This window comes from Gluconobacter sp. Dm-62, assembly GCF_018256155.1.
Lineage (GTDB): Bacteria > Pseudomonadota > Alphaproteobacteria > Acetobacterales > Acetobacteraceae > Gluconobacter.
Genome location: NZ_JAERLY010000003.1, coordinates 57,672 through 113,237 on the forward strand (window position 1 = coordinate 57,672; position 55,566 = coordinate 113,237).

General features: G+C 62.1%; 57 protein-coding genes, 1 tRNA gene and 1 pseudogene (2 of these 59 running past the window's edge). 36 read left to right on the forward strand and 23 right to left on the reverse strand.

What is annotated here, in order from left to right; genetic code table 11:
• A protein-coding gene (locus JK202_RS04915; RefSeq protein WP_211558812.1) for a 2-oxoglutarate dehydrogenase E1 component crosses the window boundary here: on the reverse strand, positions 1-2,307 show its 5' portion. 363 nt of this gene lie to the left of the window's left edge; only the first 2,307 of its 2,670 coding nucleotides appear in the window; it begins with the start codon at positions 2,305-2,307; its stop codon lies off the left edge, out of view.
• A gap of 131 nt (positions 2,308-2,438) precedes the next feature.
• Positions 2,439-3,401 carry an alpha/beta hydrolase gene (locus tag JK202_RS04920; RefSeq protein ID WP_211558813.1) on the reverse strand — a complete coding sequence of 321 codons (963 nt, stop codon included), beginning with the start codon at positions 3,399-3,401 and terminating at the stop codon, positions 2,439-2,441.
• Positions 3,402-3,579: 178 nt separating this feature from the next.
• Here JK202_RS04920 and JK202_RS04925 point away from each other — a divergent pair, with 178 nt between their 5' ends.
• The 5 genes from JK202_RS04925 to JK202_RS04945 all read left to right on the forward strand — a co-directional run bounded on the left by JK202_RS04925 (position 3,580) and on the right by JK202_RS04945 (position 7,738).
• Positions 3,580-3,903, forward strand: a complete 324-nt coding sequence (locus JK202_RS04925) for a hypothetical protein (protein WP_211558815.1) — start codon at positions 3,580-3,582, stop codon at positions 3,901-3,903.
• Positions 3,904-3,983: 80 nt separating this feature from the next.
• The gene (locus tag JK202_RS04930) at positions 3,984-4,622 is read left to right on the forward strand and encodes a 2OG-Fe(II) oxygenase (protein WP_211558816.1); all 639 of its coding nucleotides are present in this window, start codon (positions 3,984-3,986) and stop codon (positions 4,620-4,622) included.
• Positions 4,623-4,645: 23 nt separating this feature from the next.
• A complete protein-coding gene (locus JK202_RS04935; protein ID WP_211558818.1) occupies positions 4,646-5,710 on the forward strand; it encodes an aspartate-semialdehyde dehydrogenase in 1,065 nt (354 codons plus the stop codon).
• A gap of 25 nt (positions 5,711-5,735) precedes the next feature.
• Positions 5,736-6,623: an N-acetylmuramic acid 6-phosphate etherase gene (locus JK202_RS04940; RefSeq protein WP_211559152.1), complete on the forward strand. Its 888-nt coding sequence runs from the start codon at positions 5,736-5,738 to the stop codon at positions 6,621-6,623.
• 29 nt (positions 6,624-6,652) lie between these two features.
• Positions 6,653-7,738: an anhydro-N-acetylmuramic acid kinase gene (locus tag JK202_RS04945; protein WP_211559154.1), complete on the forward strand. Its 1,086-nt coding sequence runs from the start codon at positions 6,653-6,655 to the stop codon at positions 7,736-7,738.
• Positions 7,739-7,764: 26 nt separating this feature from the next.
• On the opposite strand, the gene JK202_RS04950 is transcribed toward JK202_RS04945, so the two are convergent.
• Positions 7,765-8,187, reverse strand: coding sequence for a host attachment protein (locus JK202_RS04950; protein WP_211558820.1), 423 nt, complete (start codon positions 8,185-8,187; stop codon positions 7,765-7,767).
• Between the two features lie 460 nt (positions 8,188-8,647).
• Between JK202_RS04950 and hemH the strand changes: the two genes are divergently transcribed.
• The gene (gene hemH / locus JK202_RS04955) at positions 8,648-9,679 is read left to right on the forward strand and encodes a ferrochelatase (RefSeq protein ID WP_211558823.1); all 1,032 of its coding nucleotides are present in this window, start codon (positions 8,648-8,650) and stop codon (positions 9,677-9,679) included.
• A 388-nt stretch (positions 9,680-10,067) separates the two neighbouring features.
• Positions 10,068-11,378 carry a glycoside hydrolase family 68 protein gene (locus JK202_RS04960; RefSeq protein WP_211558827.1) on the forward strand — a complete coding sequence of 437 codons (1,311 nt, stop codon included), beginning with the start codon at positions 10,068-10,070 and terminating at the stop codon, positions 11,376-11,378.
• A 112-nt stretch (positions 11,379-11,490) separates the two neighbouring features.
• Here the strand turns inward: JK202_RS04960 and JK202_RS04965 are convergent.
• The 7 genes from JK202_RS04965 to metK form a co-directional block, all read right to left on the reverse strand.
• Positions 11,491-11,567: transfer RNA gene (locus JK202_RS04965), tRNA-Pro, on the reverse strand.
• 60 nt (positions 11,568-11,627) lie between these two features.
• The gene (gene lepB, locus JK202_RS04970) at positions 11,628-12,335 is read right to left on the reverse strand and encodes a signal peptidase I (protein WP_211558829.1); all 708 of its coding nucleotides are present in this window, start codon (positions 12,333-12,335) and stop codon (positions 11,628-11,630) included.
• A gap of 136 nt (positions 12,336-12,471) precedes the next feature.
• Positions 12,472-13,377 carry an FAD-binding protein gene (locus tag JK202_RS04975; RefSeq protein WP_211558831.1) on the reverse strand — a complete coding sequence of 302 codons (906 nt, stop codon included), beginning with the start codon at positions 13,375-13,377 and terminating at the stop codon, positions 12,472-12,474.
• Positions 13,377-14,126 (reverse strand): electron transfer flavoprotein subunit beta/FixA family protein, encoded by a 750-nt coding sequence (locus JK202_RS04980; RefSeq protein ID WP_211559156.1) that lies wholly within the window; start codon positions 14,124-14,126, stop codon positions 13,377-13,379. The genes JK202_RS04975 and JK202_RS04980 overlap by 1 nt, the downstream gene beginning before the upstream one ends.
• 106 nt (positions 14,127-14,232) lie before the next feature.
• Positions 14,233-15,873, reverse strand: a complete 1,641-nt coding sequence (locus JK202_RS04985) for an electron transfer flavoprotein-ubiquinone oxidoreductase (protein ID WP_211558833.1) — start codon at positions 15,871-15,873, stop codon at positions 14,233-14,235.
• Between the two features lie 38 nt (positions 15,874-15,911).
• Positions 15,912-16,607 carry a tRNA (guanosine(46)-N(7))-methyltransferase TrmB gene (locus tag JK202_RS04990; protein WP_211559158.1) on the reverse strand — a complete coding sequence of 232 codons (696 nt, stop codon included), beginning with the start codon at positions 16,605-16,607 and terminating at the stop codon, positions 15,912-15,914.
• A 15-nt stretch (positions 16,608-16,622) separates the two neighbouring features.
• A complete protein-coding gene (gene metK / locus JK202_RS04995; protein ID WP_211558835.1) occupies positions 16,623-17,807 on the reverse strand; it encodes a methionine adenosyltransferase in 1,185 nt (394 codons plus the stop codon).
• A gap of 302 nt (positions 17,808-18,109) precedes the next feature.
• On the opposite strand from metK, the gene JK202_RS05000 reads away from it, so the two are divergent.
• Positions 18,110-18,898, forward strand: a complete 789-nt coding sequence (locus JK202_RS05000; RefSeq protein WP_211558837.1) for an SDR family NAD(P)-dependent oxidoreductase — start codon at positions 18,110-18,112, stop codon at positions 18,896-18,898.
• Between the two features lie 63 nt (positions 18,899-18,961).
• Here the strand turns inward: JK202_RS05000 and dapB are convergent, their stop codons facing one another.
• Together dapB and JK202_RS05010 are read right to left on the reverse strand one after the other, a co-directional pair.
• Complete coding sequence (gene dapB, locus JK202_RS05005) at positions 18,962-19,708, reverse strand: 4-hydroxy-tetrahydrodipicolinate reductase (RefSeq protein ID WP_211558840.1); 747 nt, start codon at positions 19,706-19,708, stop codon at positions 18,962-18,964.
• Positions 19,709-19,732: 24 nt separating this feature from the next.
• A complete protein-coding gene (locus JK202_RS05010) occupies positions 19,733-20,170 on the reverse strand; it encodes a helix-turn-helix domain-containing protein (protein WP_249199684.1) in 438 nt (145 codons plus the stop codon).
• A 91-nt stretch (positions 20,171-20,261) separates the two neighbouring features.
• On the opposite strand from JK202_RS05010, the gene JK202_RS05015 reads away from it, so the two are divergent.
• A complete protein-coding gene (locus JK202_RS05015; protein WP_211558842.1) occupies positions 20,262-20,867 on the forward strand; it encodes an FMN-dependent NADH-azoreductase in 606 nt (201 codons plus the stop codon).
• On the opposite strand, the gene JK202_RS05020 is transcribed toward JK202_RS05015, so the two are convergent.
• Entirely contained in the window at positions 20,868-22,049 is a 1,182-nt protein-coding gene (locus JK202_RS05020) for a globin domain-containing protein (protein WP_211558844.1), read from the reverse strand. It lies immediately after the preceding gene.
• 80 nt (positions 22,050-22,129) lie between these two features.
• Here JK202_RS05020 and JK202_RS05025 point away from each other — a divergent pair, with 80 nt between their 5' ends.
• The 3 genes and pseudogenes from JK202_RS05025 to JK202_RS05035 all read left to right on the forward strand — a co-directional run bounded on the left by JK202_RS05025 (position 22,130) and on the right by JK202_RS05035 (position 23,081).
• Positions 22,130-22,597: an Rrf2 family transcriptional regulator gene (locus JK202_RS05025; RefSeq protein WP_211558846.1), complete on the forward strand. Its 468-nt coding sequence runs from the start codon at positions 22,130-22,132 to the stop codon at positions 22,595-22,597.
• A gap of 99 nt (positions 22,598-22,696) precedes the next feature.
• Positions 22,697-22,879: pseudogene (locus JK202_RS05030) on the forward strand (shikimate dehydrogenase); the annotation flags it as partial.
• Positions 22,880-22,937: 58 nt separating this feature from the next.
• The gene (locus JK202_RS05035) at positions 22,938-23,081 is read left to right on the forward strand and encodes a hypothetical protein (RefSeq protein ID WP_211558848.1); all 144 of its coding nucleotides are present in this window, start codon (positions 22,938-22,940) and stop codon (positions 23,079-23,081) included.
• A gap of 57 nt (positions 23,082-23,138) precedes the next feature.
• On the opposite strand, the gene dnaJ is transcribed toward JK202_RS05035, so the two are convergent.
• Both dnaJ and dnaK read right to left on the reverse strand, forming a co-directional pair.
• On the reverse strand, positions 23,139-24,281 hold the full coding sequence (dnaJ, locus tag JK202_RS05040) for a molecular chaperone DnaJ (RefSeq protein ID WP_211558850.1): 1,143 nt from the start codon (positions 24,279-24,281) through the stop codon (positions 23,139-23,141).
• 143 nt (positions 24,282-24,424) lie between these two features.
• Complete coding sequence (gene dnaK, locus JK202_RS05045) at positions 24,425-26,329, reverse strand: molecular chaperone DnaK (protein WP_211558852.1); 1,905 nt, start codon at positions 26,327-26,329, stop codon at positions 24,425-24,427.
• A gap of 269 nt (positions 26,330-26,598) precedes the next feature.
• On the opposite strand from dnaK, the gene JK202_RS05050 reads away from it, so the two are divergent.
• The 8 genes from JK202_RS05050 (at position 26,599) to murA (ending at position 34,918) form a co-directional block, all read left to right on the forward strand.
• Complete coding sequence (locus JK202_RS05050) at positions 26,599-27,744, forward strand: hypothetical protein (RefSeq protein WP_211558854.1); 1,146 nt, start codon at positions 26,599-26,601, stop codon at positions 27,742-27,744.
• 151 nt (positions 27,745-27,895) lie between these two features.
• Entirely contained in the window at positions 27,896-28,276 is a 381-nt protein-coding gene (locus JK202_RS05055; RefSeq protein WP_211558856.1) for a glycerol dehydrogenase, read from the forward strand.
• Entirely contained in the window at positions 28,276-30,501 is a 2,226-nt protein-coding gene (locus JK202_RS05060) for a pyrroloquinoline quinone-dependent dehydrogenase (protein WP_211558858.1), read from the forward strand. The genes JK202_RS05055 and JK202_RS05060 overlap by 1 nt, the downstream gene beginning before the upstream one ends.
• 203 nt (positions 30,502-30,704) lie before the next feature.
• Positions 30,705-31,889 (forward strand): glycosyltransferase family 4 protein, encoded by a 1,185-nt coding sequence (locus tag JK202_RS05065; protein WP_211558860.1) that lies wholly within the window; start codon positions 30,705-30,707, stop codon positions 31,887-31,889.
• Positions 31,879-32,058 carry a hypothetical protein gene (locus JK202_RS05070; RefSeq protein WP_211558862.1) on the forward strand — a complete coding sequence of 60 codons (180 nt, stop codon included), beginning with the start codon at positions 31,879-31,881 and terminating at the stop codon, positions 32,056-32,058. Before JK202_RS05065 ends, JK202_RS05070 begins: the two co-directional genes overlap by 11 nt.
• Positions 32,059-32,064: 6 nt before the next feature.
• Positions 32,065-32,979: a DMT family transporter gene (locus JK202_RS05075; RefSeq protein WP_211558864.1), complete on the forward strand. Its 915-nt coding sequence runs from the start codon at positions 32,065-32,067 to the stop codon at positions 32,977-32,979.
• Between the two features lie 92 nt (positions 32,980-33,071).
• Positions 33,072-33,623, forward strand: a complete 552-nt coding sequence (gene dcd / locus JK202_RS05080) for a dCTP deaminase (RefSeq protein WP_211558866.1) — start codon at positions 33,072-33,074, stop codon at positions 33,621-33,623.
• Between the two features lie 38 nt (positions 33,624-33,661).
• Positions 33,662-34,918 (forward strand): UDP-N-acetylglucosamine 1-carboxyvinyltransferase, encoded by a 1,257-nt coding sequence (gene murA, locus JK202_RS05085; protein ID WP_077803475.1) that lies wholly within the window; start codon positions 33,662-33,664, stop codon positions 34,916-34,918.
• Positions 34,919-35,003: 85 nt separating this feature from the next.
• On the opposite strand, the gene JK202_RS05090 is transcribed toward murA, so the two are convergent.
• Positions 35,004-36,479: a mannitol dehydrogenase family protein gene (locus JK202_RS05090; protein WP_211558868.1), complete on the reverse strand. Its 1,476-nt coding sequence runs from the start codon at positions 36,477-36,479 to the stop codon at positions 35,004-35,006.
• A gap of 220 nt (positions 36,480-36,699) precedes the next feature.
• On the opposite strand from JK202_RS05090, the gene JK202_RS05095 reads away from it, so the two are divergent.
• Positions 36,700-37,176 (forward strand): GAF domain-containing protein, encoded by a 477-nt coding sequence (locus JK202_RS05095; RefSeq protein ID WP_211558870.1) that lies wholly within the window; start codon positions 36,700-36,702, stop codon positions 37,174-37,176.
• Positions 37,177-37,204: 28 nt separating this feature from the next.
• Here the strand turns inward: JK202_RS05095 and JK202_RS05100 are convergent, their stop codons facing one another.
• The 4 genes from JK202_RS05100 to dinB form a co-directional block, all read right to left on the reverse strand.
• Positions 37,205-37,759, reverse strand: coding sequence for a TIGR00730 family Rossman fold protein (locus tag JK202_RS05100; protein ID WP_211558872.1), 555 nt, complete (start codon positions 37,757-37,759; stop codon positions 37,205-37,207).
• Positions 37,760-37,791: 32 nt separating this feature from the next.
• Entirely contained in the window at positions 37,792-38,985 is a 1,194-nt protein-coding gene (locus JK202_RS05105) for an MFS transporter (RefSeq protein WP_211558874.1), read from the reverse strand.
• Positions 38,986-39,113: 128 nt separating this feature from the next.
• Positions 39,114-39,548, reverse strand: coding sequence for a hypothetical protein (locus JK202_RS05110; RefSeq protein WP_211558876.1), 435 nt, complete (start codon positions 39,546-39,548; stop codon positions 39,114-39,116).
• A gap of 98 nt (positions 39,549-39,646) precedes the next feature.
• A complete protein-coding gene (gene dinB, locus JK202_RS05115; protein WP_211558879.1) occupies positions 39,647-40,717 on the reverse strand; it encodes a DNA polymerase IV in 1,071 nt (356 codons plus the stop codon).
• Between the two features lie 50 nt (positions 40,718-40,767).
• On the opposite strand from dinB, the gene JK202_RS05120 reads away from it, so the two are divergent.
• A complete protein-coding gene (locus JK202_RS05120) occupies positions 40,768-41,346 on the forward strand; it encodes an NUDIX hydrolase (RefSeq protein WP_211558881.1) in 579 nt (192 codons plus the stop codon).
• Positions 41,347-41,411: 65 nt separating this feature from the next.
• On the forward strand, positions 41,412-41,936 hold the full coding sequence (locus tag JK202_RS05125) for a hypothetical protein (protein WP_211558883.1): 525 nt from the start codon (positions 41,412-41,414) through the stop codon (positions 41,934-41,936).
• A 3-nt stretch (positions 41,937-41,939) separates the two neighbouring features.
• Here JK202_RS05125 and JK202_RS05130 read toward each other — a convergent pair whose 3' ends face one another.
• The 3 genes from JK202_RS05130 to JK202_RS05140 all read right to left on the reverse strand — a co-directional run bounded on the left by JK202_RS05130 (position 41,940) and on the right by JK202_RS05140 (position 43,585).
• A complete protein-coding gene (locus JK202_RS05130) occupies positions 41,940-42,233 on the reverse strand; it encodes a putative quinol monooxygenase (RefSeq protein ID WP_211558885.1) in 294 nt (97 codons plus the stop codon).
• An 81-nt stretch (positions 42,234-42,314) separates the two neighbouring features.
• Positions 42,315-42,692, reverse strand: a complete 378-nt coding sequence (locus JK202_RS05135; protein WP_211558887.1) for a hypothetical protein — start codon at positions 42,690-42,692, stop codon at positions 42,315-42,317.
• Between the two features lie 59 nt (positions 42,693-42,751).
• Positions 42,752-43,585, reverse strand: coding sequence for a PadR family transcriptional regulator (locus JK202_RS05140; RefSeq protein ID WP_211558889.1), 834 nt, complete (start codon positions 43,583-43,585; stop codon positions 42,752-42,754).
• Positions 43,586-43,709: 124 nt separating this feature from the next.
• On the opposite strand from JK202_RS05140, the gene JK202_RS05145 reads away from it, so the two are divergent.
• The 13 genes from JK202_RS05145 to JK202_RS05205 all read left to right on the forward strand — a co-directional run.
• On the forward strand, positions 43,710-44,492 hold the full coding sequence (locus tag JK202_RS05145) for a VTT domain-containing protein (protein WP_349291822.1): 783 nt from the start codon (positions 43,710-43,712) through the stop codon (positions 44,490-44,492).
• Between the two features lie 86 nt (positions 44,493-44,578).
• Positions 44,579-45,847, forward strand: a complete 1,269-nt coding sequence (locus tag JK202_RS05150; RefSeq protein ID WP_211558891.1) for a multidrug effflux MFS transporter — start codon at positions 44,579-44,581, stop codon at positions 45,845-45,847.
• 13 nt (positions 45,848-45,860) lie between these two features.
• The gene (locus JK202_RS05155) at positions 45,861-46,223 is read left to right on the forward strand and encodes a response regulator (RefSeq protein ID WP_211558892.1); all 363 of its coding nucleotides are present in this window, start codon (positions 45,861-45,863) and stop codon (positions 46,221-46,223) included.
• A gap of 77 nt (positions 46,224-46,300) precedes the next feature.
• Positions 46,301-46,840 carry an adenine phosphoribosyltransferase gene (locus tag JK202_RS05160; RefSeq protein WP_211558894.1) on the forward strand — a complete coding sequence of 180 codons (540 nt, stop codon included), beginning with the start codon at positions 46,301-46,303 and terminating at the stop codon, positions 46,838-46,840.
• Positions 46,841-46,851: 11 nt separating this feature from the next.
• Positions 46,852-47,682 carry an NADPH-dependent oxidoreductase gene (locus JK202_RS05165; RefSeq protein WP_211558896.1) on the forward strand — a complete coding sequence of 277 codons (831 nt, stop codon included), beginning with the start codon at positions 46,852-46,854 and terminating at the stop codon, positions 47,680-47,682.
• A 323-nt stretch (positions 47,683-48,005) separates the two neighbouring features.
• Entirely contained in the window at positions 48,006-48,212 is a 207-nt protein-coding gene (locus tag JK202_RS05170; RefSeq protein WP_211558898.1) for a cold-shock protein, read from the forward strand.
• 92 nt (positions 48,213-48,304) lie between these two features.
• The gene (gene hrpB, locus JK202_RS05175) at positions 48,305-50,812 is read left to right on the forward strand and encodes an ATP-dependent helicase HrpB (RefSeq protein ID WP_211559165.1); all 2,508 of its coding nucleotides are present in this window, start codon (positions 48,305-48,307) and stop codon (positions 50,810-50,812) included.
• A gap of 75 nt (positions 50,813-50,887) precedes the next feature.
• Positions 50,888-52,144, forward strand: a complete 1,257-nt coding sequence (locus JK202_RS05180) for a S1C family serine protease (RefSeq protein ID WP_211558900.1) — start codon at positions 50,888-50,890, stop codon at positions 52,142-52,144.
• Complete coding sequence (locus JK202_RS05185; protein ID WP_211558902.1) at positions 52,137-52,355, forward strand: hypothetical protein; 219 nt, start codon at positions 52,137-52,139, stop codon at positions 52,353-52,355. Before JK202_RS05180 ends, JK202_RS05185 begins: the two co-directional genes overlap by 8 nt.
• Before the next feature lie 100 nt (positions 52,356-52,455).
• Positions 52,456-53,136 (forward strand): response regulator transcription factor, encoded by a 681-nt coding sequence (locus JK202_RS05190; RefSeq protein ID WP_011252400.1) that lies wholly within the window; start codon positions 52,456-52,458, stop codon positions 53,134-53,136.
• A 6-nt stretch (positions 53,137-53,142) separates the two neighbouring features.
• Positions 53,143-54,561, forward strand: coding sequence for an ATP-binding protein (locus JK202_RS05195; protein ID WP_211558904.1), 1,419 nt, complete (start codon positions 53,143-53,145; stop codon positions 54,559-54,561).
• A 58-nt stretch (positions 54,562-54,619) separates the two neighbouring features.
• Entirely contained in the window at positions 54,620-54,964 is a 345-nt protein-coding gene (locus JK202_RS05200; RefSeq protein ID WP_211559166.1) for a hypothetical protein, read from the forward strand.
• Between the two features lie 44 nt (positions 54,965-55,008).
• Positions 55,009-55,566, forward strand: the 5' portion of a protein-coding gene (locus JK202_RS05205; protein ID WP_211558906.1) for an SIMPL domain-containing protein. Its footprint extends 186 nt past the window's final position; the window shows 558 of its 744 coding nt (coding positions 1-558); the start codon lies at positions 55,009-55,011; its stop codon lies off the right edge, out of view.

The following is a 55,566-nucleotide window of genomic DNA, read 5'->3' on the forward strand; positions in this document are numbered from 1 at the left end:
ACGGGCGCCTTCTTCCTTGGCCGGGTCTGCAATGACGGGCTGAAAGCGGGTGTGCGGCCCCACCTCGTCCAGCATGGAGACCGCATCCTTGTTGCGCAGCAGGGACTTTGGCGTGAAGACGACCAGCGGCTTGCGGCAGCGGCGCGCGATCTGGCGGCGCAGGGCGTGGAAGTAATTCGCTGGTGTGGTGATGTTGCACACGCGCATGTTGTTTTCGGCGCAGAGCTGAAGAATGCGCTCGGGGCGGGCTGAGGAATGTTCCGGGCCACCACCTTCATAGCCGTGCGGCAGAAGCAGGGTCAGGCCGGACGTCCGCAGCCATTTGGTCTCGCCCGAGGCGATGAACTGGTCGAGGATGATCTGTGCGCCGTTGGTGAAATCGCCGAACTGCGCTTCCCACAGAACCAGCGCTTCGGGATTGCCGAGGGAGTAGCCATATTCGAAGCCGAGCACCGCATATTCCGAAAGGGGCGAATTCCAGATGTTCAGCGGGGCTTGATGGGGGGCGATATGGGTCAGGGGCGTGTCTTCGCGGCCTATGTCCTGATCGAACAGCACGGCGTGCCGCTGGCTGAATGTGCCGCGGCGGCTGTCCTGTCCCGAGAGGCGAACGGGGTGGCCATCCATGGACAGGGTGCCGAAGGCGAGGGCCTCGGCGGTCGCCCAGTCGAGCGGGCCACCTTCGGCGACGGCCTTTCCGCGCGCCACGATCTGCCGGGCCAGACGCGGATGGACAGCCAGCCCTTCGGGAATGGTGCCGATCGCGTCGCCGACTTCTTGCAGGCGCTTGAGGGGCACGCCGGTCATGGGCTGGATGCGGTCCTGCTCGTCCTGCAGGCGTGTGGGGTCTTCGGGGCCGTCCAGCCAGTCCGTGCCATCGGGCTGATAGGTTTTGGACGTCTCGAACTGTTCTTCCAGCCGGCGCTGGAAATGGGCCCACATTTCCTCGACTTCGGCTTCGGTCATGATTCCGGTGCGGATCAGGTGATCGGCATAGAGGCTGCGGGTCGTGGCGCGGGACTGGATGGCGTGGACCATTGCGGGCTGCGTGAAGGCGGGCTCGTCGGCTTCGTTATGGCCGTGACGGCGATAGCAGACCACATCCAGCACGATGTCGGACTGGAAGGTGTGGCGCCATTCATGCGCCAGAAAGGCACAGCGGGAGACAGCTTCGGGGTCGTCGCCGTTGACGTGCAGGATCGGGGCCTGAACGGATTTGGCGATATCGGTGTTGTGCAAGCCAGAATGGGCGTCGGACTGGACGGTGGTGAAGCCGATCTGGTTGTTGATGATGACGTGAACCGTCCCACCCGTCCTGTAGCCTTCCAGCTTTGACAGGCTGAGAGTTTCGTACACGACGCCCTGACCGGCGAAGGCGGCATCGCCATGGACGAGAATGCCCAGATGATGCTGCCGGTCGTGATCTTTTTCGCGATCCTGATCGGCGCGGACGCGGCCGAGCACGACCGGGTCCACCGCTTCCAGATGCGAGGGGTTGGGCAGGAGCGAGATACGGACGGTGTGTCCCGCATGTTCGAGCGTCGTGGCCGTACCAAGATGGTACTTCACATCGCCCGAACCCTCGATGGTGTCGGGCTTGAAGGACGCGCCTGCGAATTCACTGAAGATGGCGGCGAAGGGCTTGCGCAGGATGTTGGCCATCACGTTCAGGCGGCCACGATGGGGCATGCCGAGCGAGACGGAGCGTACGTCGTCCTGTGCGGCGGCATCAATCAAGGTGCGCAGGGCGACGATGACGCTTTCACCGCCTTCGAGGCCGAAACGGCGCATGCCCATGAAGCGCTTCTGGCAGAACTGCTCGAAACCCTCGGCGCGGGTCAGGGCGAGGAGAATACGCTTCTGGTCCAGCGGCGGACCGGGTGCTGGGTTTTCCAGACGGTCGATCCACCATTGACGCTGGGCCTGATCCTGAAGATGCATGAACTCGACCGCTGTCGTGCCGCAATAGGCGCGGCGCAGGCGGGCGATCAAATCCCGGTCTGCGCCCGGCGGAGACAGTTCAGGAATATCGGGTGTGGGGGCGAGGCCGAGCGGATCCAGCGAGGCGATGGAATGTCCGCGCAGGCGATAGGCGAATTTCAGGCTCTCGGCGCTGGCGTCGGCCGTGCTGTCAGTCTGGAGCGTTGTGTCCGGGTCGGCCAGACGCTCGGAGCCGAGGGTTTCGAACAGGGAGGCGAAGGCCGGGTCCACGGAGGTCGGGTCGTGCTGCCAGCGTGTGTGCAGCTCCGCCAGATAGACGGTGTTTTCGCCGTTGATGGCGTCCCGGTCATCGCGATGGTCGCCCATGAACTCGTCTCCTGTGTCCCCGGTGCCGGGCTTCTGTGGCGCGCACGGGTCCGGGGTCCTGTCTTATGGCCGCGCACTTTAACGGATTGGCTGAACAGGGCCAATCTCCGTCTGCTCCGCTCCCTGCGTGGTCAGAGACCGAAGCCGCGTTTCATGGCGTCGATCCGGCGTGCGATGGAGCGGGTGGCGACCGGTGTGTCTGTCTGGTCGAAGATATGGCAGGCGCCGGGTACGATTTCCAGCTCTACCGAAATGCCCTGATGGATCAGGCGCTGCGCGTAGGCGAGATCTTCATCCAGAAACAGGTCCAGCGCGCCAACGGACAGATAGACCGGGGGCAGATCGACCAGGTCGGTTGCGCGGGCAGGGGCAGCATAAGGCGAGACATCGGCCGAACCGGGCGCTACGGGATTGAGGAGGGCCGTCCACATAAAGGTGTTGCTGGTGCGGGTCCACAGGAACTCGCCTCCGACGGGGGACGCGTCAGGCTGACCCGTCGTCGTGCGGTCGTCGAGCACGGGGTAGATGAGGTTCTGGAACAGGAGCGTCGGTCCTTCCCGGTCCCGGGTCAGGAGGGCCAGTCCCGCGGCGAGGCCCCCGCCCGCGCTTTCGCCGGTCAGGCCGATGCGGGCGGGATCAATCCCGAGCGTATCGGCATTGCGCGTGATCCAGCATAGCGTCGTGTAGGCGTCCTCGATTGCGGCCGGGAACGGGTGTTCGGGGGTGAGGCGGTAATCGGGGGAGATGACCACGCAGTCCAGCTCCTGTGCGAACTGGCAGAGCTGGGTCGTGGTGAATTCGGGCTGGCCGGCGAAATAGCCGCCGCCATGCAGGTGCAGCAGGGCCGGGCGCGGGTTTGCAGCATTTTTGCGGGGACGAACGGTCAGGAGACGGATCGCGGGTGCGGTGTCCGTAGCGGGAATGGTCAGGCGTTCGAGCGTGACGGGGTAGTCTTCGGCTTGCAGGAAGGACTGTCCGGCGGACTGTTCCAGCCCTTCGCGGAAAGCGGGGAGGGACTCTGGCGAAAGATCGACGGTGGGGAACTCATCAAGAAGGGGCAGAAGTTCCGGGAGGACGAGAGACCGTGTGTTCATGGGATGTCGCCTTGCGCTGGAGAGGGCAGGAAAAACAAGTGTAGGCCCAGTGGTCGGGCCGCTTGAAGGCAAAAATCTGTTCGTCCCGCCACAAAGTTGCCGCAACTTTTAATGCTCGAGAGTCGTCTTGATCCCTGACCGGTCCTGAGCCGGCCTTGCTGGGATGGGAGTTCCGCTGATGCGTGCTCTGCTGTTTCTTGCGGTTCTGACGGGAAGTGGTCTTGCTTTGACGGGTCTGTCGGCAGGGGCGCAGGACCTGCGTCGGGGCGATCTGTCTGTCCATTCCGTTCTGGCGGATGATGTGGGTCAGTCCGGGGTGGATCATCGGCGGCTGGAATGCCGGACGGATCCGCGTCTTCTCCATACGGTCTGGGACGGGCGCCTCTCGTCTCTGCCCGGGCCGCATGTCTGCACGGGGGGTGCGAACCGCCTGGGGGCAGGATATGTCCGCTATCTGGCGACGAGCAGGATGGTCAGGGTGCATAAGCCGCTGCGGGGGTAATATTCTTTCGCAAAAGGCAGGTCTCACATGTGTGGAATAGGCCTTGTCGCCGGCGTGGGCCGCGTCTAGCCTTCCGCGCCATGAGCAGGATTTCCCTTGATTATGATGCGTTTGAGAGCACGCCCGTTGCGGAAAAGCCGTTTCCGCATATGGTGGTGCCGCATTTCATCGGCAATGATGACCTGAAGGCGGTTGTGTCCGATCTGCCGGAAATGAAATCTGGCGGCTCTTTTCCGCCGGAAGCCCTGAAGCTGACGCCGCGTGTTGCGGGCATGATTGCGGAATTGCAGGGGCCGAAGCTCAAGGCGCTGGTGGCGGAGAAATTCGGGCTGGATCTGGCGAATGCGCCGACCATGCTGACGGTGCGCGGGCGCACTCGGGAAAAAGACGGGCGCATCCATCGGGATTCGGAGGCCAAGCTGGTCACGATCCTGCTGTATCTCAATCCGCGCGGTGAGGACTGGGCGTCACGCGATGGCTGTCTGCGGCTGCTGAACGGGCCGGATGATGTCGAGGATTTCGATGTTGAGGTGACGCCGGCGGAAGGGACGCTGCTGGTGTTTCCGAACGGTCCGGCAACCTGGCACGGGCACCGGCAGTTCGTGGGAACACGCTATGCCATCCAGCTCAACTATATGGCGACGGGGCGCAAGGCCCGCTACGAACTGCGGCGGCACCGTCTGTCGGCGCTTTTAAAGCGTCTGCCCTTTTCGGGCTGATTTTCAGGAAACGGGAAAAGATCATGGGTTATCGGGTTGCGGTTGTTGGCGCTACGGGTGCGGTCGGGCGTGAACTGCTGCGAATTCTGGCGGAGCGGGAGTTTCCGGTCGATGAAGTTGTGGCGCTGGCATCGCCGCGCTCCACGGGACGCGAGATTTCCTTCGGGGACAAGAAAGTCCTGAAGGTCCAGAATCTCGAGACGTTCGATTTCAAGGGCTGGGACATTGCACTGTTCTCGCCGGGTGGTTCGGTTTCGGCCGTTTATGCGCCGAAGGCTGCGGCTGCGGGATGTGTGGTGATCGACAACACGTCGCATTTCCGCATGGAGCCGGGCGTGCCCCTGATCGTGCCGGAAGTGAATGCGGCGGCGATTGGCAAGGCGAGCCGTGGCATCATCGCCAACCCGAACTGCTCGACCGCGCAGATGCTCGTGGCGCTCAAGCCGCTGCATGACCTATTCCGGATCAAGCGCATCGTGGTCTCGACCTATCAGGCGGTGTCGGGCGCCGGCAAGGACGGGATGGACGAGCTGTTTTCTCAGACCAAGGGCACGTTCGTTAACGATCAGCCGACGGTGGCGCAGTTCACCAAGCAGATTGCCTTCAATGTCATTCCCCATATCGACCGTTTCATGGACGACGGTGCGACCAAGGAAGAATGGAAGATGGCTGTCGAAACCCGCAAGATCATGGACCCGGACATCAAGGTTCTGGCGACCTGCGTGCGCGTTCCGGTGTTCATCGGGCATTCGGAAGCAATCAGCATCGAGTGTGAGAAGCCGGTTGATCTGAAGAAGGCGCGTGAGGCGCTGCGCAAGGCGCCGGGCGTGATCCTACGCGATGAGCGCGAAGACGGTGGCTATGTGACGCCGATCGAATGTGTGGGCGAGGATGCGACGTATGTGTCCCGTCTGCGGATTGATCCGTCGGTCGAGAACGGTCTGGCGCTGTGGTGTGTGTCTGACAATCTGCGCAAGGGTGCGGCCCTCAATGCGGTTCAGATTGCGGAAAGCATCGTGAAGCAGGGACTTCTGAAGGACGGGCAGCTTTTCCGTCGTAATGAAGTGCCGGATGAAGACGAAGACTGAGCGATCAACAGAGAAGGGTGGTGTCATGACGGCGTCCCGAACGGAGACGGTTCTTGCGGCCAATGAGGACATCGAGCGCCTGCCGCTCGATGCTCTGCTGGGTCGGCTTCTGACGTCGCAGAAGGCGGCTCTGGATCGGGTCGGGGAGGCATTGCCGTCCATCGAACGGGCCGTCGAGGCTGCTGTGCCCCGGCTTCAGGCCGGGGGGCGGCTGGTCTATGCGGGGGCCGGGACGTCCGGGCGGATCGGATTGCAGGACGGTGTTGAACTGACGCCGACCTTTGGTGTGGCGCCGGAAAAGCTGGTTCTGCTGCTGGCCGGTGGAGCCGGGGCGACGACCCAGGCCGCGGAAGGCGCAGAAGACCGGGAAGATCAGGCGCGGCTTGATCTGATGGACTATCACCCGACTGCGCAGGACGTGGTGATCGGCGTCGCGGCGAGCGGCAATACGCCTTACACATGTGCGGTCGTTCAGCTCGGACGGGAGGTCGGGGCGCTGACGATCGGTGTCAGCGGTAATCCGGAATCGCGTCTGCTGCGGGAAGCTGAATTCGGGATCTGTATTCCAACCGGGGCCGAGGTTCTGGCGGGTTCGACGCGGATGGCAGCGGGAACTGCACAGAAAGTCACGCTGAACCTGTTTTCCACAGCCCTGATGACGCGTCTTGGGCATGTCTATCGCGGACGTATGGTGGACATGCGTATCAGCAACGACAAGCTTCAGATTCGTGCGGAACGCATGGTCATGGAACTGGCTGGCGGAACGGCCGAAGAGGCGCGCGATGCACTGAGCCTTGTGCAGGGGAATACGAAGCGGGCCGTTCTGTTGCGGCGAGGTGTGGCTCTGGCGGAGATCGAGCCGCTTCTGGAGCGGTGTCAGGGCAACCTGCATCTGGCGCTCGCCCGGCTTTGAGTGCGGTGAAGCCTGCAGATGCGCCCGGGATGGTCTGGGCGCTCGGGTTGATGAGCGGGACGTCTCTGGACGGGGTGGATGCCGCCCTGATCGAGACGGATGGCGTGCGGATCGGGCGTATGGGGCCATCCCTGACGCTGCCGTATAGTCCGGAACTTCGTGCCCGCACGCGGGCTTTGCTGGATCGTGCAGCTGGTTTGCCGGACGATGACAACGAAGTTCAGGCAGTCGCCCGCGATCTGACACTGCGGCATGTGGAGGCGGTGCGTCTGTTGCGGGAGCAGGCGCCGGATCTGGAGCCTGCTGTCATCGGGTTTCACGGTCAGACCATTCTGCACCAGCCTGAACGGGGTTGGAGCTGGCAGATCGGGGATGCCCGACTGCTTCAGGACCTTTGCGATGTGCCGGTCGTGTATGATTTCAGGACGCGGGATCTGGAAAACGGGGGCGAAGGCGCACCGCTCGTGCCGGTGTTTCATGCTGCCCTGCTTCAGCGCGATCCGCGTTCCGTCGCTATGCTCAACATTGGTGGCGTGGCGAATGTGACGGTGCTGGGGCCACAGGACGCGCAGGGGGAGCGGGGCGTCTGGGCCTGTGATACAGGGCCGGGCAATGCCCTTCTGGACGACTGGGCGTTACAGCATACGGGCCAGCCCTGTGATTTTGGGGGTGCACTGGCAGCGTCAGGGACGGTCTGTCAGGACGTTCTGGAAGATCTTCTGGCGATTCCGTATTTCGCGCGGCCTATGCCCAAGTCGCTCGACAGGCTGAGCTTTCACCCTGAGGCGATGGCGCGTGTGCGGGATCTGTCTGCGGAAGACGGGGCTGCGACGCTGGCGGCTTTTACGGTTGAATCCGTCGCACGGACGCCGTTTCCGGTACGGCCGGAGATGTGGTTTGTCGCGGGCGGAGGCCGTCACAATCCGGTGCTGATGGATAGACTGAACCAGCGTTTGGGGAATGTGGCATCCGTGGATGTCCTTGGCTGGGACGGGGATGCCCTGGAAGCGCAGTGTTTCGGGCTTCTGGCCGTGCGCTGCCTGCGCGGGCTGCCGTCATCCTGGCCGGGAACGACCGGGGTGAGGCAGGCCTGCATTGCGGGAAAGGCCGTCTGAGGATCTTCCCGCAAGTCTGATTGAACTCAGACGGAAGCGAGTTCGGACCAGCCGGTTTCCGGACGGTCGAGATGCTTCAGCAGATCATGGTCCGGCGTATTGACCAGATCCTTGACCAGCGTCTTAAACAGCTTCTTGCTCGTCGGCTTGTCGAGGTGTTCGCGGATTTCGTGAGATGCCTGAGCCGGCGCGATCAGCAGGATGCCTTCGACGTCGCTGCTCTGTGCGGCCTTGTTGATATGGCCAGCCAGATCGCGGGTGAAGTGTTCCTTGAGCTGCTCATGCGGATTTTCGCGCGGTGCCTTGATGGATGCGACGTCCTTTTCCGCGCTGGAACCCTTGTGCAGGTCGAAGCTTGCGATGGTGCGGAGCTGCGCGCCTTCAAGACGCAGGAAACGGGCTTTTTCGCCGTCGGCGACAACGTAAATGACGGGATCCTGTGTAGCCATGTCGGGAAATCCTTAAATTTGAAATCGGATGATGTGTCTGTAACAACATTGAGATGGGATGGTTGCCTGAAGTCGGCAAGGTGACGCAGAGTCGTATTCGCCTAAGGCATTGAAAATAGGAAAATATTTCATTTCCTTGAATGTTTTTTGAAGAATTCCGAATTTTTTTGTTGAAACGAGCTGAAGATGTGCTCACTCTCTGAATTGAGCCTGCCAGAAAATCTTTTCCAAAGGCTCAAAGGAGGCAAGTATGGCTCTGACGAATACTCTTCTGCCGTATGTTGGTCCCATGACCGTCGCCGTTGCGGTGTTTGCCTATACTTTGCTGCAAGGGACGCGGAAACCGGATGTTTCCTATGCGAAAGTAAGACACCGACGATAGCGTCCCGTAAGGGACGCGTATCCCCAGGCGTTTTCCCTCTTTCCTAAGTCCGTGCCTGGTTCCACAGTAGAGGGTACCATGGCATTTTTACACAAAACTCCCCGTATTGCCCCTCCGCCAGAAGGCCGGACAGGCGTTCTTCTTATCAATCTGGGAACGCCTGATGACACAGGCTACTTCTCGGTAAGAAGATACCTCAGCGAGTTTCTCTCTGACCGTCGCGTCATCGAGAGTTCTCCCCTGTTCTGGCAACCGATCCTTCAGGGCATCATCCTCACAAAGCGTCCTTTTGCCAGCGGCGCAAATTATGCGCGGATCTGGCACAAGGAAGAAAATGCCTCGCCATTGCGCGTCTATACGCGCAGGCAGGCTGAAGGACTGGCCGAGCGGCTTCGTGCTGATGGTGTGCCGGTCGAATGGGGGATGCGCTACGGGCGCCCCTCTGTTGCGAAATCCCTTGAAAGTCTGATGGATCAGGGCTGTGACCGGATCGTCAGCATTGCGCTTTATCCGCAATATTCCGCAACCACGACCGCAACTGCCAATGACCAGCTTTTCCGCGTGCTTATGCGTCTGCGTCGTCAGCCAGCGGTTCTGACGGTTCCGTCATTCCCGGATCACCCTGCTTTCATACGCGCGCTTGAGACGTCCGTTCAGGATACGTTGGCGGGTCTGAGCTTCAAGCCGCAGCAGATCGTTGCGTCGTTTCATGGTCTCCCCAAAACCTGTATCGAAAAGGGCGACACATATCGGGACGAGTGTGAGCGCACGATTGCCGGGCTTCGGGTGGCTCTGGGGCTGAGCGAAGAGCAGATGCCCCTGACGTTCCAGTCCCGCTTTGGGCCGCTGGAATGGATTCAGCCCTACACGGCGCCTTTCGTCAAAGCTCTTCCGGCGCAGGGAATCACGAAGATTGCCGTCATCATGCCCGGCTTCATGACGGACTGCATTGAGACGCTGGATGAAATCGGCAACGAGCTTCGGGAAGAATTCGTGGAAGCGGGGGGCGAGGAGTTTGCCCTGGTGCCCTGTCTGAACGACTCGAAAGAAGCGATTGATCTTCTGGAAGAGCTCTCACGCTCCGCGCTGGCTGGCTTTCAGCGCGGCTGAGCACTGCAGCCTTTAAAGCCTGCTCAAAACCCACCCGGCGACGGGTGGGTTTCTTTGTGGATGGACCCGTCAAAAGATAAGCGGAAATTTTCTGCTTGCATTGCGCGCATGTTTTTCCTATAACTGTGGCACTGAGCCATAAAACATAATTAATAAATGGTTCGAAGCACCATTTCAGATCAAGAAATTTTCAAAAGGCCGTTTCCGAAAGGATCGGCCTTTTTTGTTGCTCAATTTTAGAAGCAAGACATGTTTCTCGGTATGGAAATTACGGCTCAGTACAGGATTTAATCCTTTTGTTCAGACGTTAATCCAGTAACCGGAAATGAAAAATATTCCGGTTACTGGGATGCGTCAGGTTCTTCTCTTTTCAGCTACAGGAAAAATCATGAACGCTGTTTCCAGCATGCAGAGCGCTACCCAGTCGGGTTCGCGCTGGACGATCGCTGACGCGATGAAGATCCGTACCGATGATCCGACGACGACCATGCCGGTCATCGACTATGCATTCCCGGTCATCGATTCCGATGTATGGCAGTGGGACACCTGGCTGCTGCGCGACATCCACGGCAAGACCGTAACTTTCAAGGGCTGGTACATCATGTTCGCCCTTGTCGCCGATCGTTCCGCAACGGGCGATACGGTCGATGGCTGGCACAGCCGCAACAACTATTCTTATATCGGTTACTACTATAGCCGCACCGGCAACGGTGCAGACTGGAAGTTCGGTGGCCGCGTCATCAAGGAAGGCGCCAATTCCCGCAGCTGGGAATGGTCCGGTTGTGCCGTCATGCGCGAAAACAGCGCCAACACGGTCGATCTGTTCTACACGTCCGTCAACGATTCCCCGTCCGAGTCCGTTCCGTCCTACACGACGGGCCAGGTCATGGCAGATGCGACCGGCGTGTGGTTCGAAGGTTTCGATGTCTGCACGGATATGTTCCAGGCGGACGGCGTGAACTACGCCAATATCGTCGAAGACGCCTACTGGGACTTCCGCGATCCGCACATCTTCCGCAATCCGGACGACAACGAGATCTATGCGCTGTTCGAGGGCAATGTGCCCGGCATGCGTGGCGACTTCACCATTGATTCCGACGAGATGGGCTTTGTTCCGCCTGCCACGACCGTACCGGCCGGTGCGCAGTATGGTGCCGCCGCCATCGGCATTGCCCGCCTGACATCCGACGCCAAGAAAGGCGATTTCTCGCAGTGGGAAATGCTGCCTGCGCTGGTGACGGCTCTGGGCGTGAATGACCAGACGGAACGTCCGCATGTCGTGTTCCAGGATGGTCTGACCTATCTGTTCACGATCTCCCATCACTCCACCTTCACCGGCAACAGCACGGGTCCGGACGGTGTGTATGGCTTTGTTTCGCGCAACGGCATCTTCGGTCCGTATGTTCCGCTGAACGGATCGGGTCTCGTGCTCGGCAATCCGTCCGCCGCTCCGTACGAAACCTATTCGCACTTCGTCGATCCTGCCGGTTACGTGCAGTCCTTCATCGATACCCTGCCGCAGCCGGGTTCGGCTGATCCGCAGGATCCGGCGACCTATCGCATCGGCGGCACGCTGGCCCCGACTGTGAAGATCGTTCTTGAAGGCGAGCGGACCTTCCTGACGGAAGTCCATGCTTATGGTCAGGTCTACGCCCAAGGCGTCTGGCCGATCTCTTCGGCCTGGGACAAGCGTTCCTGAAGCCATTTTGCCCTCTCCCGAGGGGAGGGCATTTTTCTGCGTTTAAGGCGCAGTCATGCTCTGGCCTAAGGCCCGAAAACTGCTTTAGCGATTTCTGGAAAAATTAGTCGGCTGGTCGGAGTGAGAGGATTCGAACCTCCGGCCCCTGCGTCCCGAACACAGTGCTCTACCAGGCTGAGCTACACTCCGGCCGACGGCGCTTCTCCTACAGGTGTTAACGTTTTACCGCAAGAGGGGCTGGGCGAAAAATCAAAGAACGAGAGCTGTTCTGCAGATATCCCGCCACGACCACAGGACGGCACGGGCCTGTCCCTGAAGGTTCCAGAGCGGCAGAAGTCCGACGCCTCCATCCGCAACGCTCACCCGCGAGTCGGCGGAGTTGTCGCGGTTGTCGCCCATGACGAACAGGTGGTTTGCGGGAACGGTGAACGGGGCAACCGTGTCGAGTTCCCCGTCCTGCGACATTTTGAGAATGTCATGATGCACGTTTCCCGGCAGGATTTCTTCATAGCGTTCTGCGGGGTGCCAGACATTTTTGCGGCTTTCCTCGCGCGCAGGCCCCATGTCTTTCCATGGAAGCTCGGCTCCATTCAGGATAACGCGGCCGTGCACCAGTGCGACCGTGTCTCCGGGAAGGCCGATCACGCGTTTGACCCAGGTTTGTTGAAGATTGGCGGGTGCGCGGAACACGACCACGTCGCCGCGATGGGGGAGGCGCCCGAAGACGCGGGTGCCCGTTTCGGATGTGGGTTTCAGCAAAGTCCCGAACGGCAGATTGGCTGTGCTGAGACCATAGGACGGCACAACCACCCCAATCTGGTCGCCAATCATCAGCGTGGGCTCCATCGAAGCTGAGGGCACGATGTAAGCAGCCGCAAGGGCGGTGTGAATGGTCAGGGCGCCCAGAATGATGGGCAGGCAGGACAGGATGTCCCGGATGAACTTGCGCAGGGTCATGATGAGGGTCTCCGTGTCCTGAAGAGTGCCTCATGGGGCTCACAGAGCCAGTTAAACCTGCGTCAGGTCCTGTCATGAAAAAAGGGGCGTCCCGTCATGGGGCGCCCCTTTTTTGTCGTTTCAGCGAAAGAGCGCCTTACAGCGCTTTTTCGAGTTCCGGCAGGACTTCAAACAGATCGCCCACGATGCCGTAATCGGCGACCTTGAAGATCGGCGCTTCGGGATCGGCGTTGATCGCCACGATCACGCGGCTGTCCTTCATGCCGGCCAGATGCTGGATCGCACCCGACAGGCCCACGGCGATATAGAGTTCCGGCGCCACGATCTTGCCGGTCTGGCCGACCTGCATCTCGTTGGGGGCAAAGCCGGAATCCACGGCCGCACGCGAGGCGCCGATAGCGGCGTTCAGCTTGTCGGCGATGGGCTCGAGCAGCTTGAAGTTCGCTGCATCCTTCATGCCCTTGCCGCCGGAAATCACCACGCGGGCAGATTCCAGTTCCGGACGATCGGATGCGGAAAGCTCGACCTTCACAAAGACGGATTTTTCGCTGGCCGGAGCCTCGATTGTCTCAATGGCGGCCGAGCCACCTTCAGCGGCGACCGGTTCGAAATTGGAGCCGCGGACCGTCAGTACCTTGATGCTGTCAGCAGAGCGGACCGTTGCCAGCGCATTACCGGCATAGATCGGGCGCACGAACGTGTCGGCGTCCTTGATCTCGACCACATCCGGAATGGGCTGCACGTCCAGCAGGCCCGCCAGACGCGGCAGGATGTTCTTGCCGGTGGCGGAAGCTGCGGCCACGATGTGGCTGTAGTCCTTTGCGCGAGCGGCCAGCAGATCGGCAGCAGGCTCGGCCAGATCATTGACCAGACCCGGCACGCTGAGAACGCGCGTCACACCCGGCAGGGCGGCAGCGGCCTGTGCGCCGTCTCCGAACACGATGGCGTCGACGGCACCGAAGCGCGAGGCCGCGGCAACAGCCGAACGGGAAGCCTGACGGACTGCGCCGTTCTCGACTTCAACCAGAACAAGAGCGGTCATCAGATCACCTTCGCTTCTGTCTTGAGCTTCTCGACCAGTTCGGCCGCGCTGTTCACTTTCACGCCTTCCTTGCGCTCCAGCGGTTCGGCCACGGAGACCACCGTCAGGCGCGACGCCGTATCGACGCCAAGGCTGTCGATCTCGACCGTCTCAAGCGGCTTCTTGCGGGCCTTCATGATGTTCGGCAGGGAGGCATAGCGCGGTTCGTTGAGGCGCAGATCCGCCGTCACTACGGCCGGGAGCGTGAGGGACACGACTTCCGTGCCGCCATCGATTTCGCGGGCAACTTCGATACGGCCATCGGCAACCGTCACAGCGCTGGCGAACGTGCCCTGCGGCCAGCCGAGCTTCGCGGCCAGGATCTGGCCCGTGGCGTTCATGTCGTCGTCGATCGCCTGCTTGCCCATGCAGATCAGGCCGGCTTCCTCGCGCGTGGCGATGGCCTTGAGCACATTGGCCACGGCGCGCGGCTCAAGCGTGTCGTCCGTCCGCACGAGAATGGCGCGATCCGCACCCATGGCCATGGCCGTGCGCAGTACGTCCTGCGCGGCCTGTGCGCCGACGGTCACGACCACGACTTCCTTGGCAGCGCCTTTTTCACGCAGGCGCACTGCTTCTTCGACTGCGATTTCGTCGAACGGATTCATGGACATTTTCACGCCCTGCGTTTCGACACCGCTGCCATCGGCCGCTACACGTACCTTGACGTTGTAATCGACCACCCGTTTGACTGGGACCAGAACTTTCATCGTCATCTTTCGCTGCTGTCGACGCCACAAAAACGGGCGTCACCGTAGCGGGACTGCCCGGAAAAGTCACATCCCGCTCCGGATGATCCCGTCTGCGGGAAGAAATTCACATCCCGACGGGATAGTTCGGACCGCCGCCACCTTCAGGCGTGCACCAGTCGATGTTCTGCGTCGGGTCCTTGATGTCGCAGGTCTTGCAGTGCACGCAGTTCTGGGCGTTGATCCGGAGCTGCCAGGCGTTTTCGCCCGTCTGTTCCTGTTCATAGACGCCAGCGGGGCAGTAACGGCTTTCGGGCGAATCGAACACGTCGTGATTGACGGTCTGCCAGATCGCCTCGTTGCGCAGCTTGAGGTGAACCGGCTGGTTTTCCTCGTGATTCGTGCTGCTCAGGAAGACCGAACTGACGCGATCGAAAGTGATCTTTCCGTCAGGCTTGGGATACTCGATTTTCGTGCACAGCGAAGCCGGGCGCAGCGTCTCGTTATCGGCATGCGGGTGATGCAGCGTCCAGGGCGCACGGCCGCGCAGGATCATGCTGTCGATGCCAGCATAGATCGCGCCGAGCTTCATGCCCCATTTCGCGAAAGCCGGGCGGATATTGCGGACGTCACGCAGTTCGGACCACAGCCAGGACTGGCGGACGCGCGCCGTCATGCTGGCGGCTTCCTTCTTGTCTTTTTCCAGAGCCTCGGCCACGGCTTCAGCCGCGATCATGCCGGACTTCATGGCCGTATGCGTGCCCTTGATCTTGGGGACGTTCAGGAAGCCCGCGGAATCGCCAGCCAGAACGCCGCCGGGGAAGGTCAGGCGCGGAATGGACTGGAAGCCACCCTCGGACAGGGCGCGTGCGCCGTAGATCAGGCGCTTGCCGCCCTCGAAATGTTCCCGGAACGCCGGGTGCAGCTTGGTGCGCTGCATTTCCTCGAAAGGCGACAGATAGGTGTTGGCGTAATCGAGGCCGGTCACGAACCCAAAGCTGACCAGATTTTCCCCGAAATGATAGAGCCACGCCCCGCCATAGGTGTGATCGTCGAGCGGCCAGCCGAAGCTGTGCTGCACGAGGCCCGGGCGATGCTTTTCCGCCGGGATTTCCCAGACTTCCTTGACGCCGAGACCATAGGTCTGCGGATCGACGCCCTTGCGCAGGCCGAAACGCTTCATGGCGTGCCCCGTGAGGGAGCCGCGTGCGCCCTCGGTCAGGATGGTCTGCTTCGCGCGCAGGATCATGCCGGGCGTGAAGTTCGGCCCGTGTTCGCCGTCGCGCTCGATGCCCATGTCGCCCGTAATCACACCGGCGACACGGTCGTTCTCGATGAACAGTTCCGCGCCCGAAAAGCCTGGATAGATTTCCACGCCCAGAGCCTCGGCCTGCTCGCCAAGCCAGCGGCAGACTTCCCCGAGCGAGACGACATAGTTCCCGTGATTGGCCATCTGCGGCATCACACGGTCCAGATACGGAACCTCGAAAGAACGCGTTTCGGTGAGGAACAGCATCCGCTCTTCCGTCACCTGTGTGCGCAGCGGGGCATCCAGATCGCGCCAGTTCGGTAGAAGCTCGTCGAGCGTGCGCGGCTCGATGACGGCGCCCGAGACGATATGGGCGCCGATCTCGCTGCCCTTTTCGATCAGGCAGATGCCCGCGTCCGGCATCAGCTGTTTCAGGCGGATCGCGGCGGACAGACCGGCGGGACCGCCACCGACCACCACGACATCGAATTCCATTTCTTCGCGTTCGATCTGGGTCATGATGTCAGGAAACTCGCTGAATAACTGAGATAAGGGTTTCAGGGACGGCGCGTGAAAGTCCAGTAGAACGGCACGCGCCCTTCGCGGAAGGCCTTGGCCTCATAGCGCGTGGGCGACCAGCCTTCGGGACGTTCTTTCGCCGGGGGCGGCGCATCGAACAGGTCCTGCTTGCCCATCACGTCCGTGACCCACTCCTGATAGACGGGATGGTCACTGGCGACGCGCCAGATGGCGCCGGGTTTCAGGACACGATGCATCTGTTTGATATTTTCCGGATGCACGAAGCGGCGCTTGGCGTGCCGGGCCTTGGGCCACGGATCCGGGAACATCAGATACGCCCGGTCCAGGCATGCATCAGGCATGTCCTTGAGCAGCAGGCGGGCGTCTTCGGCCCAGATGCGGAAATGGGGAGGCGGCGTTGCCGTGTCTTCCTCGCCTTCGGGCACGAGGCGCGAAAGCAGCGAGCACAGGCCGTTCTCGAAAACCTCGGAGGCGATATAGCCGACATCCGGGTTCAGTTCGGACTGGCCGATGGCATGTTCGCCACCGCCGAAACCGATTTCGAGAAAGACGCGCGAGACCGCATCGGAGAATCCCGCAGCGGGATTTTCCGGTGAAGTAAAGGAAAGCCGGGGCAGCGCCTTCTCAAGAAGGTGCTGCTGCCGGGCCCGGAGCGGATGGCCGCGTTGACGGCCATAAAGCCGCTCCGGCTGGGGTTTGAGAGACTCGACCAGGGGTTTTCTGCCAGATTACCGGTTCAGGGCGCCACGCAGCGTGGTGACCAGATCGGTCTGTTCCCAGGTGAAGTTGTCCAGAACCGGGTCCGGCGCACGGCCGAAATGGCCGTAAGCGGAGGTCGGAACATAGATCGGACGGTTCAGACGCAGATGCTTGCGGATGCCGCGCGGGGACAGGTCCACAACCTCGTTGAGGATTGCACCCAGACGGGCTTCGTCCACGTCCTTGCCCGTGCCGTCGAGGTCAACATAGACCGAGAGCGGCTTGGACACGCCGATGGCGTAGCTGAGCTGGATCGTGCAGCGGTCGGCAAGGCCGGCGGCCACGACGTTCTTGGCGAGGTAACGTGCGGCATAGGCTGCCGAACGGTCCACCTTCGTGGGATCCTTGCCGGAGAATGCGCCACCACCATGCGGGGCTGCGCCACCATAGGTGTCGACGATGATCTTGCGACCCGTCAGGCCGGCGTCGCCGTCCGGTCCACCGATGACGAAGTTGCCGGTCGGGTTCACGTAGAACTCGTCTTCCGGGCAGGTCCAGCCTTCCGGCAGGATGCCGTTGACCACGTCGCGAAGCGTCTCGCGGATCGTGTTCTGGCTCATGCCTTCGACATGCTGCGTGGAAATCACGACGGACGTGACGCCAACGGGCTTGCCATCGACATAACGCAGCGTGACCTGGCTCTTGGCATCCGGCAGAAGGCCGACGCCACGGGCGTCACCGTTCTTGCGGTAGTCGCGGATGCGCTCGAGGATCGTCTGCGCATAGAACAGTGGCGCAGGCATCAGGTGTTCGGTTTCGCGCGTGGCGTAGCCGAACATGATGCCCTGGTCACCAGCGCCCTCGTCCTTGTCGCTGCCGCTGTCAACGCCCTGGGCGATGTCGGCGGACTGTGCGTGCAGGTAAGAGGTGATTTCGGCCTTCTTCCAGGAAAAACCTTCCTGGTCGTAGCCGATGTCCTTGATGGCTTCACGGGCGCGGTCGATCAGCGTGTCTTCGACCTCTTTGGGGCCGCGGACTTCACCGGCCAGGATGACGCGGTTGGTGGTGACCAGCGTCTCACAAGCAACACGCGCTTCCGGATCGGCCTGCAGATAGGCGTCCAGAACGGTATCGGAAATGCGGTCCGCCACCTTGTCGGGATGGCCCTCGGAAACGGACTCGGACGTGAAAAGGAAATCGCCGTGATTGCGCACTCAGGGACCTCGCAGGGAATGAGTGGTGAGAAGGGCCACAGCGTGCCTTGGCAGGCGGACTGTGGCATTCAGGGAGGGGACGGCTTGGCGGAATTGGGCGCAAGGGTCAAGGGGCTGTATGGGGTCCGAACGCGGTTTTCTGCGGAAAAGTGCGGAAAACCGGCCTCAGATCACAAAAAAGAGAGCGTGGCCACCCGTTTCATTTTTCAACGACACCGTCCATGCTGCGTTCGTATTCCCGGAACCATCAGTGCCCGCCATGAGGGCACCTCAGGAAAAACAGAGAGTTTGAGGCATTCGCAATGTCGAATCAGTTTAGCGGTAAAGTCTGTCTGGTCACCGGCGCAGGTGGCAATATCGGTCTCGCGACCGCCCTCCGTCTGGCCGGGGAAGGGACGGCCATCGCCCTGCTGGACATGAACCGCGAGGCTCTGGAAAAGGCGGAAGCCGCCGTCCGGGCAAAGGACGTCGAAGCCCGCTCCTATGTCTGTGACGTCACGTCCGAAGACGCCGTGACTGAAACCGTGGACGCCGTGGTCCGGGACTTCGGCAGGATCGACTTCCTGTTCAACAATGCCGGTTATCAGGGCGCCTTCGCCCCGGTGCAGGACTACCCGTCCGAGGATTTCGCGCGCGTGCTGACGATCAACGTCACCGGCGCGTTCCACGTCCTCAAGGCCGTCACGCGCCAGATGATCACGCAGAACTACGGTCGCGTCGTCAACACTGCCAGCATGGCCGGTGTTAAGGGGCCGCCGAACATGGCCGCCTATGGTGCCTCCAAGGGCGCCATTATCGCCCTGACCGAAACGGCCGCGCTCGATCTTGCCCCCTACAACATCCGCGTAAACGCCATCAGCCCCGGCTACATGGGCCCCGGCTTCATGTGGGAGCGTCAGGTCGAGCTTCAGGCCAAGGTCGGAAGCCAGTATTTCTCCACCGACCCCAAGGTGGTGTCCGAGCAGATGATCGGCAGTGTCCCGATGCGCCGCTATGGCGACATCAACGAGATCCCCGGCGTGGTGGCGTTCCTGCTTGGGGATGATTCCAGCTTCATGACGGGTGTGAACCTGCCTATTGCTGGCGGTTGATCGGGGGAGTCCGGGCTCTGCCCGGGCCCGGCAGGGATCTTGATCCCCGCACCCTGTTTTTGGTTAGCGTTTTAAGGCGTCGGCCATTGTGTAAAGGCCGGGCTGGCGGCTTGCGAGCCATTTTGCGGCCAGTAGCGCGCCTCTTGCGAAAACCCTGCGGTCCAGTGCGCGGTGGGACAGGGTGATCTGTTCGTCCGCGGCCATCAGAACAAGGTCATGCTCGCCCACGATCTGTCCGCCGCGCAGCGAGGCGAATCCGATCGCCCCGTCCGGTCTGAGACCGTTCTGATCGGTCCGTGCCACGTCTTCCAGACTGACCCCACGTCCTTCCGCTACAGCCCGGCCAATCGCCAGCGCCGTGCCGGACGGGGCATCTAGCTTCTGGCGGTGATGAACCTCAAGGATTTCCGCATCGTAATCCGGCAGGCCCGCGCCAAGCTGTCGCGCGAGTTCCAGAAACAGCGTCAGCGCCGGTGAGAAATTGGCGGCCTGAAGGACGGGAATGTGCTGCGCCGCCGCATTCACGGCATCCTGCGCGCCCTGATCAAGCCCCGTCGTTCCCAGAACCCAGGCGCATCCGGCTTGCGCGAAGGCCGCCGCGTGAGCCGGGACGGTCGCGGCGTGGCTGACATCAATCACCACATCGCAGCTTTTCGCGAGCGTGGCAGGATCGGTTGTGATGTTGCGCTGGGCATCTGCAGTGCGCGAAAGTCCGCCAACGAGGGCGTTGCCTGCTTCTTCGGCGCAGAGCGTTCCAAGCCGGCCCGTAATGCCGGCGATACCAATGCGGGGAGCGGAAATCAGGGTCATAGTCGGTCCATCAGAACGGAAAAATCAGGTGTTGGCGTCAAGCCGGGCGTCAAAACGGGTGCGGGCCGCCTCGATTTCGGGACGGTTGGACAGCGCCCACTGACCGAAGGCCTCCGTCAGCGTCCACAGCGACTCCCCGAGCGTCGTGAGTTCATAATCGACGCGCGGCGGAGTCGTCGGGGTGACGGTCCGCAAAACGAGGCCGTCGCGTTCCAGATTGCGCAGGGTGAGCGTCAGCATCCGCTGTGAAATTCCGTCGATCGCGCGGCGCAGTTCGCTGAACCGGTGCGGCCCGCGTCCGAGCGATTTGACGATCAGGATGCTCCACTTGTCCGTCGTGCGCGCCAGAATAGAGCGGATAACCGCGCAGGCGTCGCTGCTATGTGTGTCGTCAGTCGGGGCCGCAGCCTGCACTGTGGCCGGCTTAGGGAGAGGGGCGGTTTCACTGACGCGAACATCCATGTGCCTATGGCTCCGGAATGTGCCTTCTTGCGGCGGGGTTCAAAGGTTCCTTATCTGGTGCTGGTTACGATCAGGAACCGGAAAGATCAAAATGAAACTTCTCCACATCGATTCCAGCATCCTCGGTGACAGCTCCGCCAGCCGTCAGGTCAGTGCCGCCGCTGTCGCCCAGTTCCGCAAGAAAGACCCGTCCGTCGAGGTCATTTCCCTCGATCTCGCCAGCGATCCGCTGCCGCATCTGGACGTTGAAGCCCTGTCCTGGCTCGGCAAGGAGCTGACGCCGGACGTCTCCGGCCGTCCCGAACTGATTGCTGGCGCAAATGCCCTGAAGACCTTCCAGGCCGCTGACGTCGTCGTCATCGGCGTGCCGATGTACAATCTGTCGATTCCCAGCCAGCTTAAATCCTGGATCGACCGCATCATGGTGGCGGGCCAGACCTTCCGCTACGGCGCAAACGGGATCGAAGGTCTCGCCAAGGGCAAGAAGGTCGTGCTCGCCGTGGCGCGTGGCGGTCTCTATGGCGAGGGCTCTCCGGCAGCATCCTTCGAGCATCAGCTCAGCTATCTGAAGTCCGTTTTCGCCATGATCGGCATCACGGACCTCACCGTGATCGAGGCCGAGGGCCTCGCCACGAATGGTGGCGCCGACCGTGCCCGTATCCTGTCGGACGCGGAACAGAAGGCCAGCGCGCTTTAATCAGTCCGTTACCCCGGTATCCGGTCCGAACGTCTCGTAACGCAGGCGCTCGGCTGGAATCCCGGCGTCCGGCAGGCTGTGCACCATGTCACGCATGAAGCCTGTCGGACCACACAGATAGGTCGAGACGCCGACGGGGAGATGCCCGGCAACCCACGCGGCGGTCGGGCGACCCTCCGTGGCCGTCAGGCATGTCGCGATCCGGATGCGCCCCGCTGAACTGCGGGAGAGTTCCGCGAGACGCTCCGCAAATGGCGCGGTCTCTGCGGAATGGGCAATCTGTACGACATGTACGGGTGTTGTGACGCCGGGCTGGGCCAGCGCTTCCAGCATCCCGATCATCGGCGTGATCCCGATTCCGGCGCAGACGAACGCCAGCGGTCCTTCGACCCTCTCCGGCAGCACGAAGTTGCCAGCAGGCGGAGACAGCAGAACCTCCGTGCCCTCAGAGTTTCCGCTGTTCAGCCAGCCTGAAACAGTACCGTTCGGCACATGACGAACACTGATGCGATAGCCCTTCTGGTTCGGGCGGGAGGTGATGCTGTAATTGCGGCGCGTCCGCCCATGACCCGGAATGTCCAGATCCACACCCAGATACTGCCCCGGAACGGCGCTGATGACCGGCTTTCCGTCCACTGGTTCCAGCTCGAGGGACGTGACATTCGCACATTCCGGCACGGCACGGACAATGCGGAACAGACGCCAACCGGTCCAGCCGCCTTCAGCATGGGCACTGCTATCGTAAAGCTGATGCTCACGGCCGATCAGGATATCGGCCAGCGCCCAGTAGGCTTTGCCCCAGGCGTCAAGGATTTCCGGCGTTGCGGCATCCCCCAGAACGGCCGAAATCGCGCCGAGCAGGGCCGTGGCGACATGTGGATAATGCTCGGGCTGGATTTCGAGGCTGGCATGTTTCTGCGCGATCCGTTCGACCGCACCACCCATCACACCCAGATTGTCGATGTTCTTCGCATAGGCCAGCACGGCCATCGCCAGCGCCCGGGGCTGCGTCCCGGTGGACTGGTGCGTGGGGTCGAACATTTCCGCAATCGCGTGATCGGCCAGAAGGCGGCGGTACATTTCGGACGTGATCGTCACGCCATGGGCTTCGAGCGCCGGGATGGTCGCCTTGATGATGGCGATGGTCTCGGGCGTGAGGCTGCGGTCGGCTGAAGTGGACATGAGTGGTCCCTTTAAAGGTGCATTTAAAATACATCTTTAAAAACGTGACCTGCGCCTGTCAATCTGGCAGAGGAGTCGCCATGCGCCTGACACTGCACACCGATTACGCCCTGCGCGTGTTGATCCATCTTGGAGTTCACCATCTGGGGCCCTGTTCGACACGCCGCATCTCCATCCGCGAGATCGCGCAGGCTTATCGCATTTCCGAAAACCATCTGGTGAAGGTCGTGCACCGTCTGGGGCAGGGTGGTTTCGTCACCACCGTTCGCGGACGTGGTGGCGGGCTGGAACTCGCGCGCCCGGCTTCAGAGATCAATGTGGGCGCAGTCGTCCGCTTCACGGAAGACGATATGGCGCTGGTGGACTGCGAAGGCCGCAACAGCACGGACGGACGGCCCTGCGTTCTCTCCCCGGCCTGCGTATTGCGCGGTGTGCTGGGTGATGCACTGAGCGCGTTTCTGGCGGTGCTGGACGGCTATACGCTGGCCGATCTGCTGACGGGGCGTGAGGCAGCGCTTCTGGGCCTGACCGCTCCTCCCGGAGACTGAGCCAGAAAACCGAGATTTCCGGAATGTGAATGGACCTTCTGCGCTCCCGTGCGTCATCTCGGATGAGCCTACGACACGCAGAAATCCGAAGAGCCTCACATGTGCCAGCAGAATTTCCGCAGCACCCTGACCGGATCGTTCTCGACGCCATGCGATGACAATCCCACTGTCGCCATGATCGAGGCCGCATACCAGCACCATGACATCGATGCGCGTTACACCAAATGTGACGTCAAAGCAGACGGCCTGAAAGATCCTGTGGCAGGTGCGGGGGCCGTGGAATGAGTCGGGGTCAACTGTTCCTTGCTGCTCAAGGTCGAGACCCTGCGACAAAGAAGGATTGATCGTTGCCAATGCCATTCCGAAGCAGCCCAGAACGTGGCTGCGCCGTGAAGCGGAAGGCAAGGGCTGCACCGTGCTGGACAAGACGCTGGATGCCGGGGTTATGGAAAAGATCCCAAAGGATATTTTCGACGCGGCCTGACATAAAAAACCCGGTGGCTCCGAAGAGGCCACCGGGCTTTTTGTAATCCTGAAAAGATCAGCGTCCGTCGAAGAAGTCGCGGACCTTGGCAAAGAAGCCGCTGTTTTCGGGGCTGCCCTTGGCGTGGTCGTCCCCGGCTTCCTTCTCGAATTCTTCAAGAAGCTCGCGCTGGCGCTTCGTCAGATGGCTCGGCGTCTCAACCGAGACCTGAATATACATGTCGCCGCGGGCCGAAGAGCGCAGGACCGAGAAACCCTTGCCGCGCAGACGGAACGTCTCGCCCGTCTGTGTGCCCGCAGGGATGCGGACCTTGGTGCGGCCACCATCCACAACCGGAACTTCGACTTCCGTCCCAAGTGCGGCCTGCGTCATGCGCAGCGGAACGCGGCAATAGATGTTCGCCCCGTCGCGCTGGAAAATGTCATGCGACAGGACGGAGATGTGCACATACAGATCGCCCGGCTGCACACCTTCGCCACCGGCCTCACCCTTGCCCGCCATGCGGATGCGCGTGCCATCCTCGACGCCGGCCGGGATGTCGATGCTGATGGTTTCCGTTTTCGCTTCCGTGCCCGTCCCATGACAGACCTTGCACGGATTGCTGACGGTGCGTCCCGAACCATGGCAGGTCGGGCAGGGGCGCTCCACGAGGAAGAAGCCCTGCTGCGCCCGGACCTTGCCCGCACCATGACAGGTCGGACACGTGCTGCTGCCGGCATTGGGATCGGCCGAGCCTGAACCATGACAGGAGCTGCACGCCACGCGGGTGCGGACCTCAACGTCCTTCTTCACGCCCGTGAAGGCTTCCATCAGCGTGATTTCGACCTGAACCTGAACATCCGCCCCGGTCCGGCGTCCACCACCCCGACGGCCACCCATCATGTCCCCGAACATCTGGTCGAAGATGTCGCCCAGACCGCCAGCACCGGCAAAACCACCGCCGAAGCCGCCGCCCATTCCACCCATGCCACCTTCAAAGGCGTCATGGCCGTACTGGTCATAGGCAGCACGCTTCTGCGCGTCCTTCAGGACATCATAGGCTTCGTTGATTTCCTTGAATTTCTGCTCGGCAGCGTCATCACCCGGATTGCGATCGGGGTGAAAGCGCATGGCCTGCTTGCGGAAAGCTTTCTTCAGCTCGTCCGGCGAGGCCGTGCGGGAGACTTCAAGGGATTCGTAATAGTCGATTCTGGTGGCCATGGTCGGTCCTTGGGGCGTTCCGGAAGGCGGTCCCTGTTATGGGCCGGAAAAACAAGAATGGCGCCCACCCCCTTGCGGGAACGGGCGCCCTCGGAAAACAAGGTCAGACGGGGTGTTCAGCCCCGTCCGGGAAAGTCACCCGATCAGTGCTTCTTGTGGTCGTCTTCGAGGTCTTCGAAGTCGGCATCAACGACGTTGTCGTCCTTCTTTTCCGCTTCCGGAGCAGCAGCACCTTCAGCGCCCTGACCGGCCTGATACACAGCCTGACCAACCTTCATGGCAGCCTGCGTCAGCTTTTCGCTGGCAGCCTTCAGGGCGTCGAGGTTTTCGCCACCCAGAGCTTCGCGGGCTTCGGCAATGGCCGCTTCAGCTTCGGACTTGTCAGCCGCCGGAACCTTGTCGCCACCTTCGGTGATGGACTTCTCGGTCTGGTGGATGAGGCCTTCCGTGCTGTTGCGCAGCTCGACCAGTTCACGCTTGGCCTTGTCGGCAGAAGCATTGGCTTCAGCGTCCTTGACCATGCGGTCGATGTCGGAGTCAGACAGACCGCCAGACGCCTGGATCTTGATCTGCTGTTCCTTGTTCGTGGCTTTGTCCTTGGCGGACACGTTCACGATGCCGTTGGCGTCGATGTCGAAGGTGACTTCGATCTGCGGCATGCCGCGCGGCGCGGGGGCAATGCCCTGAAGGTCGAAGTTGCCCAGCAGCTTGTTATCAGCCGCCATCTCACGCTCGCCCTGATAGACCTTGATGGTCACGGCGTTCTGGTTGTCTTCAGCCGTGGAGAAGGTCTGGCTCTTCTTGGTCGGGATCGTCGTGTTGCGGTCGATCAGACGGGTGAACACGCCACCCAGCGTCTCGATACCCAGCGACAGCGGCGTCACGTCGAGCAGCAGGACGTCCTTGACGTCACCCTTCAGGACAGCGCCCTGAACGGCGGCACCGATGGCGACCACTTCGTCAGGATTGACGTTGCGGGCCGGTTCCTTGCCGAAGAATTCCTTAACCGTTTCAATGACCTTCGGCATACGGGTCATGCCGCCAACGAGGATGACTTCGTCGATCTCGCTCGGGGAGACGGACGCATCCTTGATGGCTGCACGGCACGGGCCGAGCGTCCGCTGCACCAGATCATCGACCAGGCTTTCCAGCTTGGCGCGGGACAGCTTGACGACGAGGTGCTTCGGGCCGGAAGCATCAGCCGTGATGAACGGCAGGTTGATCTCGGTCTCCTTGGAGGAGGACAGCTCGATCTTGGCCTTCTCGGCGGCTTCCTTCAGGCGCTGCAGAGCGAGTTTGTCGCCACGCAGGTCGATGCCCTGGTCCTTCTTGAACTCGTCGGCCAGGAACCCGATGATGCGGTTGTCAAAGTCTTCACCGCCCAGGAACGTATCACCGTTCGTGGACTTCACTTCGATCACGCCGTCGGAGATCTCGAGGATGGAAACGTCGAACGTGCCACCACCAAGGTCATACACGGCCACCGTGCCGGAATCGCGCTTGCCAAGGCCATAGGCGAGGGCTGCTGCGGTCGGCTCGTTGATGATGCGCAGGACTTCGAGACCGGCAATCTTGCCGGCGTCACGGGTTGCCTGACGCTGGGCGTCGTTGAAGTAGGCAGGAACCGTGATGACGGCCTGAGAAACGGCTTCACCAAGATAACTCTCGGCGGTTTCCTTCATCTTGCCCAGAACATAGGCTGCGATCTGCGACGGAGCGTACTTCTCGCCGCGTGCTTCAACCCATGCATCGCCATTGTCGCCACGGACGATGCCGTAAGGCACCATTTCCTTGTCCTTCTGAACGGTCGGATCGTCGTAACGACGGCCGATCAGACGCTTGACGGCGTACAGGGTGTTGGACGGGTTGGTCACAGCCTGACGCTTCGCGGCCTGTCCGACGAGACGCTCACCATTATCGGTGAAAGCGACCATGGACGGCGTCGTGCGGGCGCCTTCGCTGTTTTCGATCACCTTGGTTTCGTCACCCTCGCGCACTGCAACGCAGGAGTTGGTGGTACCAAGGTCAATGCCAATGACTTTGCTCATGTAAATCAGTCCTCTCAGCGGCCCGTCCCGGCCCTGTGAGGCACCGGATCGAACCCTATTGACGTATCCAGACCCTCACGGGCCTGTGTTCCGACTCATGATCTAGGCAACGCCGCAAGGTCTTTCAAGCACTTGGACGACACATTTCGTCGAGAATGTTCGCTCTGCGGAGCATGAAGGGGAAGATGGCTGTTTCAGATATGGGCATCCCCCTCTAGTAAGGTTGTGTCTTCCGCTTTGCCTGCCAATGGGACAGTCTTCATACAGCCATGCCGAATCATCCTTACTTTCGTGCCACGCTGCTGGCTGCCTTGGCCTGTTTTTCCGCAACTGGTCTCTCCGCCTGTGGCCCGATGGGCCCCGGAAAACTGCGGAACGACCAGCTCGAATACTCCCGTGCGCTGGGCGATACGCAGAAGCACGAGATGCTGCTGAACATTGTCCGTCTGCGTTATGCTGACCCACCAACCTTCCTCGATACGACGCAGGTGATTGCAGGCTACAGCGTATCCAAGAGCATCAGCGGCGGCTTTTACGCCTATCCGGCGACCGCGGTAGGGAACTACCTGTTCGGCACGGGGACGATGTCTCTCGGGGAAAACCCGACCTTTACCTACCAGCCGGTGACGGGCCAGCAATATGCTGAAAACGTGGTCCGTCCGATCTCGCCCACTGTTATCATGCCCCTCAGTCTTGGTGGCCTGCCGATCGATACATTGCTGCGTCTGACGGCACAGTCGATTGATGGCCTGTCCAATGTCCGCGGGCTTGGTGCGGGCCCGTTCGGGGGCGGGTCCGTGCGGTTTTATCTGCTTCTGCACGACCTGCGACAGCTTCAGATTGCGGGGGCCATGACCATCCGCATCACTACCGAAAGCGCCACGCCACCCGACCCCAAAAAGAATGGCGGAAAATCCGACAGCAACGGCGGCAATGGCGGCGGGGCGGAACGGTCCTATCTCGTCCTGACTTCCACGTCGGACAGCAACCTGCTGGCAATCCAGGCGGAAGTGCGCCGTCTGCTGCATCTTGATCCGACTGCGGAAGAGGCGGAGATCGTCTACGGCCCTTATCCGAAGCACTCAGGACAGATTGCCATTCTGACCCGGTCGATGCTCGCGATGCTGACGCAGCTCGCCTACGAAGTCGAAGTCCCGGAAGATGATATCAAGACCGGGCGTACGCCCCCCACGATCGGACAGGTCGGGATCGAGAACCGACCGGAAGTGGTGATTCATTCGGGCAAGGAAGAACCCGATGCGCGTTATGCTGCCGTAAGTTACAACGATACCTGGTTCTGGATCAGTGACAGGGATTTTCAGAGCAAACTGGCCTTTACGATGGTGCAGGTTCTTGCAGCTCTTGCAGCGACCAATCATACAGGCGGTGCTGTCGTGACTATCCCGGCCGGGTAATAAAGATAACGTTCATTTGAATTCACCGAAGTGAAACTGTATTCGAACACGGTTTTGTTAGAGTGGAATTCAACAATATTGGAAAAGAGCCATAGCTTTCCTGAAAGTCTGGAATTACCGTCCGGGCTATCAGTTCAGGAGGCTTTCACCAATGCCAAATACTTATGGCAACAGGACCCTGACCGAGTGGCTCACACTGGTCCTTGGGGTCGTTATCATTCTGGTGGGGCTGTTCTTCGTTATCGGCGGGGCTGACCTCGCGATGCTGGGCGGCTCTGTCTATTACGTTCTCTGTGGCATCCTGTTGGTCGCCAGTGGTGTTTTCATGGTCATGGGACGCACGCTGGGCGCATTCCTCTATCTGGGTGCGCTGGGCTACACATGGATCTGGTCGCTGTGGGAAGTGGGCTTAAGCCCCGTTGATCTTCTCCCGCGTGATTTCGGCCCGACGCTGCTGGGTATCCTTGTCGCCCTCACCATTCCGGTTCTTCGCCGGATGGAAACCCGTCGTACCCTGAGGGGAGCCGTCTGATGCGCAGATCCCATCTTCTTGCCACCGCCGCCTGTGCCACGCTGGCCTGCGCTCCGCTGGTCGCCAATGCCCAGTTCGCCCCTGCAGGGAGCGGCGGTTCGCCGACCTCCACAGTGCCTGGCCCCGGCAATGGCAATTCCTTCGAGCCGACCGAAAACGCTCCGTCTGCGACGAGCCGCTTTTCCGGCCCTTCGCCATATGCGCCTCAGGCCCCTGGTGTGAACGCCGCCAATCTGCCGGATATCGGGTCCATGGATCCGAACGAGGTCCCGCAGATGGCCCCGCAGCAGAGTGCCAGTCCGGCCTCTGGTGACTGGGCCGCCTACGGTCATGACGACAGCCAGATGCGCTATTCGCCGCTGTCCGAGATCACGCCGCAGAATGCCGATCAGCTCAAGGTCGCCTTCGTTTACCATACCGGCAGTTATCCGCGTCCGGGACAGGTGAACAAATGGGCTGCTGAAACCACACCGATCAAGGTGGGTGACGGCCTCTATATGTGTTCGGCTCAGAACGACATCATGAAGCTTGACCCGGCAACGGGTAAGGAAATCTGGCGTCACAACATCAACGAGAAATACGAATCCATTCCCTACACCGCCGCGTGTAAGGGCGTGACGTATTTCACGTCGTCGCAGGTGCCTGAAGGCCAGCCCTGTCATAACCGTATCCTTGAAGGCACGCTCGACATGCGCCTGATCGCGGTTGATGCCGCGACCGGTAATCTGTGCGAGGGCTTCGGCAATGGCGGCCAGGTCAATCTGATGCAGGGCCTTGGCGAATCCGTTCCAGGTTTCGTGTCCATGACGACGCCGCCGCCGATCGTGAACGGCGTGGCCGTGGTCAACCACGAAGTTCTCGATGGCCAGCGCCGCTGGGCCCCGTCCGGTGTGATCCGTGGTTATGACGCCGAAAGCGGCAAGTTCCTGTGGGCCTGGGACGTGAATCGTCCCGACGACCACAGTCAGCCAACCGGCAACAACCACTACAGCCGTGGAACGCCAAACTCCTGGGCTGCGATGACCGGCGATAACGCGCTGGGCCTCGTTTACGTCCCGACAGGCAACTCGGCCTCTGACTATTACAGTGCGCTGCGCAGCGAAGCGGAGAACAAGGTTTCTTCCGCAGTCGTTGCTCTGGATGTGAAGACGGGTGCACCGCGCTGGGTCTTCCAGACCGTTCACAAGGACGTCTGGGATTACGATATCGGTTCTCAGGCCACGCTGATGGACATGCCCGGTCCGGATGGTCAGCCTGTCCCTGCGCTCATTATGCCGACCAAGCGCGGCCAGACCTTCGTGCTCGACCGTCGTGACGGCAAGCCGATCCTGCCGGTCGAGGAGCGTCCCGCTCCGTCGCCAGGCGTGATCCCGGGCGATCCGCGCTCGCCGACACAGCCCTGGTCCACGGGGTTCCCGGCCCTGCGCGTGCCGGATCTGAAAGAGACGGACATGTGGGGTATGTCCCCCCTCGATCAGCTCTTCTGCCGTATCAAGTTCCGCCGCGCGAACTATACGGGCGAGTTCACGCCGCCGAGCGTCGACAAGCCCTGGATCGAATATCCGGGCTATAACGGTGGCAGCGACTGGGGCTCCATGTCCTATGACCCGCAGAGCGGCATCCTGATCGCGAACTGGAACATCACCCCGATGTACGACCAGCTCGTGACCCGCAAGAAGGCTGACCAGCTTGGCCTGATGCCGATCGACGACCCGAACTACAAGCCGGGTGGTGGCGGAGCCGAGGGTAACGGCGCCATGGACGGCACGCCTTACGGCATCGTCGTGACCCCGTTCTGGGATCAGTACACGGGTATGATGTGCAACCGTCCGCCCTACGGCATGATCACGGCCATCGACATGAAGCACGGTCAGAAGGTGCTTTGGCAGCACCCGCTCGGAACGGCCCGTGCCAACGGTCCGTGGGGTCTGCCGACAGGTCTGCCCTGGGAAATCGGCACACCGAACAATGGTGGTTCGGTCGTGACGGCAGGTGGTCTGGTGTTCATCGGTGCGGCTACGGATAACCAGATCCGCGCCATCGACGAGCACACCGGCAAGGTAGTCTGGAGCGCGGTCCTTCCGGGCGGCGGACAGGCTAACCCGATGACCTATGAAGCCAATGGTCACCAGTACGTTGCCATCATGGCGGGTGGACATCACTTCATGATGACGCCGGTCAGCGATCAGCTGGTGGTTTATGCTCTGCCCGATCACAAGGGCTGAAAGCAGGGAATGAAAAACCGGGGGCTTAAAGCTTCCAGCTGACAGGAGGGGTGGTTTTCGTGCCGGAAATGGCACGGGAACTGCCCCTTCGTCGTTTATGGCAGCCGTTTTTCCATTTTTCGGCTGGGAAGGGGATGCAGACCCGGCTACAGGCTGTTTTCGTCTGAAAATGCTTCTTCCGGAACAGGCCCCGCAGAACCACCATGACCGACCGCTCTCCCGTCATTCTTCAGGTTCTTCCGGCGCTGGGCACCGGCGGTCTGGAGCGCGGGGCTGTCGAGATTGTGGCGGCAATCACGCAAGGCGGCGGCACGGCACTGGTTGCGTCGCGCCCCGGTCGGCTTCTGGTGCAGCTTCGTCATGCGGGCGGGCGGCATATCGAGCTCGACCTGAAGACAAAATCACCTTTCTCCGTTTTGCGCCGGGCGCGGGATCTTCAGGCCATCATCCGCCGCGAAGGCGTGGATCTGGTCCATGCGCGCTCCCGGATTCCGGCCTGGGCGGCGTGGATTGCCTGTCGCCGCGAAAACATCCCGCTCGTGACGACGTGGCACGGCGTGCATGAGGCGAAATGGCAGGGCAAGAAACTCTATAATTCCGTACTGGCGCGCGGCGCGCGGGTCATCGCCATTTCGGAGTTCATCGCCCGCCGCCTGCGCAGCGAATACGCCGTACCGGAGAGTCGTCTGCGGGTCATTCCACGCGGGGCGGATCTGCGGGAGTTCACACCCGGCGCAATCTCCGGCGAGCGCGTGCAGAAACTGGCCGATGCCTGGCGCGTGCCTGTGGAGGCAAAGATTATCCTCATGCCCGCGCGGCTGACGGCATGGAAAGGTCAGGGCGTTCTGCTCGAGGCGCTGGGCCTGCTGCGCTCGAAGATGGGCACGGGATGGATCTGCGTTCTGGCGGGCCCGGAAAACGACCGGAAGTTTTCCCGCAGGCTGCAACAGCGGGTGCGGGAACTCGGGCTTGAAGACCATGTCCGGTTCGCCGGAACCTGCACCGACATGCCTGCGGCCTGCGAACTGGCCAGCGTTGTCGTGGCGCCCTCGCTCCGGCCCGAACCGTTCGGACGCACACTGGTGGAAGCGCAGATGATGGGCTGCCCGGTGATCGGCACGGCGCAGGGCGCGATGATGGAAACGATCCTGCCCGGCGAGACGGGGCTGGTCGTGCCGCCGGATGATGCGGGCGCTCTGGCGGATGCGCTGAAAAGCGTTCTGGAAACAGGCGAAGACGCGCTGGACTGGCTGGCTGAAAAGGCGCGTGCCCATGCCATCGCCAACTATACGACGACGCTGATGCAGGCCCGCACGCTGGGCGTTTACGACGAGCTTCTGGGCACCCGTCTACGGACGACATTCGAGGAACACAGCTATGACCAGTAAGGACGGAAAACCAACCGAGCAGATCATTCGAGACCGCGCTGCGGCTGCGAAGGAAGATCGCGAAAGCCGGGAGGCCAAGGCGCTCCGGGCCAATCTGATGCGCCGCAAACAGCAGCAGCGCGCCCGCCCCCAGGACGAGCCGGCCTCATCCTCTACCGATGACCGCTGAGATTCTGTGAAACGCAGTTTTCCCCTTCCCACGCCGCAGGAACTGGCGCTGACAGGCGTGACGGTTCTGTGGGGCGGGACGTTCCTGGTGCTGCATATCGCCATGCAGCATTGCGGGCCGCGCTTTTTCGTTTTCGTCCGCTTCATGATGGCGGCGGTGTTCGTCGGGTTGCTGGCCGGGCGGAAACTGCTGGATTTCAACTGGCGCGAAGTGCGCGCTGGCACACTGATCGGGATTGCGCTGGCGACCGGTTATGTGTTGCAGAGCGCGGGCCTTCACGACATCACCAGCAGCCGCTCCGCTTTCATCACGGCGCTTTATGTGCCGCTGGTGCCGATCTTCCAGTGGGCGTTCCTGCGCAAACCGCCGCATCTGATGAGCTGGCTCGGAATTGGACTGGCCTTTGCGGGTCTGGTCTGTCTGGCGGGTCCGGCGGCGCTGTCATTGTCTTTCGGGCGCGGGGATCTGCTGACGCTGTTTGCGGCGATCGCCATTGCGGTCGAGATCGTTCTGATCAGCCTCTATGCGCGGGGCGTGGACAGTCTGCGCGTGACGGTTATGCAGCTTCTGGCCGGAAGCCTGTTTGCCGGGCTGATGGTCCCGGTTTCGGGGGAGGCGCTTCCGGCGTTCTCATGGGTCTGGTTCGGCTGCGCACTGGCGCTGGGTGGGCTGAGCGCACTGGTGCAGGTGGTGATGAACTGGGCGCAGAAATCCGTCGCGCCGACCAAGGCGGCGGTGATCTATGCCGGAGAGCCGGTCTGGGGCGGGCTTGTCGGCTGGCTTGCGGGGGACAGTCTGCCACCGGCGACGCTGCTGGGGGCCATGCTGATCGTGGGTGGCGTGCTGACCAGCGAACTGCGTCCGCAATGGCTGGAAGCCCTGCTGGGACGTTCGCAACAGACGCTCACGAAAAATGACTGATCCGACACATTGCGTGATCGCCCATCGCTCGCTAGAGCAGGTGGGTTAGACGCACAGGGCGCTTTGTGCCGCCCTCGTTCAGGAGTGCCCTCATGCCCATCATGCCCGACACATGGATCCGCCAGATGGCCCGGGAAAAAGGCATGATCGAGCCGTTCGTGGAGGCCCAGAAGCGCGAAGGCGTCATTTCCTACGGCCTGTCGTCTTACGGCTATGACGCGCGTGTAGCATCGGACTTCAAGATCTTCACCGATGTGGACAGCGCCATCGTCGACCCGAAGAACTTCGCCACCAACAGCTTCGTGACCCGCACCGGCGACATCACCATCCCGCCGAACAGCTTCGCGCTGGCGCATACGGTCGAATATTTCCGTATCCCGCGTGACACGCTGGTGGTGTGCCTCGGCAAGTCCACCTATGCGCGCTGCGGCATCATCGTGAACGTCACGCCGCTTGAGCCGGAATGGGAAGGCCAGGTCACGATCGAGATCAGCAACACCACGCCGCTGCCCGCGCGAATCTACGCGAACGAAGGCATCTGCCAGTTCCTGTTTTTCCAGGGTGCCAGCCCCTGTGAGGTCAGCTACGCCGACCGTGCTGGAAAATACATGCGCCAGTCCGGCGTCACCACGCCCCGCCTCTAAAGCCCAGCTCTCAAGGCCCGCTTCTCAAGGATCGCACCATGGACCGTTTCATCATTCGCGGTGGCCGCCGCCTGACAGGCGAAATCGAGATCGGGGGGGCGAAGAACTCCGGCCTCAAGCTCATGGTGGCAGGGCTTCTGACGTCCGAGCGGCTGGTCCTGTCCAATGTGCCGGGCATTGCCGACATCAAGACGATGCGCGATCTGCTGGTGGGTCTGGGCATCACGGTTGAGGATGCTGGGCCGCGCACGCTGTCCATCGGTGGGGAGATCGGCTCTGTTGAGGCGCCGTATGACATCGTCTCCAAGATGCGCGCCTCCATTCTGGTCCTTGGCCCGCTTCTGGCGCGTGCCCGTGAGGCGAAAGTGTCGCTGCCGGGCGGTTGCGCCATCGGCACGCGCCCCGTGGACATGCATCTAAAGGGGCTTGAGACGCTGGGTGCCGTGATCCGGCTGGAAAACGGCTATATCAATGCGACCGCGCCGGACGGGCTGAAGGGTGACCGGATCATCCTGCCGTTCGCCAGCGTGGGCGCGACCGAGAACCTGCTGATGGCCGCGACGCTGGCGAAGGGGCGCACCCATATCGTCAACGCCGCGCGCGAGCCGGAAATCAGCGATCTGGTGCACTGCCTTAACGCCATGGGCGCGCAGATCACGGGCGAAGGCTCGGGCACGCTGGTCATTGACGGTGTGGAGAAGCTGCACGGCGCGCATTACGCCGTCATGCCGGACCGCATCGAGTGCGGCACCTATGCCTGCGCGGCTGGCATTACGGGCGGCGATCTGCTGCTCGTGGGCGGACGGGCCGATGATCTGGGCGCCGTGATCCGCACGCTTGAAGAAACGGGCGTCGAGGTTGTGGAAGAGGCGCGCGGTCTGCGCGTCCGTCGCAGCGGGACGTTGCAGGGCGTGGACATCATGACCGAGCCGTATCCCGGCTTCCCGACGGACATGCAGGCGCAGTTCATGGCGATGCTGTCCGTGGCGGAAGGGGCGTCCATGATTACCGAGACGATCTTCGAGAACCGCTTCATGCATGTTCCGGAGCTCAACCGCATGGGCGCGCGCGTGAACGTGCATGGCCGCTCGGCCATCATCCGGGGTGTGTCGAAGCTGTCGGGTGCGCCAGTCATGGCGACCGATCTGCGGGCGTCCTTCTCGCTGATCCTCGCGGGTCTGGCAGCGGAAGGCGAGACGCAGCTCAGCCGCATCTATCATCTGGACCGGGGCTATGAAGGCGTTGACCGCAAGCTCGCCGCCTGCGGTGCCGATATCGCCCGCGTTTCAGACTGATATGTCTAAAAGTTTTTGGTGAAGCTTTTTCCAAAAAGCTTCAGGTCTCTCCGCCTTTTTGAAAAAAGGCGGAACCCAAAAACTTTTAGACGTTTGTGACCAGATCCTTCAGGACGGCAGCCGTGCCGTGCGTTTTCAGGTCTTCGCGGGTCTGGATGAAGCGTGTGAGGAACTCGGCGGAGTCCTCAAGTCCCCATCCGGCGAACACGCTCATCTCCAGCGCTCTGGCGGGGTTGGCATCCAGCGCCAGCGCGCGGTCATCGGCGCTGAGACGCGGTTCCGTGACGGCGAAACTGGCCTGAAGGTCATCGCGGCCCACCAGATAGGCGCAATAGCAGGCGAGGACGAAGGCGATCCGGCGCGGGTTTTGAGCCTTTTTCAGCACGTCCTCGGCCGTGGCGCGCAGGAAGACCGGCAGCTTGGACGTGCTGTCGGAAGTGATGCGCAGAAGCTGGTCGCTGACGGCATGGTTGCGGAACCGCTCCAGAAGCTGGGCCGCATAATCCGGCAGGCTGATACCCGGAGGGGCGGTGAGCTGCGGTGAGACATCGTGGCGCAGGAACTGCTCCAGCAGGGCGGCCAGATGCTCGTCGCCCATAGCTTCATCGACAAGCCGGTACCCCATCAGCACACCCGGCAGGGCCAGTGTGGAATGCGATGCGTTCAGCATCCGCAGCTTGACCTGCTCGTAGGGCTCGACGTCGTCCGTGAACAACACGCCGGCCTGCTCCCAGGCGGGACGTCCACCGGAGAAATTGTCTTCCACCACCCACTGGATGAAGTCCTCGCAGAACACGGGCACCCGGTCCTCTACGCCGCTCTGCGCATCCAGACGCGCCACGTCGGCGGGGTGGACGGCTGGAGTGATGCGATCAACCATGCAGGACGGGAAGGCGACTTCGGCCTCGATCCATTCCGCCACTTCCGCGTCCCGCAGGCGTGCGAAGGACAGCACGGCATTGCGCGCGACATCACCGTTTGCGGGGACGTTGTCGCAGGACAAGATGGTGAAGGGCGCAACCCCGGCATCCCGGCGCTGGCGCAGGGCCTCGGTCATCATGCCGAACGCCGTGTGCGGGACCGGGCGATGCAGGTCTTCGGCGATGGTGGGATGCTCGGTCATGAAGCGGCCTGCTTCATCCATGTAATAGCCGCCTTCGGTCACCGTCATGCTGACGATACGAATGGCAGGATCCGTCAGGCGCTTCAGCGCGGCTTCACGATCGGCAGGAGCGTGGATGTATTCGACCAGAGACTTCACGACCCGGACCGTATCGGGGCGGTTCGGCGGACACTCGCGCAGGGTGTAGAGCCCGTCCTGCGCGTGCAGGGCTTCGGCCTTCGCCACTTCCGCCGGAAGGTCCATCAGACCCATCCCGACAATGCCCCAGCCGGACTGGCCCGGCAGCGCCAGCGCGCGGTCCGTGTAGACGGCCTGATGGGCACGGTGAAAATTGCCGACGCTGAGATGGACAATACCGGCCGTCACCGAATCCCGGTCATAGGGCGATGTCAGGATGGAGTCCGGGAGGGTGGGTAGGGTCTGGGAAGTCAGGATCATGGAAAAGATCTTTCAGACGAAAGGACCGGCTTCTTTTAGAAGTCTCCAACGTCGAGGAAACTGTTTTTGTATTTTGTGAATAATTTCTAATAATTCTCCCGGACCCGCGAGCATTACGGAAAACGAACACTTTCCATTAAAAACGGCGCGCTTTTCCGTTTTTTCCGATCTGCCGTATAATTGACGGACCTATCGCCCGTTTTTGCAGGACTGTTTTTGCATGAGTGCTCCCATCCATCGTCTGAGCGTGGACGAGCTTGTTCCGATGGTCCGGTCCGTCCTTCAGACCGAGCCGGACATGATCGCCAACATGGCCAATATCGCCGCCCTGCTGTTCGAGGCCCTGCCGCAGATCAACTGGGCCGGGTTCTATCTGTGGAAAGAGGCGGACGGACAGCTTGTGCTGGGGCCGTTTCAGGGGCGTCTGGCCTGCACGCGGATTCCGCTGGGTCGCGGCGTCTGCGGGACCGTCGCGCAGAACCGCGAGACGCTCGTGGTGCCAGACGTGCATGCGTTTCCGGGCCATATCGCCTGCGATGCGGCTTCGGAATCGGAAATCGTGCTGCCGGTTGTGGCCAAGGGCGCGCTCGTGGGCGTGCTGGATATCGACAGCCCGGTGAAAGACCGGTTTTCCGACGCTGATCGCATACGTCTGGAAGAAGTGGTCAGCCTGCTCGTGGCAACGCTGGAAAACTGAGCGGGGACCAGCCCCGCTCTTTTCAACGTCAGGCCGGAACGCTGACGGAGAGCTGCTGCATCAGGGCCGGGACATCCTCGACGACCGTGAACAGTTTGCGGGCCGACGGGTCTGCAAACCCCTGATCGACGGCATCATTGAGCGTGTTGACCAGCGACGTGGCCCAGCCGCCGATATTGACGATGTAGATCGGCTCCTGATGCAGGCCGAGCTGCTTCCAGGTCATGATTTCCATCAGCTCGTCGAACGTGCCGAGGCCGCCGGGAATGATGGCGTATGCGTCGGACAGTTCGAACATGCGGGCCTTGCGGGTGTGCATGTCCGGCGTGACTTCAAGCTGCGTCACACCCTTGTGCATGACTTCGCGGGCATGGAGGAATTCGGGAATGATGCCGATGACCTTGCCGCCCGCCTGAAGCGCCGCATCCGCCACCGTGCCCATCAGCCCGACATGCCCGCCGCCATAGACCAGTGTGATTCCGTGTCGCGCCAGGGCCGTTCCGATTTCTTTTGCACCTTCGGCATAAACGGGGGAGTTGCCGAAGCGGGAGCCACAGAAGACGGCGCAGGAACGAATGGTCATGTCGGGTCCGTGTATGTTGAAACGAGGATCTGTCACGCGGTCCGGCGGCCCAGGGAACGGCTGATCAGCACACCGCCCAGACAGCAGATGGCGGTGGTGGCGAACATCGTCCTGTAACCCGCGAACTCGATGACCTGTCCAAGAAACAGCCCCGAGCACGCGATGGCAAGGTCAATGAAGATGGAATACGCGCCCAGAGCCGCCCCGCGGTTCTCCGGACCTGCACTGTTAACGGCCAGAACGCCGAGCGCCGGGAAGAGCAGCGAGAAGCCCGCCCCTGTCAGCGCGGCTCCTACGAGGGCCGCGGATGGCGCCTGGAACACGCAGAGCGTGGCGAGTCCGAGCGCTTCCACCAGCAGAGAGACGATTGCTACGAACACGCCGCCCCGTTTTGCGATCTGTGACGCGAAGAAAAACCGGATGACGACGAAGGTGAAACCAAAAACTGCCAGTGCCGTCGCAGCCCCGTCCCAATGCAGGACCGAATAATACAGCGCAAGGAACGACGAGATCGCCCCGAAGCCAATGGACCCGGCCGCCAGTGCCGAGCCATGTGGCAGGACGAGTCGGAGTGCACGGGCGAAGGGAATGGGCTGGTTGGCCGAAGGAATGGGTTTGACGGCCGGATAGAACCCGATGATCGCCAGACCAAACAGCGGCAGAGCGGCCGAAAGAATGCCCACCGAAACCAGCCCGCCATAAGGCGCAGCCAGCATGGAGAGTTTGGCCCCGATCGGCGCGCCGAGCGCGATCCCGCCATAGGAGCAGATGCCGTTCCATGAAATGGCGATGGCGGTGTTTTCCGCACCGGCACGGCGGATGTTCCAGACGATCACACCGGTCGCGGCCCAGCTTTCCGCCCAGCCCAGCAACAGGCGGCTGAGCAGCAGCACACCCAGCGACAGTAGCGGCGTGGCGGCCAGAAGCCCCGATCCCGCAATCAGAAGACCGGAAAGCAGGCAGGTCACCAGACCGCCGATGACCACCGGTTTGGGGCCGATCCGGTCCACCAGCCGCCCGGCGGAAGGGCGTGCCGCGAAGGTCGCGAAATACTGCAGTGAGAATGTTATGCCCGCGACGGTCGTGCTGTAACCCAGGCCCTGATGGACGAAAATCGTCAGAACGGCGTTGGGCAGGCCGATCACGATATAGACGAGAAGATTGAACAGGACGACGGCAAGAACGCGTTTCGTCGGTGAGTCCGCCGGCGTGTCTTGCGCGGTCATGGGTCTGCTCTCCTGAGGCCTGGCTGTAAAAAAGATCCCTCATGGCATAGGCCAGATGACGGAAGCCGTCACGAGGGCGCGCCTGCCTTTCCTTCACAATCCCGAGTGAAACCGGCCGGAATGAATGCCTAGACGGGCTGTCGGAGACGGGATGCTACGGAGGTGCAGACGGTCTGTCGCAGGGGCTTGGGCATGGACGGCAGGGCATATTGTTCGCGCTCTCCCGTCCGGCGACTGAGAGCCTGAAGAATGCCCTGTTTCCCGGCATTATAGGCCATGTCGTCTGTGACAGCAGCAACTGGTGGCACGCCACCTGCGTCCTTCAGTGTCATGTTCTGCAGGCAGTAATGCAGCGTCCCGGCAAGGTTCGCGGGATGGGCTGTGGACAGGTCCGGCTCCCCTTGAAACGCAATAGAATTGCGGGCTCCGGAAAATGGATGCCCCTGCTGATTGTGGGACAGGGTTTTCTCGAACCCCGGCGACAGCGAGGCTTTGGATGCACAGCCGCCCATTATCAGAAGAGGCGCCAGCAGGGCGGTGGCCGGGAGTGTGGGGCGGGGCATGCAGCGGTCCATGCGATGAAAGACGACCCGTTCAGGACAGGCTGTCCCCCAACGCATCAGGCAGCGGAAAGAATGCCGGAATTTGTTTCAATCCTGCCCTAAAAGAGCAGCTCCATCTGATCGCAAGACGCAGTTTCCGCTGCATGAAAGCCCGAGAGCGTGAGCCCCAGCAGGCGTACGCCGGGCACGAACGGAAACAGGGGCGCCATGAGGCTCTGACCCGTTTCGAGCAGAACGCCTTCGGACGGGACAGGAGCAGGCAGGGTGCGGGCGCGGGTGATCTGACGGAAATCGGCGTATTTGACCTTCAGGGTCACGGTCCGGGCCTGAAGCTGTCGGCGTTCCGCGCCTGCCCACAGCTTTGCTGCGATCTGCGTCAGGGCCAGATGCGCGTCGGCTTCGGAGGTCAGGTCCTGAAGATAGGTCTGTTCGGTGCCGAGGGATTTGCGCTCGCGGTTTACGACGACAGGGCGATGATCGATGCCGCGGGAAATGCCGTAATAAAACGCCGCTGCCTTGCCAAAATGCCGAGTCAGCGTCTCGATATCCCGCTCCCGCAGGTCTGCGCCCGTTTCAATGCCCAGCGCTCGCATTTTCCGGGCCGTGGCCGGGCCGATGCCGTGAAACGCATCCACGGGCAGGGTGGACACGAAGTCCGGCCCCATGGCGGGCGTGATGACGAACAGTCCGTCCGGCTTGCGGTAATCCGAGGCCAGTTTGGCCAGAAAGCGGTTGTAGGACACGCCGGCGGAGGCGGTCAGCCCGGTTTCGGCGTGGATGTCCGCGCGGATGCGGTCCGCGACCAGCGTGGCGGACCCATAGGCCCCCAGATGATCCGTCAGGTCCAGATAGGCTTCATCCAGCGACAGCGGCTGGATCAGGGGTGTGTAGCGCGAAAAGATGTCGTGGATCTGGGCCGAGACGCTGCGATAGACGTCAAAGCGCGCGGGCACGAATACCAGATCCGGACACATGCGTCTGGCCGTGACCGACGGCATGGCCGAGCGGACACCGAAGCGCCGGGCCTCGTAGCTTGCGGCGGCCACTACGCCCCGTGCCTCGCCCCGTCCGACCGCGAGCGGACGGCCGCGCAGGAAAGGGTCGTCCCGCTGTTCGACAGACGCGTAAAATGCGTCCATGTCGATATGCACGATCCGGCGTTGCTCCATGATGCGAGTTTCGCCGATTCGGAAGAACGAAACAAGATCAGGATCCGTCCATGAGCTCCGAAAAAACTCTCGAAGACGCCCGCAGGGACGCCGGTTTCCAGACAATTTCGACCCGGCTGGCCTACAGCAACCCCTGGACCGCCCTGCGCGAGGACATCATCGTCCATCCCAACGGAAAACAGGGCCTGTATGGCATCGTGGAGCGGGGCGAGTTCGTCGTGATCCTACCGCTGCATGCTGACGGGAAGGTGACGCTGATCCAGCAGTTCCGCTATCCGGTCGGTGAACGGCTGTGGGAGCTGCCGATGGGCATGTGGGAGACGAAAGAGAACGTCGATCCGATCGAACTCGCGCTGGGCGAACTGCGGGAGGAAACCGGACTGCGTGCCGGCGAGATGATCCATGTTGGCAGCATGTATCAGGGCGCGGGTTATTCGAACCAGAAGGGACATGTCTTTCTGGCCCGCAATCTGAGCCGTGGTGAGACGGATCTGGAAGCCACAGAAGAGGACATCACCTGCCACGACATGACGCTTGAAACATTCGAGACCATGATCCGTGAGGGGGAGCTGAAATGCATGGTGTCATTGGCTGCCTTCGCCCTCATTCGGGCAAAAGGCCTGATCTGACAGGTTTTTCCTGAAAGGACGGAACCTGGGACGTATCCGGGGCGCTATCGCTGATCGAGAACGTCATGAAGGTTCCGATGGTCAACACCGCATCGCCGTCCCCTGATACCAACCAGATCATCGCGCGCGGGCATCCGACCGATAATGAGCTTCTTGCTTTTTATCGCTCGGAAATCCGGTTTGAGACCGAAGTCGTGAATGGTCGCCTTCAGGCTCTTCTGGGATCGCAGGCGTTTCTGGTCATCGCTTATGCGACGGCCATGACAGGCTCCACAAAGCGCTGGGGCGACAGCATGGTGCTTCTGCTGCCGCCCCTGTTTTCACTTCTGGGTTTCGTGCTGGCGCTCATGGCGTTGCCGGGCATCCGCGCCGCCTACGCCGCGATCGGAAAGTGGGAGGGCAAACAGCGCCATCTGCACACCCAGAGCCCGGACCTGACCGAGTTTACTCTGGCGCCGAACGAGGACGAAACCCGCGACATGATGCGCCGTGCCCAGCGTGGGGCACTGTTCGCCCATCAGGCCCCGTTCATTTTTATGATCGCCTGGGCGATTTTCGGGTTCATCCCGTTTTATCTGTATCTGAAATAAAGATCAGGTCACGACATCCAGAAACACGACCTGCGAGCCACCCCCTTCGACCAGCGGCGTGATCGTCTGGTTGAAGACCCTGCCATGCTCGGTGGCCATGTGGGCCGCAAAGGCCGCGTCGTCCCGGTAGGTTTCTTCCACATGAAACAGGTCGGGGTCGGAGGCGAGCGTATAGACTTTGAAGCGTTCGCAGCCAGGTTCGGCGCGGACGTCTTTTGCCAGCGCCGTTAGCAGAACGCGCAGGGTCTCGCGCTGTCCGGGCAGAGCCTTAAGCGTGGCGTAAAGGGTTTTTGGCATGACGCGGAACCTTGTTCTGGTTGGAGCTGCGTCATCATTGAGCCTCCGAAGCCAGCCCGCAAAGCCACAGCTGCGTGAAGCCTACGACTTTTCCAGCAGCGTTTTGCAGCGCATCCAGGACATGCGGTCCCGGAAGATGAACAGGACATAGTAGTCCAGCTCGCGGCTGCGGGTTTTCGTGGTGCGGGTATAGAAGGGATAGACGTCGAACGGCCCCTGAAGCCCGGCCGGGACGGGGTCTGACGGCAGGATGCAGGTGACCCGGAACAGCGGCATGTAAACCGCATCGTCTCCGGGATTGCGCCGCACATGCCACAGGTTCCGTCGGAACTTCTTCAGCCGTTCAGGCAGAAGAAAGACCATCGATTTCTCGATGAATCCTTCTCCGAAATGCTCCGGCCGGTAATACCGCATATCCTCGGGCATGTTGCAGAAATGGGGATGGTCCTGAACGATCATGGACCATCCTTTACGGCATTGCGCCGGTCCTTGGGAGAGGTGCCCTGGTGCCCCCGGCCTTATTCGGCCGGAGCATTTTCCGAAGACGTTTCACCGGAAGCCGGGCCTGCGATCTCCGCTGCGGCGCGGTTCAGGATCGCCACAATCCGGCGCAGTTCGTCCGCATCCGCGCCACGACGGGACTTCAGGGCAGCCTTCAGCGCAAAGCGCGCATCATGGAATGCCTGTCCCAGTGTGGGGTCGAGGTCGTTGACGCCGCTGAACGCCTCGCGGACATCCGCCATGCGGGCACCGATACGGCTCAGGATGTCGAGGATGCGGGCGGCTTCTTCCTTATGGGCGTCGTGATGTGCCTTTCCTTCTTCCGTCAGGCTGTAGAGCTTGCGGTTGCCTTCCTGGGTGACGGCGGCGAGGCCGGTTTCCTCAAGATAGGTGAGGGACGGATAGATCACGCCGGGGCTGGGCTTGTAGAATCCGCCCGAACGCTCTTCGAGACGCCGGATCAGCTCATAGCCGTGGGCAGGGGCCTCTCCGAGCAGGGCGAGGATGACGAGCTGAAGCTCATCGGCCGTCAGCTTGCGACCGCGAGAGAAGCCTTCGCTTCCCAGATCGCCGCCAAAACCCTTGCCGAACCGGCCACCAAAGCGTCCACCGCCCATTCCGCCTCCGGGGCCACCGCGTCCGCCATGTCGACGGCCGAAACCGCCTTCACCACGCTCCATACCCCGATGACGCCCGCCCCGTCCTTCCTCACGACCCCGACCCTTGTCGGAGTCTTCACCTTCCGCGACGGGACGTCCCATGCCGAAAAAGCCGCGGCGATGGCCGCGATGTGACCGGTGTCCGCCATCCGGGAGGTCTGTGTTGAAACGGTCAGTCTTGTGTTTGAACATTATGTTCTCCTATTCGATATATCGAACGATATAGTATCTTAAGATATATCTTCAAGAGAAAAATACGGTCGAATGATTTTTTCCCGGGACAGTCGGCCTGCGGCACGGACGCCAGCATGAACTCGTGTTTACGCTCCAGCCCATAGCCGCCGCGGCCTGCGGCTGGTATCGGGCAGGGATGGGTAGCCCGATTTCTCTTCCTCCCGATCCGGAACTGCGTCGCACGCTGCGGCAGCTTGTGCCCTGGCGCGCGGCATTGACGATTGGTGCCATGCTGGTGCTGGTGGCGGCCCTTCAGCGCCTGCCGTTCATTCATCATCTTCTGGAAAATGCGCCGCACTGGCACGAAACCCCGGGCGCGCCGCTGTGGTTCCTGCTGCTGGCCATTCCTTACAGCGCGTGTGGACTGCCGCGTCAGGCGCTCTGTGTGGCGGCCGGTCTCGCATTTGGTCTGTGTGGCGGCCTTGTTCTGTGTTCGCTGGCTTATATGCTGGGGGCTGCTCTGGCATATGGATGGGCGCGGGTGCTTGCTCCGGCAGCCTTCAGGGCGCGGCTGCATGACAGGCTGGAAGCGGATTATGCCGCTCTGGCCCGAACGCTCCACGCGAAGCCCTTCCGGGCGGTTCTGACGCTGCGGCTGATGCCGGTGGGGTCCGCACTGCTGGTCTCGACGGCGGCGGGGCTTTTTGAACTGCCGCTGTTACCGTTTTCGGTTGCAACGTTTCTGGGTGGCCTGCCGCAGACACTGATTTTCGTCCTGGTCGGGTCCGGAACACGGATCGGGCACGTTCTTCAGTTGGGGCTTGCGGGAATCCTGTTCGTCGTGTCGGGTGTGCTGGGGGCCATTCTACTCCGGCAGCATGGCCAGACTGCCCCGGATAATAAAACAGACACTCCGGCGCCCTGAAGAGCTTTACACTCCGGAACGACCCGGACCATACCGGGCCATCAGAGATCATCGATCCGCAACCTGAAGTGAACAGGCAGACGCGCATGACAGACCAGAACATGACATTCAGACGGGGAGATCCCCTGCCCGCATGGCTGCCGGTTCTGCTGGGGATTTTTACGGCTGTCGGGCCGGTCTCGACGGATGTCTATCTTCCGGCGCTGCCTGAAATGGAGCGTCAGCTCCATACGGCCGCAGGGTCGGGCAGTGCGACCATGGCGGCCTGGGTGATCGGGCTTGCGATCGGGCAAATCAGTATCGGCCCGATTTCGGACCGGTTTGGCCGCCGCTGGCCACTGCTGATCGGGATGCTGGGCTATACGCTGGGCGAGATCGGCTGTGCGCTGGCGCCGAGCATGACGTTCCTGTGCATCTGCCGTGTTTTCTCCGCCATTATGGCCTCTGCCGGACTTGTGGTGCCGAACGCGTGCATCCGGGATCTGACAGAGGGGGATGCGTCGTCGAAAATGATGTCCCGTCTGATCGTCATTCAAGGAACCGTGCCGATTCTGGCGCCGATGCTTGGCGGATTTGCGCTGAAATTCGTGGACTGGCGTGTCATCTTCTGGGTGACGGCCGCCTATGGCGGGATCTGTACCCTCCTGCTCATGACTATTTTCCCGGAAACACTGGCCCCGCAGGACCGCCGTGACCTGCGGCCCGTCTCCATTATCGAACGCTATGTCTATATTCTGCGGACCCGCAGTTTCATCACGAATGGTCTGGTCTGGAGTTTCCTAGGCTTTGTCACCTTCACCTATCTGACGGCCGCGCCCATGCTTTTCGAAGAAGTCTTCGGCATGTCACCCTTTCATTACGGTATGCTGTTCGGGTTGTTTGCGATCTGCATGATTGCGGCGTCTGCCATCAATGGACAGCTCGTGGGCCGGGTGAATACGGGTAAGATGCTGTTCTCGGCGCTGGGTGTCAGTCTGGCAGGGTGCGCAATCCTGTTTCTGCTCGCGCTTGTCTCAGGCTATGATGTTGATCCGCAGGGACACATCAAGGCGATATTTCTGTGGCCACTCATCATTGCACTCATCATTACCCTGGCGCCGACAGGGATTATCGGTCCGAATTCCATGGTGGGTATCCTGTCCGAACAGTCTGATCGTGCCGGTTCGGCCTCTGCACTGGCGGGGACAATGCAGTATCTTTTCGGAGCAGTTGCCAGCGCCCTTTTCGGACTTGTGCCATCAGGGACAGCCGTTCCCATGGCAGTTTTCCTCTCTTTTGCCTTTGTCGCGGCCATGGGCTTCGCCCTGCTCCGTCCAACCCTGCCTGCCGTGGCGGAACCGCCGCGTCAGTCGTAAGGAAATATCCTTCATGAAGGCCCTCCTTGTCGAAGATGACGCCGCCATCGCACTGGTGGTCGAGACGGTGCTCCAGCGTGAAGGCTGGACGGTCCGGCATGTTCTGGAGGGTGTCTCGGCTCTGGAAGGGGACGAGGCGCCGGATCTTCTAGTGACGGACCTCAACCTGCCCGGCGCTCGGAACGGATTGGAAATTGCCCACCTGCTGCGGGAGCGCCGTCCGCAGATGGCGGTGGTGCTCATGTCGGGCGATTATGAAGAGAGCGACATGGCGCCGCAGGGCATGGCCGTGCTGCCCAAACCGTTCCGCAGGGCAGGGCTTCTGGCAGCCATTGCGCAGGCCCGTAATGAGGCTCCGGGCGCAATCCGGACTTGAGGCCGGGGGTTGAGTTGGGGGGGAGACTCCCCTACATGCCGCGCTGTTTGCCATGTCCAGATGAAAGCAGTGCCGCCATGTCGTTTCAGGATCCCCACCCGCTCGATCTCAAGAGTTACATCCGCGAGATCCCGGATTTTCCGAAACCCGGCATCCTGTTCTATGACATCTCGACCCTGATCCGCTCGCCGGATGCCTGGCAGGTCGCGACCGCCCGTCTGGCCCGCGCGATCGCCGCCTGGCAGCCGGACATGCTGGCCGGAATCGAGAGCCGCGGCTTTCTGACGGCCGCACCGCTGGCGCTGCGTCTGGGCTGTGGCTTCACGATGCTGCGCAAGCCGGGCAAGCTGCCGGGCAAAACCATTTCCCTGAAATACGGCCTCGAATATGGCGAGGACGAGCTTCACATTCAGGCAGACGCCATCAAGCCGGGTCAGCGCGTTGTGGTGCTGGACGACCTTCTGGCAACGGGTGGTACCCTGGCGGCGTCTGTTGATCTTCTGCGCAAGGTCGGCGCCGAAGTCGTGGGTGCATCCGTGCTCATCGAACTGGCGGATCTGAAGGGGCGTGAGAAACTGGACGTGCCGCTGAACGCTCTGATGACTTACGACGAATAAGGAAACACCACATGTCGGGCACCTCTTCCGTCAGTTCTTCCGCGCTATGGCAGACACGGTACCGCACAGCGGCGCCGGAAAACCTGCCGGATAATGCGGTGCTCGACCTGCTGCTGTCGCATCACTCGGTCCGGGCCTATCTGCCCGACGCCCTGCCCGAAGGTACGCTGGAAGCCGGTATCGCCGCGGCCTCCTCGGCAGCCACGTCCAGCAATCTTCAGGTCTGGTCCGTCGTGGCCGTCGAAAACCCGGAGACGCGCGCCAGACTTGCGGAGCTGTGCGGGGGCCAGAAGCATATCGAGGTCGCGCCCCTGTTTCTGGCCTGGATCGTCGATCTGGCCCGGCTGGAGCGGATCGCCGAACGGGCCGGGATGGGGCACGAGGCGCTCGACTATCAGGAGACGTTCCTCATGGCGACGCTCGATACCGGGATCGCCGCCCAGAACGCCGTCACCGCGTTCGAATCCCTTGGTCTGGGCACGGTCTATATTGGCGGCTTGCGCAATCATCCCGAAGAAGTCGCCAGTCTTCTGTCCCTTCCGCCGCGCTCGGTCGCGGTCGTGGGGCTCTGTGTCGGCAAACCTGATCCGGCGGCCCAGAACGGCCACAAGCCCCGTCTGGGACAGGACGTGGTCCTGCACCACGAGCGTTACAGCACGGAGAACGAGGCCGAAGGCATCGCGGCCTATGACCGCATCGCGGACGACTACCAGAAGGAACAGGGCCTGACGTCGCGGGCATGGTCGGAAACGGTCGCCAAGCGGGTGGACAGCTTCAAGGGCCTGAGCGGGCGACATGTCATGCGTTCGGTCCTGCACAAGCTCGGCTTTGCGCTCCGGTAAAAGTGATTTTCGGACTTGCGGAAGAAATTCTTTCCGGTCTGAAAGTCTTTAAAGAGATTTAAAGCTCTCGTTTTTCAGGGCTTTGACGCGGATACTGGTTCTGAAAAATAAACCTGTCCGATAAAAACTTCCCTGATGAACTCTGCGGGGTGGGTTTTATTTTGAACTTGCTCCTGCGGGATTTTTGCAGGCATATTCAGGGTGCAGCTGTTTTTCTGGCTGGAGAATATCGCCCTGCGTTGATGCGCATGGCCTTCCCCCTCTGAAAAAACTGATCACGTGAATGTTTGCGCGTGAAGCTGCGTTATCAAAGGAGACCTGCAATGGCGACAGGTACAGTAAAGTGGTTCAACGCCACGAAGGGCTTCGGTTTCATCCAGCCCAGCGATGGCACCACAGACGTTTTCGTTCACATTTCTGCTCTCGAAAAAGCCGGGCTGCAGAACCTGGACGAAGGCCAGCAGGTCTCTTACGAGATTGAAGATGGCCGCAACGGACGCAAGTCCGCAGGGAGCCTCAAGGCGCTCTGACGAAATGGTGGCTTCGGCCACCATTTTTCGTTTCAGGGGCTTTTGGCCGCCATCGCTTTCGCGCCTGCTCAGGCTATAACAGGGCATCTGCCCTGCCGTGCCGGAGCCGCGTCCTGACCTTTATCCTTCCTCCCGAACTTCCCGTCACGGCCATTCTGCCGGAGCTTCTGGCGACGTTGCAGACGCAGCCCAACGCCGTCCTCGTGGCACCTCCGGGTGCGGGCAAGACGACGCTGACGCCGCTTGCGCTGCTGGACGCGCCCTGGCTCGGGACGCAGCGCCTCATTCTCGTGGAGCCCCGCCGCGTGGCGGTTCGTGGTGCGGCCTTGCGCATGGCATCCTCGCTGGGTGAAAAGCCGGGTGGCATCGTGGGGTTCCGCACCCGCACCGATTCCGCCATGTCCGCCAGAACGCGCATTGAGGTGGTCACGGAAGGGCTGCTCCTGCGTCGCCTGCTGACCGATCCGCTGCTGGATGGCGTGGGCGCGGTGCTGTTCGATGAAGTGCATGAGCGCTCGCTGGATCTGGACGCGGCGCTGGCGTTCTGTCTGGACATGCAGCGCGAAATGCGGCCGGATCTGCGGATTCTGGCCATGTCCGCCACGCCGGATGGTCGCGCTTTCACGACGCTGATGAACGCCCCGCTGATTGAGAGCGAAGGCCGACAGTTCCCCATCGACATCCGCCACACCCGCGACATTCCCCATCTGCGCGACCTCCCCGAAGCCTGCGCCCGCGCGATCCGTCAGGCACTGGCGGAAGAAGACGGCGATATCCTCGCTTTCCTGCCCGGCGTCGGCGAAATCCGTCGCACACAGGCGCTGCTGGACGGCACGGTCCCGGTTTTTCCACTGCACGGCGAACAGACGACCGAGGATCAGGACCGCGCCATCGCCCCCTCCGACACGCGCCGCGTCGTGTTGGCAACGTCCATTGCCGAAACCTCCGTCACCGTCTCGGGCGTGCGGATCGTTGTGGATGGCGGCCTGCGCCGGGCCCCGCGCCTTGACCCGAATACCGGCCTGTCGCGGCTGGAAACGCTGAAAATCTCCCGCGCCACCGCCACCCAGCGCGCCGGCCGTGCGGGGCGGCAGTCTCCGGGCATTGCCATCCGCCTGTGGTCGGAGATGACGCAGCGCAGCCTGCGCCCGCAGGACGCGCCGGAAATTCTCGTGGCCGATCTGACGGATTTCGCGCTCGTCACCGCTGCCTGGCAGGAGGTCATGGGAACGGCTCCGGACAGTCTGCCGCTGCTGGACATGCCCCCTTCCGGCGTTCTGGCGGGCGGGCGCGAATTGCTGCGTGAACTTGGCGCGCTGGATGATGCCAACCGCATTACGGCGCTTGGTACACGCATGGCGTCTCTTGGCACACATCCGCGTCTGGCGGCGATGCTCTGCGCCGCCCGTACACTGCCGGAGCGTGTGACGGCGGCCTGTCTGGCGGCGCTTTTGGAAGAGCGTGATCCGCTTCGTCCACGTCCGAACCGTCCGTCCGGCCCTGCGCCAGGAGCCGATATCCGCGTACGCTTCGCCCTGTTCGAGTGTGACGACCCGCGCGCGGACCGCGCCAGCCTGTTCCATATGCGCCAGTCCGCCAAACGCTTCCTGCGCCGCATGGGCGAGCGGGATGTGCCACTGATGCCGCTGCCGGATCACGCAGGCGCTCTGCTTGCCGCCGGTTTCCCGGATCGTGTCGCACAGGCGGCGGGTGGACTTGGGCGCTTCCGCCTCGCAGGCGGGGGGAGTGCCCGCGTTTCAGCCAATGATCCACTGGCGCGCGAGAAGCTGCTGGCTGGGGCGGCGTTCCATACGCGGACCTCAACGGAAATTACGCTCGCCGCCCCGCTGGACGCCGAAAACCTGCCCCCAACCCTTCTGGACCGGACCCGTGAGCAGGTCGAGACGACGCTGGACGGGACATCCGGCCGCATCATCGCCCGTCGCAGGCTCCGTCTGGGGGCGCTGGTCCTGCGGGATCGCAACGGCGAAATCAGCCCCGAGGAAGCACAGGGCCTTCTCGTGCAACAGATCGCCGCGAATCTGGCGCAGGCCCTCACATGGACGGAGGCGGGGCGCCAGTTTCAGGCCCGCGTGGCCCATGCCCGCGCGACCTTTGCGCCGCATCTGCCGGATATGTCCGATGAGGGGCTGGCAGCCTCGCTCGACTGGCTGGAGGCGTATCTGGCGGGGTGTGACCGGCTGTCTCAGGTCAAGGCGCTGGACTTGCTGTCCATCCTCCGTGCCCGTCTGGACTATGTCGATCTCGCCGCGCTGGACCGCAAACTCCCGCCGCGCCTGACGCTCAAGGCCAGCACGCACGACATCGACTATACCGGCGCGGTTCCCACGGTCTCGGCCCGGGCGCAGGCTTTCTATGGCACGGCCCAGACGCCGCAGCTCGCGGACGGGCAACTCGCCCTGCAATGCGCGCTGCTGTCCCCGGCCGGTCGCCCGCAGGCGATCACGGCTGATCTGGCAGGGTTCTGGAAAGGAAGCTGGGCGGACATGCGCCGGGATATGCGCGGGCGCTATCCGCGCCATGACTGGCCGGAAGATCCCGCCACCGCAGAGCCTTCCAAACCGCGCCCGAGGCGTTGAAACGCCATGATCTTAGGATGTGGAACAATTCTGTGTTAGCAGCTTTGATATGACGATGTTCCTGTCCTGTTTCCCATGAACCGCACCCTGCAGGCTGCTGCGATCGGTGCCGGAACGGCCACTGTCGTGACGGTGGGGCTGATGCTGGCCTTGCGTGGCCATGGGAATAGTGTGCAGCCCGTCTCGCACGCCGTGGAGCGGCCGCAGCAGCCTCTCGTCATGCAGGCGCCCGCGCCGAAAATGCTCCCGACCATCATTCCTGATCGCATGATCGCGGGAGAAAATACGGATGCGCAGGGCATTCCCACACAACCCGCCGTCGTCCCGGCACCCGCGCCCGCCCTGCCGCCGCTTCTAGTCAAATACGGCCCGCTGAGCTTTGCCCCGCTGGTTCGGCAGGTCATCCCGGCCGTCGTCAACATCGCCATCACCCAGAACAGCCCGGACGGACACGACCACATTCCGCCGCAGATCCGAGGCACACCGCTGGAAAAGCGCTACCGGGACCGGATGAAGCGTCAGCAGGAAGAAATGGTCGGCGCCGGATCGGGCTTCATCGTTGATCCTTCCGGCATCATCGTCACGAACCGACACGTCGTAGGTGGAGCGGATAAGGTCGTGGTCTCGCTGTCCAACGGGCATGAAATGCCGGCGCGGCTTCTGGGCGCCGATCCGCTGACGGATATCGCCGTCATCAAGGTTGATAGTCCCGAACCGCTTCCGCATGTCACGTGGGGCGACAGTCAGCAGACCGATATCGGGGACTGGATTCTCGTTGCGGGCAATCCGTTCGGGTTCGGGTCATCCGTAACGGCAGGCATTGTCTCGGCAGTCGGGCGCGATCTGGGGATCGGCTCGCTCGACGACTTCATCCAGCTCGACGCCCCGATCAATCCCGGCAATTCGGGCGGTCCGGCCTTCAATATGCGCGGACAGGTCGTGGCCGTGAACGCCGCCATCGTGACCCCGGCTGGCGGCTCGGTCGGGATCGGCTTCGGTATCCCGTCCGAAATCGTGGCCCCCATCGTCGCGGAAATCGAGGCGACCGGCCACGCCGAACATGGCTGGCTCGGCATCACGCTCGATGACGGTGACACTGCGATCGGCATTGCCGGTGTCGATAATGGCGGGCCGGCCCAGAAAGGCGGTCTGCGGCGCGGGGACATCGTGACGCAGGTGGATAATGTGCCCGTCACCAGCGCGCGGATGCTCCTGCGCAGTATCGCTGCGGCCCGTCCTGGCATGACCCTGTCTTTCCGCATCCAGCGCGGCAAGCAGTCCCTGACGCTCCCCATCCATATCGGCCCGCGTCCGCAGGATGCGGATGACTGAGCCCCCGTCCGGCAGAACGATCCGCCTCGGCCTGTGCGGTATTGTCCTGCTGGGCGCTCTTGCAGGATGCAGCCCCGTTCCTCCCTCGCATTACCGTAGCGGTTACCGGGACGGACTTTCTGAGGCATCTCCGTTCTCATGGGGCCCCATCAGCGCATCCTCCCTGCGTGACGCGCAGCAGGACGATTTCGACAACGCAATCCCCCGCTAGAGATCCCTTTTTGTAACGGCTGCCTTTGACGGCAACTCTCAAGCCGGTATTCTTCCCAGCAGGAACGGCAAGACTGCGTTCGGAAGGAAGAAAGACAACGATGCGTATCCTGCTGGTCGAGGACGATCCTACTGTCCGTGCTTTCGTGCTCAAGGGGCTGCGGGAAGCCGGGCATGTCGTGGATGAGGCGGATAACGGCAAGGACGGCCTGTTTCTGGCTGTCAGCGAGAATTATGACGTCGTGATCCTGGACCGGATGTTGCCGGGCGGTATTGACGGATTGCGGATTCTGGAAACCCTGCGCGGGCAGAAGAACGCAACGCCGGTCCTGCTGCTCTCGGCGCTGGCGGATGTGGACGAGCGTGTGGCTGGCCTCAAGGCCGGCGGCGACGACTACATGACCAAGCCCTTCGCTTTTTCCGAACTTCTGGCGCGCGTCGAGGCGCTGGGCCGTCGTGGCCGCCCCGAAAGCGCGCCGCAGACGCGGCTTGTGGTTGGCGATCTGGAAATGGATCTGCTGTCACGCACCGTCAAACGGGGCGGCGAGAAGATCGACCTTCAGCCGCGCGAGTTCCGTCTGCTGGAGTTCCTGATCCGTCATGCCGGGCAGGTCGTGACCCGCACCATGCTGCTCGAACGCGTGTGGGACTATCATTTCGACCCGCAGACCAACGTGATCGACGTGCATGTCTCCCGCCTGCGTCAGAAAGTGGACAAACCGTTCGACAAGCCCATGATCCACACGATCCGCAACGCCGGCTACATCCTGCGGGCGGACTGATTGCGCATGCTGCTGCGTAAGGTCCGCTGTTTCGGGCCGCTCCTGAAACGGCGCCTGCGCTGGCCGATCCGTTCGGCCGGGCTGAATTTCGCGCTGGCCTATGGGCTGGTGTTCGTGATCTCGGCCGGGGCGTTCCTGTCCTTCATCTGGTGGAATACGACAGGCCAGCTCGACCATCAGGTCGAGGTCGCGGTGCAGGTCGATGCCCTTGATCTGTCCCATCGCTGGGCGCAGGGGGGACCATCTGCGCTCAGCCTCGCCATTCAGGACCGGCTGGACCAGAACGTCGATGATGACGAACTGTATCTCCTGGTAGGCCCGGATGGTCGCAAATTCGCCGGAAACCTGCCCGGCTGGCCCGTCGTCATCACCCGGACGGACGAGTTCTACGAACTGGCCATCAAGCGCGACGGCTTCCGCACCAACGCCAAAATGCACGCCTACCCCCTGACGCAGGGATTCCGGATGATCGTCGGGCGCGATGTCCGTGGGCGACAGCTCGTTCGCCACGTCTTGACCGATACGCTGATCTGGGCCTGGATCATGGTCTCGCTGCTGGCGGCGGGCGGGGCGCTCGCCATCCGGCGCATCTTCCGGCAGGTCGTCCGCTCCATCGCCCGCACCACAGCGGCCGTAGCGCAGGGCGATCTGAGCCAGCGTATTCCGCTGACCGGCAATGAAACCGATCTGGTGGGCCAGACCGTCAATACCATGCTCGAGCGGATCAACCGCCTGATGGATGGCGTCAAGCAGGTCTCCAACGCCATCGCCCACGACCTGCGCACGCCAATCGCCCGGGCCCGCGCGCGTCTGGAAGATGCCAACCGCACCGCTACGTCCGCCGAGGAACTTCACGCCGCCATCGACCGTGCGGTCATGGATCTCGACCGGGTGACGTCGATTTTCGAGGCCCTGCTGAGAATCGCCCAGCTTGAAGCCGGGGCCAGACGGGCCGCCTTCACGGTTCTGGACATGCGCCCGCTGCTGGAAGGGCTGAGCGAGCTCTACGAGGCCTCCGTCGAGGATGCTGGCCTGCAACTGGACTTCAGGGCAGGGGCGGTCCAGCCGGTCAATGGCGATCCGCATTTGCTGCAACAGGCCGTGGCCAATCTGCTGGACAACGCCATCAAGTTCGCCCCCCCCGGAACCACCATTACCCTCTCGGTCGGAATGGAGGGCGAACGTCTGGCCATCACCGTCGCGGATCAGGGCCCCGGCATGAGCGAGGACGATCTGAGCCGGGCTTCAGAGCGCTTTTTCCGTGCCGAGACGGCCCGCAACACGCCGGGTGCCGGGCTGGGTCTTTCGCTGGTTCAGGCCGTGATGAGCCTGCATGGCGGTTCGCTGGAACTGAAAGCCGGGCAGCCGGGCCTGTTCGCGACGCTCCTGCTGCCGGTCGTGCCTGCTGTTTCACGAAAGGGATGACGGAAGTTTCATCCAGGCCCCACCCTGCGCTTAGCTGGAATGGGCTACAGAGTCCGTGATGCGCTTCTCCCTGTCTTCACCGACCGTTCTTCCGGCCTTCTGTTTGCTCGGCTGTCTGGCCGCGGCGCCGGTCCTGCGCCCGGTGCAGCATTTGCCGCCGGGACATTCGGACGATGCCATTACGGTGACGTCAGAGAACGCGGAATACTGCGCCCGACTGCGCAAAAATGTGGACACGCGACTGGCCGCTCCTCCCGCCGCCATCCCGCTGGGAACCATGGAAGACGCCCGTCACCTGCGCGCGCAGGGAGACCTGCTCTGCTCGCAGGGGCATGTCCGCGCGGGGATCGAACGCCTGCGCCGGGCGTTGGTCCTGCTGAAACACGCTCCGGAACCGCGCTGACCCTATTCCGGACGTCCCCCGACACCTGTTTTTCAGGAGATCCGATGACCCGTTTTTCCCTGACCCGCTCCATGACGCGCTCTGGCCCGCTTCTGGCCGCCGCTCTGGTCCTTTCACCCGTTGCCCTGTCCGGCACGGGAGCCTTTTCCACCGCACAGGCAGCCGACATGCAGCAGGATACGACGACCCAGCTTGATTTCAGCGTCATGGGAACCGCTCATGCGGTCCCAACGGAACTGACGGTCCGTCTCTCCGTCCGCTCCGACAGCCCGTCCGCCGCAACGGCCCAGAAGGACGTGAACGCCCGGATGGCTGCTGCAATGAAACTGGCTGGCGGGCAGGATGGAATCGTGGCGAAGGCGGGGGGATATTCCATCTACGAAAATACGCCCGAACATGGCCCCAAGAGCTGGACGGTCCGGCAGGAGCTGGAACTCAGCGGGCAGGATTCCGTGCGGCTCCTGGGTCTGGCGGGGCAGCTTCAGTCGCAGTCCCTGATGATGGAAGGTCTCGACTGGTCTTTGGACGACGCCACTCGGGACCGGTTGCTGCAGGAAGCGCGGACGGAAGCCCTGAAGAAAGTCCGGCCGCAGGCAGAACAG

Coding starts and splice junctions, on each gene's coding strand:
- JK202_RS04975 (WP_211558831.1), bottom strand. CDS start 13,377: ATGACCGCTCTTGTTCTGGTTGAAGTCGAGAACGGCGCAGTCCGTCAG.
- JK202_RS05100 (WP_211558872.1), bottom strand. CDS start 37,759: ATGACCATTCGTTCCTGCGCCGTCTTCTGTGGCTCCCGCTTCGGCAAC.
- JK202_RS05025 (WP_211558846.1), top strand. CDS start 22,130: ATGCGCCTGACACTGCACACCGATTACGCCCTGCGCGTGTTGATCCAT.
- dapB (WP_211558840.1), bottom strand. CDS start 19,708: ATGACCCTGATTTCCGCTCCCCGCATTGGTATCGCCGGCATTACGGGC.
- JK202_RS04935 (WP_211558818.1), top strand. CDS start 4,646: ATGGGTTATCGGGTTGCGGTTGTTGGCGCTACGGGTGCGGTCGGGCGT.
- JK202_RS05165 (WP_211558896.1), top strand. CDS start 46,852: ATGTCGGGCACCTCTTCCGTCAGTTCTTCCGCGCTATGGCAGACACGG.
- JK202_RS04960 (WP_211558827.1), top strand. CDS start 10,068: ATGAACGCTGTTTCCAGCATGCAGAGCGCTACCCAGTCGGGTTCGCGC.
- JK202_RS05160 (WP_211558894.1), top strand. CDS start 46,301: ATGTCGTTTCAGGATCCCCACCCGCTCGATCTCAAGAGTTACATCCGC.
- JK202_RS04950 (WP_211558820.1), bottom strand. CDS start 8,187: ATGGCTACACAGGATCCCGTCATTTACGTTGTCGCCGACGGCGAAAAA.
- lepB (WP_211558829.1), bottom strand. CDS start 12,335: ATGACCCTGCGCAAGTTCATCCGGGACATCCTGTCCTGCCTGCCCATC.
- JK202_RS05195 (WP_211558904.1), top strand. CDS start 53,143: ATGCTGCTGCGTAAGGTCCGCTGTTTCGGGCCGCTCCTGAAACGGCGC.
- JK202_RS04985 (WP_211558833.1), bottom strand. CDS start 15,873: ATGACCCAGATCGAACGCGAAGAAATGGAATTCGATGTCGTGGTGGTC.
- JK202_RS05105 (WP_211558874.1), bottom strand. CDS start 38,985: ATGACCGCGCAAGACACGCCGGCGGACTCACCGACGAAACGCGTTCTT.
- JK202_RS05135 (WP_211558887.1), bottom strand. CDS start 42,692: ATGATCGTTCAGGACCATCCCCATTTCTGCAACATGCCCGAGGATATG.
- dinB (WP_211558879.1), bottom strand. CDS start 40,717: ATGGAGCAACGCCGGATCGTGCATATCGACATGGACGCATTTTACGCG.
- JK202_RS05170 (WP_211558898.1), top strand. CDS start 48,006: ATGGCGACAGGTACAGTAAAGTGGTTCAACGCCACGAAGGGCTTCGGT.
- murA (WP_077803475.1), top strand. CDS start 33,662: ATGGACCGTTTCATCATTCGCGGTGGCCGCCGCCTGACAGGCGAAATC.
- JK202_RS05150 (WP_211558891.1), top strand. CDS start 44,579: ATGACAGACCAGAACATGACATTCAGACGGGGAGATCCCCTGCCCGCA.
- JK202_RS05015 (WP_211558842.1), top strand. CDS start 20,262: ATGAAACTTCTCCACATCGATTCCAGCATCCTCGGTGACAGCTCCGCC.
- JK202_RS05010 (WP_249199684.1), bottom strand. CDS start 20,170: ATGGATGTTCGCGTCAGTGAAACCGCCCCTCTCCCTAAGCCGGCCACA.
- JK202_RS04930 (WP_211558816.1), top strand. CDS start 3,984: ATGAGCAGGATTTCCCTTGATTATGATGCGTTTGAGAGCACGCCCGTT.
- JK202_RS05140 (WP_211558889.1), bottom strand. CDS start 43,585: ATGTTCAAACACAAGACTGACCGTTTCAACACAGACCTCCCGGATGGC.
- JK202_RS04945 (WP_211559154.1), top strand. CDS start 6,653: ATGGTCTGGGCGCTCGGGTTGATGAGCGGGACGTCTCTGGACGGGGTG.
- JK202_RS05050 (WP_211558854.1), top strand. CDS start 26,599: ATGCCGAATCATCCTTACTTTCGTGCCACGCTGCTGGCTGCCTTGGCC.
- hemH (WP_211558823.1), top strand. CDS start 8,648: ATGGCATTTTTACACAAAACTCCCCGTATTGCCCCTCCGCCAGAAGGC.
- JK202_RS05055 (WP_211558856.1), top strand. CDS start 27,896: ATGCCAAATACTTATGGCAACAGGACCCTGACCGAGTGGCTCACACTG.
- JK202_RS05095 (WP_211558870.1), top strand. CDS start 36,700: ATGAGTGCTCCCATCCATCGTCTGAGCGTGGACGAGCTTGTTCCGATG.
- JK202_RS04940 (WP_211559152.1), top strand. CDS start 5,736: ATGACGGCGTCCCGAACGGAGACGGTTCTTGCGGCCAATGAGGACATC.
- dcd (WP_211558866.1), top strand. CDS start 33,072: ATGCCCATCATGCCCGACACATGGATCCGCCAGATGGCCCGGGAAAAA.
- JK202_RS05155 (WP_211558892.1), top strand. CDS start 45,861: ATGAAGGCCCTCCTTGTCGAAGATGACGCCGCCATCGCACTGGTGGTC.
- JK202_RS05060 (WP_211558858.1), top strand. CDS start 28,276: ATGCGCAGATCCCATCTTCTTGCCACCGCCGCCTGTGCCACGCTGGCC.
- dnaK (WP_211558852.1), bottom strand. CDS start 26,329: ATGAGCAAAGTCATTGGCATTGACCTTGGTACCACCAACTCCTGCGTT.
- JK202_RS05000 (WP_211558837.1), top strand. CDS start 18,110: ATGTCGAATCAGTTTAGCGGTAAAGTCTGTCTGGTCACCGGCGCAGGT.
- dnaJ (WP_211558850.1), bottom strand. CDS start 24,281: ATGGCCACCAGAATCGACTATTACGAATCCCTTGAAGTCTCCCGCACG.
- JK202_RS04920 (WP_211558813.1), bottom strand. CDS start 3,401: ATGAACACACGGTCTCTCGTCCTCCCGGAACTTCTGCCCCTTCTTGAT.
- JK202_RS04925 (WP_211558815.1), top strand. CDS start 3,580: ATGCGTGCTCTGCTGTTTCTTGCGGTTCTGACGGGAAGTGGTCTTGCT.
- JK202_RS05020 (WP_211558844.1), bottom strand. CDS start 22,049: ATGTCCACTTCAGCCGACCGCAGCCTCACGCCCGAGACCATCGCCATC.
- JK202_RS05190 (WP_011252400.1), top strand. CDS start 52,456: ATGCGTATCCTGCTGGTCGAGGACGATCCTACTGTCCGTGCTTTCGTG.
- JK202_RS05070 (WP_211558862.1), top strand. CDS start 31,879: ATGACCAGTAAGGACGGAAAACCAACCGAGCAGATCATTCGAGACCGC.
- JK202_RS05185 (WP_211558902.1), top strand. CDS start 52,137: ATGACTGAGCCCCCGTCCGGCAGAACGATCCGCCTCGGCCTGTGCGGT.
- JK202_RS05090 (WP_211558868.1), bottom strand. CDS start 36,479: ATGATCCTGACTTCCCAGACCCTACCCACCCTCCCGGACTCCATCCTG.
- JK202_RS05200 (WP_211559166.1), top strand. CDS start 54,620: ATGCGCTTCTCCCTGTCTTCACCGACCGTTCTTCCGGCCTTCTGTTTG.
- JK202_RS05065 (WP_211558860.1), top strand. CDS start 30,705: ATGACCGACCGCTCTCCCGTCATTCTTCAGGTTCTTCCGGCGCTGGGC.
- JK202_RS05110 (WP_211558876.1), bottom strand. CDS start 39,548: ATGCCCCGCCCCACACTCCCGGCCACCGCCCTGCTGGCGCCTCTTCTG.
- JK202_RS04980 (WP_211559156.1), bottom strand. CDS start 14,126: ATGAAAGTTCTGGTCCCAGTCAAACGGGTGGTCGATTACAACGTCAAG.
- JK202_RS05120 (WP_211558881.1), top strand. CDS start 40,768: ATGAGCTCCGAAAAAACTCTCGAAGACGCCCGCAGGGACGCCGGTTTC.
- JK202_RS05180 (WP_211558900.1), top strand. CDS start 50,888: ATGAACCGCACCCTGCAGGCTGCTGCGATCGGTGCCGGAACGGCCACT.
- JK202_RS05125 (WP_211558883.1), top strand. CDS start 41,412: ATGAAGGTTCCGATGGTCAACACCGCATCGCCGTCCCCTGATACCAAC.
- JK202_RS05130 (WP_211558885.1), bottom strand. CDS start 42,233: ATGCCAAAAACCCTTTACGCCACGCTTAAGGCTCTGCCCGGACAGCGC.